Source organism: Amazonocrinis nigriterrae CENA67 (genome assembly GCF_016056305.1).
Classification (GTDB): Bacteria; Cyanobacteriota; Cyanobacteriia; order Cyanobacteriales; family Nostocaceae; genus Amazonocrinis; species Amazonocrinis nigriterrae.
This window is the reverse complement of record NZ_JAECZC010000108.1, coordinates 57,672-115,342: the sequence shown is the minus strand read 5'-3', so window position 1 is coordinate 115,342 and position 57,671 is coordinate 57,672. Positions and strand designations below refer to the sequence as shown.

Annotated in this window: 45 protein-coding genes (2 of these 45 cut by a window edge); 16 read left to right on the top strand and 29 right to left on the bottom strand. The window is 41.6% G+C overall.

What is annotated here, in order from left to right; all coding sequences use genetic code 11:
* On the bottom strand, positions 1-1,347 hold the start of the coding sequence (locus tag I8748_RS33260) for a CHASE2 domain-containing protein (RefSeq protein WP_198128734.1). It extends 1,383 nt beyond the left edge of the window; the window shows 1,347 of its 2,730 coding nt (coding positions 1-1,347); its start codon is at positions 1,345-1,347; its stop codon lies beyond the left edge, outside the window.
* 424 nt (positions 1,348-1,771) lie between these two features.
* Between I8748_RS33260 and I8748_RS33255 the strand changes: the two genes are divergently transcribed.
* From I8748_RS33255 to I8748_RS33240, 4 genes are all read left to right on the top strand, one after another.
* Complete coding sequence (locus I8748_RS33255; RefSeq protein WP_198128733.1) at positions 1,772-2,746, top strand: hypothetical protein; 975 nt, start codon at positions 1,772-1,774, stop codon at positions 2,744-2,746.
* Between the two features lie 595 nt (positions 2,747-3,341).
* A complete protein-coding gene (locus I8748_RS33250) occupies positions 3,342-5,483 on the top strand; it encodes a PAS domain-containing sensor histidine kinase (protein WP_198128732.1) in 2,142 nt (713 codons plus the stop codon).
* A 424-nt stretch (positions 5,484-5,907) separates the two neighbouring features.
* Positions 5,908-6,849: an N-acetylmuramoyl-L-alanine amidase gene (locus tag I8748_RS33245; RefSeq protein ID WP_198128731.1), complete on the top strand. Its 942-nt coding sequence runs from the start codon at positions 5,908-5,910 to the stop codon at positions 6,847-6,849.
* A 271-nt stretch (positions 6,850-7,120) separates the two neighbouring features.
* Entirely contained in the window at positions 7,121-7,495 is a 375-nt protein-coding gene (locus I8748_RS33240; RefSeq protein ID WP_198128787.1) for a VOC family protein, read from the top strand.
* A 196-nt stretch (positions 7,496-7,691) separates the two neighbouring features.
* Here I8748_RS33240 and uvrA read toward each other — a convergent pair whose 3' ends face one another.
* Complete coding sequence (gene uvrA / locus I8748_RS33235; protein WP_198128786.1) at positions 7,692-10,628, bottom strand: excinuclease ABC subunit UvrA; 2,937 nt, start codon at positions 10,626-10,628, stop codon at positions 7,692-7,694.
* A gap of 366 nt (positions 10,629-10,994) precedes the next feature.
* Between uvrA and recA the strand changes: the two genes are divergently transcribed.
* Positions 10,995-12,071, top strand: coding sequence for a recombinase RecA (gene recA, locus I8748_RS33230; protein ID WP_198128730.1), 1,077 nt, complete (start codon positions 10,995-10,997; stop codon positions 12,069-12,071).
* A 277-nt stretch (positions 12,072-12,348) separates the two neighbouring features.
* On the opposite strand, the gene I8748_RS33225 is transcribed toward recA, so the two are convergent.
* The 3 genes from I8748_RS33225 to hemL form a co-directional block, all read right to left on the bottom strand.
* A complete protein-coding gene (locus tag I8748_RS33225) occupies positions 12,349-13,134 on the bottom strand; it encodes an FHA domain-containing protein (protein ID WP_225896633.1) in 786 nt (261 codons plus the stop codon).
* A gap of 561 nt (positions 13,135-13,695) precedes the next feature.
* Entirely contained in the window at positions 13,696-15,315 is a 1,620-nt protein-coding gene (locus tag I8748_RS33220; RefSeq protein WP_198128729.1) for a serine/threonine-protein kinase, read from the bottom strand.
* Between the two features lie 663 nt (positions 15,316-15,978).
* Positions 15,979-17,277 (bottom strand): glutamate-1-semialdehyde 2,1-aminomutase, encoded by a 1,299-nt coding sequence (gene hemL, locus I8748_RS33215; RefSeq protein ID WP_198128728.1) that lies wholly within the window; start codon positions 17,275-17,277, stop codon positions 15,979-15,981.
* 118 nt (positions 17,278-17,395) lie between these two features.
* Here hemL and I8748_RS33210 point away from each other — a divergent pair, with 118 nt between their 5' ends.
* Positions 17,396-17,590, top strand: coding sequence for a ChaB family protein (locus I8748_RS33210; protein ID WP_198128727.1), 195 nt, complete (start codon positions 17,396-17,398; stop codon positions 17,588-17,590).
* A 189-nt stretch (positions 17,591-17,779) separates the two neighbouring features.
* Complete coding sequence (gene hisIE, locus I8748_RS33205; protein WP_198128726.1) at positions 17,780-18,430, top strand: bifunctional phosphoribosyl-AMP cyclohydrolase/phosphoribosyl-ATP diphosphatase HisIE; 651 nt, start codon at positions 17,780-17,782, stop codon at positions 18,428-18,430.
* A gap of 118 nt (positions 18,431-18,548) precedes the next feature.
* On the opposite strand, the gene I8748_RS33200 is transcribed toward hisIE, so the two are convergent.
* Positions 18,549-20,468 carry an iron uptake porin gene (locus I8748_RS33200; RefSeq protein WP_198128725.1) on the bottom strand — a complete coding sequence of 640 codons (1,920 nt, stop codon included), beginning with the start codon at positions 20,466-20,468 and terminating at the stop codon, positions 18,549-18,551.
* A 756-nt stretch (positions 20,469-21,224) separates the two neighbouring features.
* On the opposite strand from I8748_RS33200, the gene I8748_RS33195 reads away from it, so the two are divergent.
* Both I8748_RS33195 and I8748_RS33190 read left to right on the top strand, forming a co-directional pair.
* Positions 21,225-22,169, top strand: a complete 945-nt coding sequence (locus tag I8748_RS33195; protein WP_225896632.1) for a FecCD family ABC transporter permease — start codon at positions 21,225-21,227, stop codon at positions 22,167-22,169.
* A gap of 168 nt (positions 22,170-22,337) precedes the next feature.
* Positions 22,338-23,114 (top strand): ABC transporter ATP-binding protein, encoded by a 777-nt coding sequence (locus tag I8748_RS33190; RefSeq protein ID WP_198128724.1) that lies wholly within the window; start codon positions 22,338-22,340, stop codon positions 23,112-23,114.
* Positions 23,115-23,282: 168 nt separating this feature from the next.
* Here I8748_RS33190 and I8748_RS33185 read toward each other — a convergent pair whose 3' ends face one another.
* The 3 genes from I8748_RS33185 to I8748_RS33175 all read right to left on the bottom strand — a co-directional run bounded on the left by I8748_RS33185 (position 23,283) and on the right by I8748_RS33175 (position 25,771).
* On the bottom strand, positions 23,283-23,921 hold the full coding sequence (locus I8748_RS33185) for a hypothetical protein (protein WP_198128723.1): 639 nt from the start codon (positions 23,919-23,921) through the stop codon (positions 23,283-23,285).
* A 139-nt stretch (positions 23,922-24,060) separates the two neighbouring features.
* Entirely contained in the window at positions 24,061-24,762 is a 702-nt protein-coding gene (locus I8748_RS33180; RefSeq protein ID WP_198128722.1) for a cadmium resistance transporter, read from the bottom strand.
* Between the two features lie 349 nt (positions 24,763-25,111).
* Entirely contained in the window at positions 25,112-25,771 is a 660-nt protein-coding gene (locus I8748_RS33175; protein ID WP_198128783.1) for a DUF1003 domain-containing protein, read from the bottom strand.
* 290 nt (positions 25,772-26,061) lie between these two features.
* On the opposite strand from I8748_RS33175, the gene I8748_RS33170 reads away from it, so the two are divergent.
* Positions 26,062-26,997: a carbohydrate ABC transporter permease gene (locus I8748_RS33170; RefSeq protein WP_198128721.1), complete on the top strand. Its 936-nt coding sequence runs from the start codon at positions 26,062-26,064 to the stop codon at positions 26,995-26,997.
* Positions 26,998-27,609: 612 nt separating this feature from the next.
* Here I8748_RS33170 and I8748_RS33165 read toward each other — a convergent pair.
* The 15 genes from I8748_RS33165 to I8748_RS33095 all read right to left on the bottom strand — a co-directional run bounded on the left by I8748_RS33165 (position 27,610) and on the right by I8748_RS33095 (position 44,372).
* A complete protein-coding gene (locus I8748_RS33165) occupies positions 27,610-27,813 on the bottom strand; it encodes a ribbon-helix-helix protein, CopG family (RefSeq protein ID WP_198128720.1) in 204 nt (67 codons plus the stop codon).
* A gap of 928 nt (positions 27,814-28,741) precedes the next feature.
* Entirely contained in the window at positions 28,742-31,258 is a 2,517-nt protein-coding gene (locus I8748_RS33160; RefSeq protein ID WP_198128719.1) for an alpha-amylase family glycosyl hydrolase, read from the bottom strand.
* A 102-nt stretch (positions 31,259-31,360) separates the two neighbouring features.
* The gene (locus tag I8748_RS33155) at positions 31,361-31,780 is read right to left on the bottom strand and encodes a hypothetical protein (protein ID WP_198128718.1); all 420 of its coding nucleotides are present in this window, start codon (positions 31,778-31,780) and stop codon (positions 31,361-31,363) included.
* Between the two features lie 42 nt (positions 31,781-31,822).
* Positions 31,823-32,257 (bottom strand): VOC family protein, encoded by a 435-nt coding sequence (locus I8748_RS33150; RefSeq protein WP_198128717.1) that lies wholly within the window; start codon positions 32,255-32,257, stop codon positions 31,823-31,825.
* Between the two features lie 53 nt (positions 32,258-32,310).
* Positions 32,311-33,837: a GMC family oxidoreductase gene (locus tag I8748_RS33145; RefSeq protein ID WP_198128716.1), complete on the bottom strand. Its 1,527-nt coding sequence runs from the start codon at positions 33,835-33,837 to the stop codon at positions 32,311-32,313.
* 40 nt (positions 33,838-33,877) lie between these two features.
* A complete protein-coding gene (locus I8748_RS33140; RefSeq protein WP_198128715.1) occupies positions 33,878-34,258 on the bottom strand; it encodes a nuclear transport factor 2 family protein in 381 nt (126 codons plus the stop codon).
* A 17-nt stretch (positions 34,259-34,275) separates the two neighbouring features.
* Positions 34,276-34,719, bottom strand: a complete 444-nt coding sequence (locus tag I8748_RS33135) for a hypothetical protein (protein WP_198128714.1) — start codon at positions 34,717-34,719, stop codon at positions 34,276-34,278.
* Between the two features lie 159 nt (positions 34,720-34,878).
* Positions 34,879-35,514: a nuclear transport factor 2 family protein gene (locus I8748_RS33130; RefSeq protein ID WP_198128713.1), complete on the bottom strand. Its 636-nt coding sequence runs from the start codon at positions 35,512-35,514 to the stop codon at positions 34,879-34,881.
* A gap of 86 nt (positions 35,515-35,600) precedes the next feature.
* Positions 35,601-36,053, bottom strand: a complete 453-nt coding sequence (locus I8748_RS33125) for a nuclear transport factor 2 family protein (RefSeq protein WP_198128712.1) — start codon at positions 36,051-36,053, stop codon at positions 35,601-35,603.
* A gap of 174 nt (positions 36,054-36,227) precedes the next feature.
* Entirely contained in the window at positions 36,228-37,934 is a 1,707-nt protein-coding gene (locus tag I8748_RS33120; RefSeq protein ID WP_198128711.1) for a thiamine pyrophosphate-binding protein, read from the bottom strand.
* A 76-nt stretch (positions 37,935-38,010) separates the two neighbouring features.
* Positions 38,011-38,862 (bottom strand): type 1 glutamine amidotransferase domain-containing protein, encoded by an 852-nt coding sequence (locus I8748_RS33115; protein WP_198128710.1) that lies wholly within the window; start codon positions 38,860-38,862, stop codon positions 38,011-38,013.
* 21 nt (positions 38,863-38,883) lie between these two features.
* The gene (locus I8748_RS33110; RefSeq protein ID WP_225896631.1) at positions 38,884-39,582 is read right to left on the bottom strand and encodes a DJ-1/PfpI family protein; all 699 of its coding nucleotides are present in this window, start codon (positions 39,580-39,582) and stop codon (positions 38,884-38,886) included.
* A gap of 10 nt (positions 39,583-39,592) precedes the next feature.
* Positions 39,593-41,611 (bottom strand): AGE family epimerase/isomerase, encoded by a 2,019-nt coding sequence (locus I8748_RS33105; protein ID WP_198128709.1) that lies wholly within the window; start codon positions 41,609-41,611, stop codon positions 39,593-39,595.
* 656 nt (positions 41,612-42,267) lie between these two features.
* A complete protein-coding gene (gene rdgB / locus I8748_RS33100) occupies positions 42,268-42,849 on the bottom strand; it encodes an RdgB/HAM1 family non-canonical purine NTP pyrophosphatase (RefSeq protein ID WP_198128708.1) in 582 nt (193 codons plus the stop codon).
* A gap of 86 nt (positions 42,850-42,935) precedes the next feature.
* Positions 42,936-44,372 (bottom strand): phosphoglucomutase/phosphomannomutase family protein, encoded by a 1,437-nt coding sequence (locus I8748_RS33095; RefSeq protein ID WP_198128707.1) that lies wholly within the window; start codon positions 44,370-44,372, stop codon positions 42,936-42,938.
* Between the two features lie 83 nt (positions 44,373-44,455).
* Here I8748_RS33095 and I8748_RS34810 point away from each other — a divergent pair, with 83 nt between their 5' ends.
* The 4 genes from I8748_RS34810 to I8748_RS33080 all read left to right on the top strand — a co-directional run bounded on the left by I8748_RS34810 (position 44,456) and on the right by I8748_RS33080 (position 47,942).
* Positions 44,456-44,686, top strand: coding sequence for a hypothetical protein (locus tag I8748_RS34810; protein WP_214662863.1), 231 nt, complete (start codon positions 44,456-44,458; stop codon positions 44,684-44,686).
* A gap of 321 nt (positions 44,687-45,007) precedes the next feature.
* Positions 45,008-46,318 carry an amino acid permease gene (locus I8748_RS33090; protein ID WP_198128706.1) on the top strand — a complete coding sequence of 437 codons (1,311 nt, stop codon included), beginning with the start codon at positions 45,008-45,010 and terminating at the stop codon, positions 46,316-46,318.
* Positions 46,319-46,351: 33 nt separating this feature from the next.
* Entirely contained in the window at positions 46,352-46,897 is a 546-nt protein-coding gene (locus tag I8748_RS33085; RefSeq protein ID WP_198128705.1) for an RNA 2'-phosphotransferase, read from the top strand.
* Positions 46,898-47,273: 376 nt separating this feature from the next.
* A complete protein-coding gene (locus I8748_RS33080) occupies positions 47,274-47,942 on the top strand; it encodes a hypothetical protein (RefSeq protein WP_198128704.1) in 669 nt (222 codons plus the stop codon).
* 220 nt (positions 47,943-48,162) lie between these two features.
* Here I8748_RS33080 and I8748_RS33075 read toward each other — a convergent pair whose 3' ends face one another.
* A complete protein-coding gene (locus tag I8748_RS33075; RefSeq protein ID WP_198128703.1) occupies positions 48,163-49,218 on the bottom strand; it encodes an NAD(P)H-dependent glycerol-3-phosphate dehydrogenase in 1,056 nt (351 codons plus the stop codon).
* Between the two features lie 43 nt (positions 49,219-49,261).
* A complete protein-coding gene (locus tag I8748_RS33070; protein ID WP_198128702.1) occupies positions 49,262-50,800 on the bottom strand; it encodes an FGGY-family carbohydrate kinase in 1,539 nt (512 codons plus the stop codon).
* Positions 50,801-51,047: 247 nt separating this feature from the next.
* Here I8748_RS33070 and I8748_RS33065 point away from each other — a divergent pair, with 247 nt between their 5' ends.
* Both I8748_RS33065 and I8748_RS33060 read left to right on the top strand, forming a co-directional pair.
* Positions 51,048-51,407: a type II toxin-antitoxin system prevent-host-death family antitoxin gene (locus tag I8748_RS33065; protein WP_198128701.1), complete on the top strand. Its 360-nt coding sequence runs from the start codon at positions 51,048-51,050 to the stop codon at positions 51,405-51,407.
* On the top strand, positions 51,404-51,712 hold the full coding sequence (locus I8748_RS33060) for a type II toxin-antitoxin system RelE/ParE family toxin (protein ID WP_198128700.1): 309 nt from the start codon (positions 51,404-51,406) through the stop codon (positions 51,710-51,712). Before I8748_RS33065 ends, I8748_RS33060 begins: the two co-directional genes overlap by 4 nt.
* A gap of 141 nt (positions 51,713-51,853) precedes the next feature.
* On the opposite strand, the gene I8748_RS33055 is transcribed toward I8748_RS33060, so the two are convergent.
* From I8748_RS33055 to glgA, 3 genes are all read right to left on the bottom strand, one after another.
* Entirely contained in the window at positions 51,854-53,656 is a 1,803-nt protein-coding gene (locus I8748_RS33055; RefSeq protein ID WP_198128699.1) for an eCIS core domain-containing protein, read from the bottom strand.
* Between the two features lie 285 nt (positions 53,657-53,941).
* Positions 53,942-55,960 carry an ATP-binding protein gene (locus I8748_RS33050; protein WP_225896630.1) on the bottom strand — a complete coding sequence of 673 codons (2,019 nt, stop codon included), beginning with the start codon at positions 55,958-55,960 and terminating at the stop codon, positions 53,942-53,944.
* 435 nt (positions 55,961-56,395) lie between these two features.
* Positions 56,396-57,671: the 3' portion of a glycogen synthase GlgA gene (glgA, locus tag I8748_RS33045; protein ID WP_198128698.1), read on the bottom strand. It continues 203 nt past the right edge of the window; 1,276 of the gene's 1,479 nt are visible here — the last part of the coding sequence; its start codon lies off the right edge, out of view; the stop codon is at positions 56,396-56,398.

The window sequence follows — 57,671 nt, the reverse complement described above, 5'->3', positions numbered from 1 at the left end:
TTTGGCTTGTTGTCTGGCTTGGACTAAAAGTTGATTGGCATGTGCTAGTGTTTGTAGTGAGTTTTGCGCTTGGCGTTTGGCTAAGTCTTGACTTGCGACTAAAAATTGATAATCTAAATTGCCAAGGCTTTTACCCAATGCCCAAGCTAAAGCATCTTGTAAAGCTTGTCCTCGCAATAGATAGGATTCATCTTGACAAGCTGAGGCTGACCAAGCTGCGATCGCTTCTGCATAAGGTCGCAACTGTGCTAATTTACTGTCAACCCAACTTTGGTTAAACACAGCTTCGTAAATGCGGTTATATACCTTGAGCTTGCCTTGTCGTTCGACTACTAAACCTGACAGTCGTAGTTCGATTTGTTCAGGAGTACCATCGGCAGGAATTTCTCCATGCTGTAAAATTTGCTGGTATAACTCTAATAACCTAGCTGTACGTTTTTCATTTCTGTACAAGATGCGATCGCGAATTGTCCGCAAATGCTCAGGTTCATCCTGGGATTCCCAATTTTCAACAATACGCGATTTTACCACTTGCTCAACCAATGAAAATCTTTGAGCAGTTGACTCCAAAACTATAAACTGACACAGTTTTTGTGTAAGAAACGGTTGTCCACTTGTCCATTCTAGTATCTGCATTAAAACCGTTTCGGGGTTGGTCACTCTGCCTTTCAAACCATCTATTAATGGTTGCACTTCATCAGGCTGAAATCCTTGCATTTCAATTGCCTTGCCAATATTAAATGGTGTCTGGGTCTTATCTTGAATTAATTCATTAGGATTTGCTACCCCCAATAGGGCAAAAGTCAAACGCCTATATTCATCACAAACTTCTCGTTGCTGCAAGAAAAATTTCATTAAAGCAAAAAAATCATCCAATGAGAAATTCTGACTCAAAACTCGATCAATTTCATCAATAAAAATAACTATATTTTGCTTCACCTCTACTAATACTACTTCTGCAATAAATTGGTTCAAACACTGCACCGATGAAAGCAAATCCCGCCGCTCACGCCACCAAGTCCGCCATTGAATTTTTGAGTTCAGTTGGCAACCACTTACCAAAGATTGAACAATCCCTGCATACCACTTTTCCGGCGTTACATCTTGCGTACCCATCCCTGTCAGGTCAATAAAAACACAGATTATCCCTTCTGCTTGCAGCTTTTGCATAGTCCGTACTCGCAAGCTAGACTTACCCATCTGTCGTGAGTTCAGCACATAACAAAACTGACCCGCTTTTAACCCTTCATAAAATTCTGAATCGGCTTGTCGTTTCACATAGCTAGGAGCGCTACTTTCAAGACTACCTCCAATTTGATATTCAAAGTTTGACTGAGCTGCTGTCATCAAGGCTATCCTTTACAAAGCGAGAAGAAAAACATAACGATGAATGGGTTTATATTGTTGGCATTTTATATTGAATTAGGTTCACTTAATTAAAAAGTAATTTCTCTATCATAAACTGATTCATTGTATTGACTTAATTTTAAGTTAAAAAACCGACTTTTTCATATTTTTACCTAAGTTTTTACCATTTTGTATCCAATTTTTCCATATTTTTTATATTTTTCACAAGTTTTTCATTTATAAATATCCGATATTTTCATATTTTAATTTTCTATGAAAATTAGCAATATATTTACTATTAATTCATTTTGTGATGACCTCTAATAGCAATTGTATATACATTGCTATCCTCAAGCTATTAGTAATTATGGCTGCTTTATTTTTGTTTGTATTTTTTCATGATTGATTTAGGATTCCTATACCTATGCGTACTCATCTTCTTGCAACAATTCTTGGGTTAACCACAGTTTCCCTGTGTACATCTTTACGTGTTCAAGCTGCAACTTTCGACTACGATCAACTGAAAAATATTTCATCACGACCAATAAACTCTAATAATCGCCTAACTTTTTCTGGAGACCCATTTCAAAACCAGGGATATACAGTTTTCTCTAATTTAAATCCCACTTCCCTAGACTCCGGTCATCCAGTTATCAGCCTAAATGGAGTGGGTAAGGCTCCTTATTACGTGACTGGTCGTCAGGGAAGTCCAGAAGTACCTCCTAGTGGTGCTACTAGAGCGACAAGTGCGACTGAAATCGCTGGCTTCCCTACATTTAGTAACTACCTAAAAAATAATGGAATTTTGCTAGATAGTGTTGGCTTTGGCTTTGGTCAAAAGAGTGACCATGATTTTATTAAAACGTGGAATTTGGGAGATGATATTCTCGGCAAAGATTGGTTTGGTAGTCCCAATTCCAATATTGAGGAAAAAATTTATAAAGCTAATCCAGATGATGTTGAAGTGTTTCTTACTTTTGGTACACAAAAGATAGTCAGTTTCGGATATTCGGATATTTATGCAGCTATAAATTACGGTTCTACAACATCAGTTTCTGATGATAGTGACGTTGCTTTTACCGATCCAATTACAGCCACGAAGGTGACTGGACTAGATCCAGTTGGGGATGCTTTAGCTAATGCTTTCTTACAAGATGTTGCTGTCGGTGGTGGTAAAATCCAGCTAGTTCACGAAGAATACCAACCTGACGAAACTAATTTTATTCTCGGAAATGGATTTGGTGGAATAAATCTTCGATTTGGAGCTTCTATACAAGTCGTCAGACCTACAACAGTACCCGAACCTTCTTCTGCATTGGGCTTCTTAATGTTTGGAGCATTGAATGCAATTTATTGTCTCAAAAGAAACAAAAAAACAGATGAAAGGGAGGTGTTGTAACAACAATTCTTTGTCAACTTGTATTTGATAGATTCTCCTTTGGTATTAGCATAACTTAGTGAATTAGTCGTCTTTGGCGGATTTATCGCCAGAGACGACTATTGAGATGTTCTAATCGCTTCATTAATGGCGGTTATGTGTTGTGGTTTTGTGTTGACCTTGTATTCTTTGACAAATATTAATGCCTATGGCGACCTGAAGTGCGATCGCCATCAATAATATTCTTAAATCTTAAATATTTTTAAAAAAACCATTGGCAAGAATGGGTTAAATAGGTTACTGGTTCCGCTGTTGACCCTATACTTCCTGTACTAAATGTCCATTCCTTATTACTCCTGACTGGAATAGGTAAATAAACTCCACAGTAGACCTCTGGAAGAGATAGAGTGAGAGAGGGTAGGAAAAGGAAGACTTAGCCGTCCAAGACAGTAACCTTTTGATCACTTTGCCTCTAAGTACTCTCGCTATACTCTAAAATAAGGAAACACTCACCAGTCACTAATTTAATTTTATCGGGGGGGTAAAATGTTACATTAATTAAAAAATAGGGAATATTAATTAATAAGTATACAAATTTATTAGTCATATAGACAGGATGAAACCTCAACCACAAGCCATTCAATACGGTAATCATTGTTCTGTCAATCAGATATTGGAACTTGACCAAACCAGTAAAAATTGTCAAGAATTAGAGCATCAACTTTTAGAGCAAAACTTGAAACATTTGCAAGACAAGCTGTTGTTACTAATACAACACAATCCTTTGCCGATAATTGAGTGGAATGCAGCCTTTGAGGTCACACAATGGAATCCGGCGGCTGAAAAATTGTTTGGATACAGCAAAAGTGAAGTACTCGGTTGTCAGCTGACAGAACTAATTGTGCCAGCAAGTGATAGGGCACAAGTTAGCAAAATCATGGAGTTACTCATTGAACAGAAACTAGAAGGTAACAATCTCACTAAGAATCTAACCAAAAATGGAAAGATTATTATTTGTGAGTGGAGTAATACTCCTATGACTAACCTTGATGGCAAAGTAATTAGCATTGTTTCAACAGTGCAGGACGTGACGAAAGTAAAGTCGTTTGAAACTGCCTTGCGTGAAAACGAAAAGACCTATCAGCAAATCCTTGATGCGATTACTGATATGGTACTGGTTAAAGGTGCTAAATCTCGGATTATTTGGGCTAACAAAGCATTCCGTGATTATTACGGTATGAGCGATGAGCAACTCCGAGACATAATTGATGCGCCCTTCAACGAGCCTGACAATACTCTCCAATACATCAAAGATGATGTTTACGTATTTGAAACTGGACAAACCCTAGAAATTCCCCAAGAGCCATCAACTCGCTATGATGGCGAAGTACGCCTATTTCATACAATTAAATCTGCAATCCGTAACGAACAAGGTCAAGTGGTAATGACAGTTGGCGTATCTCGTGATATTTGCGAACGTCAGCAAGCACAAAAAGAACAGGCAAAGTTACTAGCAATTCTAGAAGCATCGCCAGACTTTATTAGCACCTCTGACTTAACTGGGCAAGTTCTCTACTTTAATCAAGCCGCTCGGAGAATGTTGGGTCTTTTGGAAGAAGAATCTTTGGGGGACAGAAATTTATCCCAAAATCATCCCAGTTGGGCAAACGAGATTATCCAAAATCAGGGATTACCAGAATCAGTAAAATTAGGTAATTGGGTGGGAGAAACGGCTCTTTTGGGAGCAGATGGACGAGAAATTCCCCTTTCCCAACTGATCATTGCTCACAAATCACCTGAAGGTGAGGTTGAGTATTTCTCTACCATCGCAAGGGATATCAGCGAACTTAAAGCTGTTGAAGAAGCTCTGCGACAAAAAGCGCAAGATTTGGAGGTAACCCTCAAAGAACTCCAATGCACCCAAGCTCATCTCATCCAAAGCGAAAAAATGTCTTCTGTCGGTCAATTGGTTGCTGGAGTTGCTCACGAAATCAACAATCCTACAAGTTTTATCTACAGCAACATTCAGCCAGCCAACCAATACATCCACGATTTACTGGAGTTGGTTGAGCTTTATCAAGAACATTATCCCAATCCTGTAAAAGCCATTCAAGAACACATAGAAGCCATTGATCTGGAATTTCTCATGTCAGATCTGCCGAAATTACTCTCCTCTATGAAAATGGGTGCAGACCGGATTAAACAAATTGTTCTCTCTTTGCGAAACTTCTCCCGTATGGATGAAGCAGAGTGCAAAGCTGTAGATATTCATTCAGGTATTGACAGCACTTTAGTAATTCTAGAACATCGTCTCAAAGCACAACATAATCGTCCAGCAATTGAAATCATCAAGGAATATGGCAATCTGCCTCTAGTAGAATGCTACCCAGGACAGCTTAATCAAGTTTTCATGAACATTTTAGTTAATGCTTTAGATGCACTAGAACAACGAGATCAAGAGCGGTCTATGGAACAGATGGGACAAACACCTAGTAGCATCCGTATTCATACCCAAGTAACTGAGACAAACAACGTTGTAATTAAGTTTACTGATAATGGCCCAGGAATACCAGAAAATGTACTCAAACGCTTGTTTGATCCCTTCTTCACAACTAAGGCAGTGGGAATAGGTACGGGGTTAGGACTATCAATTAGCTACCAAATTATAGTGGACAAGCATAAGGGAAAACTTACTTGTCTGTCGATACCAGGACAGGGGGCTGAATTTCAATTTGAAATTCCTATTAATTTAACTTAACTAGGAGGTCAAAGCGTCATTGGCACAGGGTGTAGGGTGTGGGAAACCCGTCCAACGCAGTGGCTTACCATGAGCGACAGTCGCGCATGGTTTCCCGACTTTGACGTTCCTACCTCGCTACCGCTTCGCGCTTCGCCGCGACCCGTTGAAATTTTTGTAGTTCATAACTATTTGCTTTTACAAAAAGTTATTATTTTAATAATGCTTATAATTAGTTTATTGAAAGTAACTTCAAAAATTAGTAATTTCTTACTAATTTAGATAAAAATACTTAAAAATATTTTTTAATTACAATATAAACTAAATAATTGAGATTTTGTCACAGACAATATGTGAATTAAATTTGGGTTAATTAATATTAACCAAACTGCATATGTCAAGCTGGGAAAGCCTAAAAAAATTGTAAAAATTTGAGGATTGGCAGATGAGATATGGAATTGATATTGGGCATAATTGTCCTCCAGACACAGGCGCTAGAGGGCTAAGATTTGAAGACAATCTCACCTTAGAGGTGGGTAACAAAGTTATAGCTAAGTTAAAAGATTTGGGGCATGAAGTCATAGCATGTAAGCCAGATGCAGCTAACACAGTCAGAGATTCACTGGCACAAAGGTGCAATAAAGCGAATGCTAGCGGAGTGGAAGTGTTTGTTTCAATACATTTTAATTGCTTTAATGGACAAGCCAATGGCACAGAAGTATATGCAACTAGTGAGACTGGTAGAAAAATCGCAAAACCTGTATTAGATGAAATCGTTAAATTAGGATTTTTTAATAGGGGTGTTAAGAGTGGTACTCACTTATTTGTCTTGAGAAATACAAACATGCCTGCGATTCTGATAGAAAATTGCTTCCTCGATTCGTCAAAAGATATGAAACTATATGATAGCGAAGCACTTGCTAATGCGATCGTCAAAGGTTTAACTGGGAAATTGCCTAGTACTCCTGTTTCCCCTGTCCCAGATGATGAACAAAATACAGATACCACTACCCTGAGATTGCAAAAAGCTTTAAATCGACTAAAAATAACTGATAAAGCAGGTAAACCTTTGGTAGAAGACAATATCGCGGGCGAGATAACAAAATCAGCAATAGAAAAATTTCAAAATATTGTCGGAATTCAAGCAACTGGAGTGGCTGAGGAAACCACATGGAATGCAATTAATTTGATTTTGGCGAAACGTATCATCAGACTCAACCATGCTGGCGGTACAGTTGTTAGATACCTACAATACCGTGTAGGTGTTGAACTTGATGGTGTCTATGGGCCTCAGACAGAAGCAGCGATTAAGACATTTCAAAGACAGAATGGTTTACTTGCCGATGGGATTGTAGGAGGAATAACCTGGCAAAAATTAATCGGTTAGTTTGATTAAAAAAGTGTGAAGTATAAAGGATGAAGTGGCAAATTATCATTACATAGCTCAAGAGCAAGTAAAGTGAAAAAAACACACTTGATGGTATTTATACTTGGCTCTTTAGAATCAAGGTAGAGTCATTTCATACTTTATACTTTATACTTCAGCTTGAATGTCTGTCAGTTGTCAAGAGGCAGGAGTGAAGAATTATTTATCATCCCCTCCATCTCCCTATTCCCTGCCTAATTCCAACGAAAAAGATTTACCCTGCTTACTTAGTATGGCTTTCGACTATCAAGACGCACTCGTTACCATAGCATCTGTTAAATTTGATAATTTAGTAAATTTCTATACCGATTTACTTGGGAAAAAACCAGCCAGTTTCATACCAAATGTGTATGCTGAGTTTCAGCTTCCTGGTGTGCGATTAGGTATTTTTCAACCCAAAAAAATACACGAGTCAGAATTTGAAAACTCAGCTAAAAGTAAGCTAAGTTTGTGTTTAGAAGTGAGTAACTTGGAAGATGCGATCGCACACCTGACTAACTTAGGTTATCCTCCACCAGGAGAAATATCGATTGCTTCCCACGGCAGAGAAATTTACGCCTACGACCCCGATGGTAATCGTCTGATTATACATCAAACTAATACTTGAAATGTAGAAAAATTCACTTTTTCTATACTTATGGCAACGGTACAGTAGACCTCTTGCAAAAGTGCTTTTTGCAAGAGCTGGGAAAAGGGAAAAGGTTAAAGGGGAAAGAGAAAATACCAAACCTTTCCCCCTTTCCCCTTCCCCTTTTCCCGACTTATGCAAGAAGTCTAGTAGCGATCGCATATTGGCGTAACTATCAACTTGCTTTAGTAGTTGCTTGTGGTGGATACTGCTGCAATACCTGTTGCAAATATTGCCCAGTATATGACCTGGGATTCTTTGCAACTTCCTCCGGCGTACCCACAGCAATGACTTCTCCCCCTTTATCACCACCTTCAGGCCCCAAATCTATCACCCAATCAGAACAACGAATCACATCTAAATTGTGTTCAATCACTAAAATGGAATTACCTTTATCCACCAAACGTTGCAACACATCCAACAATTTATGAACATCATAAAAAGATAAACCAGTCGTCGGTTCATCTATTAAATAAAGCGTCTTACCTGTAGCCCGCCTCGATAATTCTGTCGCTAATTTCACCCGCTGTGCTTCCCCACCAGATAAAGTAGTTGCAGGTTGACCAAGTTGAATATAACCCAAACCCACATCTAATAAAGTTTGCAAACGGGCGACAGCTTTGGGAATGTTTTGAAAAAATTCTAAACTCTCCTCAACTGTCATGTTGAGAACATCAGAAATAGACTTATCTTTATATTTAACTTGCAAAGTTTCACGGTTATATCTTGCACCTTTACAAACTTCGCATTGCACATAAACATCTGGCAGAAAGTTCATTTCAATGACATTCACGCCTTGTCCACTACAAGCTTCGCAACGTCCACCTTTGACATTAAAAGAAAATTGTCCGGGTTTATAACCTCTGGCTTTCGCTTCCACTGTTTGCGAAAATACATCCCGAATCGCATCAAAAATGCCTGTGTAAGTTGCAGGGTTAGAACGTGGCGTGCGTCCTATGGGCGATTGGTCAATGACAATTGCTTTATCAACAGCACTTAATCCTTGTATTGCATCTAAATCTTTGGGTAAAGGTACTTTTTTAGTTAAATGGTGTTGCAGTGATGGATAAAGTAATTCATTAATTAAGGTTGATTTCCCAGAACCAGAAACACCAGTTACAGAGACAAGTTTACCGAGTGGTATTTCTATATCTATATTTTTTAAATTGTTACGATGAGCGTTTTTAATTATTAAACTTCGCCCATTTCCTTCTCGGCGTTCGGCTGGAGTATTAATTACCCTTCTTCCTGATAAATATGCACCAGTCAAGGATTTTTCTGCTGTTAATAATGCTTGTAAATCACCTTGAGCAATAATATGTCCACCGTGAATTCCTGCACCAGGCCCAATATCAACAATGTGGTTGGCTGCACGAATGGTTTCTTCATCATGCTCAACCACAATTAATGTATTACCTAAATCGCGCAATTTAGTTAAAGTTTTCAGTAGCCTGCCATTATCTCGTTGATGCAAACCAATACTTGGTTCATCTAAAACGTAAAGAACTCCTGTTAAGCCAGAACCAATTTGTGTTGCTAGACGAATTCGTTGGGCTTCGCCACCAGAAAGAGTCATGGCGGGACGGTCAAGGGTGAGATAATCTAAGCCGACATCCAACAAAAATTGCAATCTGGCTTTGATTTCTCGCAATACTAAATCGGCAATTTGAAACTGGCGATCGCTCAACTTTAACTGATCAATTCTCTGCCGACAATCTCGAATCGATACCCCAGTCAAATCTAAAATTTTATACTGTCCCAATCTCACCGCTAAAGCTTCCGGTTTTAACCGTTTGCCTTGACATACTTCACAGGGCTGGTCAATTAAATACTGCTCTAATTTTTGCTTAATTAATTCCGAACCACCATCATACTGCCGTTGCAATATGGGAATTACACCTTTATAATTTTGGGTTTTTTGTGCTTTATTTCCTTCCTCTTTTTCTCCGTACAGAATAATTTGCTGCTGTAACTCTGTCAGGTTTTTCCAATTAATCTGCAACTCAAATCCGTGAGCCTGGCCTAAACTGTAAAGTAATTCCAGATAATATGAATTATCCTTTTCTGACCAAGGCGCGATCGCAGCATAAACTGGCGCTTCTGGGTCAGGTACCACCAAATCCGGCGAAAATCTTCTTAAAGTCCCAATACCATGACAATGGGGACAAGCACCATAAGGTGAGTTAAATGAGAACAAGCGCGGTGATAATTCTTCCATCACCGCCCCATGTTCTGGACAAGCAAAGTTTTCAGAAAATACTAATTCTTGTTCGTTGTCAGTTGTCAGTTGTTGGTTGTCAGTTGCTTGTTGATTATCACTACTGACAACTGACGACTGACTAATAACTATGTTTGCAATACCACTCGACTGTTTTAAACACGTAGACAGAGAATCGACTAAACGCTCCTGAATACCAGCTTTTTTCACCAAACGGTCAATTACCACTTCAATAGTGTGAGTAAAATTTTTATCCAATTCAATGGAATCTGACAATTCTCGCACTTCGCCATCGACGCGCACACGTACAAAACCTTGGGATGCCAGACTGGATAATAACTTGCGGTGAGTCCCTTTTTTACCCCGAACAACGGGCGCGAGGATTTGAAAACGGGTACGGTCTGGTAATTCCATGATGCGATCAACCATTTCATCAATGGTCTGAGGGGAAATACAGCGATCGCATATGGGACAATGGGGTTCACCCGCCCGCCCAAACAACAGCCGCAGATAGTCATAAATTTCCGTTACCGTGCCTACAGTCGAACGCGGGTTATGGGAGGTAGACTTTTGATCAATGGAAATCGCCGGACTTAATCCTTCAATAGCCTCCACGTCCGGCTTATCTAATTGTCCTAAAAATTGCCGTGCATAAGCGCTGAGGGATTCCACGTAGCGACGTTGCCCTTCAGCGAAAATTGTGTCAAACGCCAGGGAAGACTTACCCGAACCAGAAACGCCAGTAAACACAATCAAGCGATCGCGTGGCAATTCCAAGTCAATATTTTTCAGATTATGCTGCCTAGCACCCCGAATCCGGATGGTATTCAGGTTATTTTGGCCCGAGTGGGGAACATGCCCATTTAAAGATGCTGCTAGCTGTTGGTCTGACATATTAACTGGCTGAAAGGGAGTTTCCTGTGAAACAGTCCTTAATAATACTATCTTTAATTGGTTTATAGTAGAACAAGAGTACTGTTTAACATCGCCATACCCTAGATTCATGCCGCAGACATCCTCCCTTGTCTGCCAAATTGGCAGCATCCGTTTTAAATATCCTTCTCAAGGTAAAGGCAATACGGTTTGGATTATCATGGTGCAAGGCTACCCCAATCAGCTAGGGATTGGGTTACGATCTTGTCACACTTTCTTTTTGATTTGAGAATTCATATTGCAGAATTTTCTGGCTAAAATAGTATATCTGTTCTACTCAAAACTCCAAAACCAACACTCCTTAAATCCATATACTTAGAGGCAGGAATGGCTATCAACACCGATACTTCTGGCAAGCAAAAAGCGCTGAATATGGTACTCAACCAGATTGAGCGTAGCTTCGGTAAGGGAGCAATCATGCGCTTAGGCGATGCTACCCGGATGCGGGTGGAGACGATTTCCAGTGGCGCACTCACCCTGGATTTGGCGCTGGGTGGTGGTTTACCCAAGGGACGGGTGATTGAGATTTATGGCCCGGAAAGTTCCGGTAAAACTACAGTAGCCCTACATGCGATCGCAGAAGTGCAACGAGAAGGTGGTATTGCTGCCTTTGTTGATGCTGAACACGCCCTTGATCCCACTTATGCCGCAGCATTGGGTGTAGATATTGAAAATCTCCTGGTTTCCCAGCCTGACACAGGCGAAGCGGCTTTGGAAATTGTCGATCAGCTTGTTCGCTCCGCAGCCGTTGATATTGTAGTTATTGACTCGGTAGCAGCACTAGTTCCCCGCGCTGAAATTGAAGGGGATATGGGTGATGCCCACGTTGGTCTGCAAGCGCGATTAATGAGCCAAGCTTTACGTAAAATTACTGGCAATATCGGTAAATCTGGTTGCACAGTAATTTTTATTAACCAGTTGCGGCAAAAAATTGGTGTCACCTACGGTAGCCCAGAAACTACAACTGGTGGTAACGCATTGAAGTTTTATGCTTCAGTACGCTTAGACATTCGCCGGATTCAAACCTTGAAAAAAGGAACAGATGAATTTGGTAACCGTGTCAAAGTCAAAGTTGCTAAAAATAAAGTAGCACCGCCTTTTAGAGTGGCAGAATTTGACATTATTTTTGGCAAGGGAGTTTCAACTTTGGGCTGTCTTGTAGATTTAGCAGAAGAAACTGGCATCATTATTCGCAAAGGTGCTTGGTATAGTTACAACGGTGATAACATCTCCCAAGGACGAGACAACGCTATCAAATATCTAGAAGAAAAGCCGGAATTTGCTGAACAAATTAAGCAACTAGTACGTGAAAAGCTAGATAAGGGCGCTGTTGTTTCTGCTAACTCCGTAGCGAAGACTAGTGAAGATGAAGAGGAAGAAGAGGAATTAGAGGAAGAAGAATAACATCAAGGAGACTTCAAGAAATATTATCTGAGTTGAAGTTGTTGACAGATGACAGATGACTGTTGACTGTCAGCAACTAATAACTATAAAAAGGATATTTGTTATTTGCAAGTCTTTAAATGCTATTAAGTAAAAAGATTACCCCAAATGGAGGTAATCTTTTTGTATTTTGATTTAGATTTTTCTAAGTGGATTATACCAATTCTTTAAAATCCAGCAATACATTCAAACCCGGAAACCCAAATGTGTTATGGATTTATTAATTACGAATTACGAATTACGAATTAGTATTAGATGGTATTGATCTCTTGAAAAAGCGATCTAAAATTTCTGATTGCTGTTGAGTATTCAAGCTGCCATGTCCATCATCTAACTTCTTAATTAAGCTGAGTTCTCTATAAATCTCTACATTGTTATCTACATTTTCCGAGCGAGCTTTTTGTGACTTGACAACTGCACTGAGTGTTTCATCTATACCACCATCTACTCTAGGCGCAAGCTGCATCAGTAACTCCATTGCTACAGTCGGTAAAATACGGCTGGAATAACTCAAGAAAAAATCAAAAGTCATATTGCCTAGGCGGATGCGATCGCCATCTTTGAGTTTCTGCGGCTGATAAGTGCGTTGACCGTTGACAAAAGAGCCATTGGTACTTTTGAAATCGATTAAGTAAAATCCCTGATTCTGAATATATTGAATAGCAGCGTGGCGACGAGACAGATATTGATCGGCAATGTAGATGCCATTGTTGCGATCGCGACCTATTGTCCAAATCTGCTGCGGTTGTCGTAAAGCTTGCGTCTGATTGTTGCACAAGTTAGTGTTCACATACACAGCAGAACCATCCACTACACCCTGTAGATAATGTCCCTTCACCAGAGTTAACTGGCTATCTGGGTTTTCCAGCTGAAGGATTTCATCTAGAAGCGTACTATGGTGTTCATACAACTTCAGGAATACTTGATATAAACTTAATCGCCGTTTTAATTCCTTATCTTGAGACTCAGCTATCATCGCTAATTCTTTCACATTCCATAAATTTGACTTGCTGATTTCGGTCATCGTGAATCTCTCATCTCAGCCCATAATCAGGGATAATTGCCTTTTGACTCGCCGCTATCACTATGGGCAATTGAGCGGCTGTGAGCGTTCGACTTTTCAACTTTAGAGTAAGAATTTTTCACCAGTATTTAAAGCCATAAATATAATCAAACATGTTTATAAAATAATTAATGTGTTAGTTTGTTTTTTATTGTAAAGTATCGTACTAAGTTTTTAACAGATGGCAATTATTAAGAATATTGTTAAATATTCTTAACGTTAATTAGAAGAAATTTATTGGCAAAATTAAACAACAATAGTAGAACTACTTAGCTCCAGAAAATCATACTGGCTAGTTGCGATCGCACCAAAATAGATCAATGCCGAAATATTAACACAACAGTTTGAATTGCTGTATTCACAAGAGGTTGCTATGGTAGCAATTTCTCAATTTCAATAAGTAGGAGGCAGAAGGCAGGAGGCAGCAAGTAAAAACCTAGTGATGAGCAGGTTTTTCTAGTTGTCATCTGACATCTAATTATGTCCATCTACTTAGTAAAATTTCCACTTTCATTTCTCACATCACAATAATCCTCGTTTACCATTAGGACGTACTGTCATCCAATTAGTTTTTGCCAGTGCTAGCTGTTCATCAGAAATCTTGGCACCACTGAGATTAGCACCACACAAATTAGCACCCCGAAGATTAGCATTGCTGAGATAAGCATGGCTGAGGTCTGCTCCTCTGAGGTCTGCTCCTTCTAAATCAGCATGGTTGAAGTAAGCTTTGCTTAAATTAGCGTCCTTGAGATTTGCTTTAGTCAGACTGGCTCTACCAAAGTCACTATTGTGGAGATTAGCTCCTTGCAGATTAGTACTTTGCAATTGAGCAGAATGGAAATTGGTTTCGGATAAGTCAACACCTTGGAGGTTTAGCAGATTTAAATTGTGTAGGGCAAAATCTCGTCTACCCTTGAGATAAGCTGTGAGTAAAGTTTGGGTATCTAATTTACGCCCAATTTTAGATTGTTGAGGCTGTGAAGCAGTACTATTACTGTTAGGCAAAGACGTAGATTTAGCAGCGGTAGCTCCCTGACGTAATCCTCTAGGATCTGATCCAGCTGCTTCTGTAAGCTTAGCTCGTCTGGCTCGAATTGCTGCTGCTACCTGTGCAACTCCCATACCAGTATCAGCAGTAGCAGGATTACTCCATAAAACACCAGAATTTGCGTGCTGGTTGTGTGTTCGCTCCTTAACCTGATTATCAGATTTAACTAACAAGCCCTTAGCTAAACTTTCTAGATATGGTTCTATCTCTAAAGCTCTCAGTACATCTGTGGCTGCCTGGTAGCGATTGCGAACAGACACATCTAACATTTTCCGTAGCACATTAATCAAGTGGTCACTGACATGGACTAACCGCTCCCACATCATCTCGCCGGTTGTGGGATTGTAATCTATATCTTTAGGAGTTTTGCCAGTTAATAGATAAATGCATGTTACTCCCAATGCGTAAATATCACTAGCGTAGACTGGACGCATAGCCATTTGCTCTGGTGGTGCAAAACCAGGGGTACCAATTGCATATGCAGTTAGTGCCGTCTGGCCAAATTGGTTGTTTGTGGCTTGGGTGACTTGGTTTTTGACAGCACCAAAGTCAATGAGTACCATTCTGGCATCTTGAGTACGGCGAATTAAATTAGCTGGCTTAATATCGCGGTGAATTACCTTTTGTTCATGGATGTATTGCAGTAGTGGCAAAATCTCACTCAAGAATTGCTTGACTGCGGTTTCACTAAAGATTCCGTTAGCTTTCACCTCTTGTTGTAAGGTAGCGCCGCTAATGTATTCCTGAACTAAATAGAATTGTTCTTGCTCTTCAAAATAGTCCAGCAATCGCGGTACTTGAGGATGATTGCCAATCTTACCTAGAGTTTTGGCTTCTCGCTCAAACAGTTCTCGCGCCATCTGCAAGACGTGTGGCGCAGTTCCTGAAGGTCGTAGTTGCTTGATTACACAACTCGGTTCTCCTGGTAAGGCTTGGTCATGGGCTAAGAAAGTTGCGCCAAAGCCACCTTGACCTAATGGTTCGACTACCCGATAGCGATCGCGTAACAGTAGTCGTGAGCCACAAGACTGGCACCTTTGGCTATACGCCACATTTTCTGGATTTGGACAGATAGGATTTAAGCAGTAGCTCATGCACTGTCAACTCGCTGCACGAATAATCATAGAGAGTTTTATACTCTCTTCCAATTATTTAGCTCCAAATCAACTCTTACCAGGTTATTTTTGCTGGAAATCCTTTGAAGAGTTCCTAAAGGAAAACCAGGGTTACGTAAACTAATTTTCAAAATAAGATGATTTATTATACTGAGTCTTCCAATGGGCATCTCAGCTATTCTTACATTTGAATCTAACAAAACTAAAATTAATTGTTGCCCACCAGTACTAACATTTGTTGTATTATTTTATTTTTACTTATTAAGTATTTACACAACCTATTCAAAATTATACTTACTCTAGCTGTAGCTGGCGATCAAATTAACAACCCCGTCCAAATACTGGACGGGGTTGATCACAAAAGGGTAGGGGAGCAGGGAAGATGGGGTGATGAGGGAGAAATAACTCCTAACTCCTGTAGGGGTGGGTTTACCCGGCATATCTTGTTGCTACTTGAATTATGGCTAAACCCGCCCCTACAACTCCTAACTCAGCAACGCCACTTGCTACAACAGAGGGAACCTCCGCAACGCAGTGGCTCCTCAGCACTCAGCACTCAGCACTCCTCACTTAGCACTCAGCACTCAGCACTCCTCACTTAGCACTCAGCACTCAGCACTCAGCACTCAGCACTCAGCCCTTTTAAAGGCTAGACAATACATCGCGTGCAGCTGCTAGAGTCTGCTCAATGTCTTCTTCAGTGTGAGCCAAAGAGGTAAATCCAGCCTCAAACTGAGAAGGCGCTAGGTAAATACCGCGCTCTAACATAGCGCGATGGAAACGCCCAAATTTAGCTGTATCTGATTTTTTGGCATCTTCGTAGTTATGGACGGGGCCAGAAGTGAAGAATAAGCCGAACATGGCGCTGATCTGACCGCCACAGGCAGCATGACCAGTTTCTTGAGCAATTTGCAACAAACCGTCTGCTAACTTCTTAGTAATCCGGTCAAGATACTCGTAATTACCAGGCTTTTGCAGCAATTCCAGCGTTTTAATACCAGCAGTCATCGCTAGAGGATTACCTGAAAGAGTCCCAGCTTGATACACAGGGCCAGCAGGAGCAATCATTGACATGATATCCCGACGACCGCCATAGGCTCCCACTGGCAAACCGCCACCGATTACTTTGCCTAAAGTCGTCAAATCAGGTGTGATGCCAAATTTTTCTTGAGCGCCACCGTAGGCAATGCGGAAACCGGTCATTACTTCGTCAAATACGAGTAAGGCCCCATGCTCGTGGGTAAGCTCACGTAAACCTTCTAGAAAACCAGCATCGGGAGGAATAAACCCAGCGTTACCGACTACTGGCTCAAGAATGACACCTGCAATTTCGTCGCGGTTCTCTTCAAACAGGGCTTTGACGGCTTCCAAGTCGTTGTAAGGCGCGGTTAGTGTGCTGCTAGTTGCTGATTTCGGCACTCCCGGTGAATCAGGTAAGCCGAGTGTGGCAACACCAGAGCCTGCTTTAACCAAGAACATATCAGCGTGTCCGTGGTAGCAGCCTTCAAACTTGATGACTTTCTCCCGTTGGGTGAAAGCCCGCATCAGCCGCAAGACTGCCATACAAGCTTCAGTCCCAGAATTTACAAATCTTACCATTTCGATACTCTTAACGGCACCGATAACCATTTCTGCCAAGATATTTTCTAGGACTGAAGGCGCACCAAAACTAGTGCCTTTTTCTAGGGCTTCATGTAATGCAGCAATGACTTCTGGATGAGCGTGACCACAAATAGCTGGCCCCCAACTGCCCACATAGTCGATGTATTTGTTGCCATCTACATCCCAAATGTATGCGCCGTTAACGCGATCGAAAACTATCGGTTGTCCGCCCACAGATTTAAAAGCACGAACCGGAGAACTAACTCCTCCTGGCATAAGATTCTGGGCTGCGGTGAAAATTTCTTGTGATTTTGTTGTTTTAATCGTGGTATTTACCAAGGCTCTCTCCTAATAGTGGGCAATAAAAAAGCTCTATCTAAAGCTCTATCTTAGGATAGGGTTAAAAACTACTCAAAACTTTTATCTTATAAAATTAGCGGAACCAGGAAAATAAAAAATGTTATACAAGTCTAATGAAGACTTGCCTTTAGAGATTCGGACTCGATTATCTGAGGCATACCAGGATCTTTACCGGGCAGCTTTTAACTCAGCTATAGATTGGTATGGTGAAGCATCAAAGGCTCACAAAGTTGCTTTGAGTGCTGTAAAAATGCAGTCTGCGATGGACAAGAGCGTTTTTGTGTGGGGCTAGTGCGACTAAGCGGAATTAAAAATTAAAAAACTTTGTATTCCCAGGTAGTACCCTATTGTGCAGCCTATCTTTCATTTTGGTAGGGCTGTACTGAAAAATAGGTTGTTTTGCAAAAATCATCCCAGATGCCCTATTTAGAGTGGTATCGTGAAATGAAAGAATCATTCTCATTAGAGCAAATTAGCTGGTATGTTTTCTACTCACCTGCATTCATTGCACCACAGTATCCCTGTTGAAAAAATTCGCTACGATGAACGGGGTCTGGTGCCAGCAATTATTCAGGATTATCTCGACGGCACTGTCTTGATGATGGCGTGGATGAATCAGGAGTCATTACAAAAGACTTTGGAAACCGGAGAAACTGTTTTTTGGAGTCGTTCCCGTGAAGAGTTGTGGCATAAGGGGGCGACTTCTGGACATATTCAGAAAGTGCAGAGTATCCGTTATGACTGTGACAGTGATGCACTACTGATTGGGGTAGAGCAAGTGGGAGATATTGCTTGCCACACTGGTGAACGCAGTTGTTTTCATCAAATAGAAGGAAAAATTGCCCCACCACCAGGGGATACTTTGTCGCAATTGTTTCAGGTAATATGCGATCGCCGTGACAACCCAACAGAAAGTTCCTACACCTGTAAGTTACTGGCGGGTGGTGACAACAAGATTTTGAAAAAGCTAGGTGAAGAAACTGCTGAAGTGGTAATGGCTTTTAAGGATGATGAGCCAGACTCGATTGCAGGCGAAGTGGCAGACTTGCTATACCATACCCTCGTAGCTTTAGCCCATCATCAAGTTGATATCAAAGCAGTTTATCGCAAGTTGCAAGAACGGCGGAAATGAGAGCAGGGGAGCAGGGGAGATAGGGAGCAGGGGAGCAAGGGAGATGGGGAGATGGGGGAGAAATAACTCCTAACTCCTAACTCCTAACTCAGCACTCCTAACTCTTAACTCCCCTGGTTTAGAAAGTGAAGGTGGTACGGAGTACACCTACAGTTGTTGTATCGTTATTGCTGTTACCTTCAGGATTAAACAGGACAAATGCGCCCGGAGTAATGCTGATATTGTCACTTACCTTAAAGCGATAGTAAGCTTCCAGATGGTAAGGAACGGCTCTATTTGTATTCGCAGGCGCAAGCTGAGCCTGACCACTGGCATCGGTGCGATAAAGTGGTTGTCCAAAAATAATCCCAGCGTTGTTCCCCTGTTTGAGTAAATCGTTGAAATGAAGACCTACCATCCAACTGGTGAAGGTAGTGGAAGCGTCAACAGCACCAGAAGCATCATCCACAAAAAAGGCTGCACCATAGCCAGAAAAAGCAATCTTTGGGGAAAATCTCCAGGTTACAGTCCCGCCAACGGAGTTCAGTTTTACAGGTGTTCCCAAATTAAGACCTTGGCCTACCAAGGAGCCGATGTCACTACTGCTTAATCCTGTCCCCAAAATGTTGATCTCGTGATAACTGTTGGCATAGTTCAGACCAATATCTATGGAACTGGTTGGTTTAAAAGTCAATTGCGCTGCTACTACGCTACTACCTCCAAATACACCTGAACCCAAGGGTGTACCAGAAACTCCTGGCTGAATATCAGCACCTCGTTGAGGAATGTTAGCATTTGCGCTGCCGTACAAAGCCCTCAAATCCAGTTGTGGGGAAATCTGAAAAATAAAGCCAGCAGCAGATGCTAAACCATAACCAGAAGTACCACCGGAGACGCGTACCACAGGGTTCAAACTAGCAAAGCGAGAAATTGACTCTTGTCCTTCTCCATAAAAAGGAGTGATGGCAGGAAAAGCATCTGATACTTCAGCAGCAGTTCCAGCAAATAATGTTAATTTATCTGCGACTGGAAAAATGTAAAGCAGTTTGTAAAGCTGAAGAGAATTAGGATTGATTCCTGACAAAGTTTTGGCATCAACCCCAGGAAATTGAGGTTCAAAGCTAGTACGGGCACTGCTAGCACTAAGTAAATCTGATGATAATCCCAAACTATTTTGCAGGCTACCTTCACCAGTCACGCCACCCAAGAAATTGTAAGCTTGCAACCCAGTGATGAGTAAGTCTTTGCCTGTAAAGCTGGTGTTGAGATTTAACCGCACACGGTTTACCAGGATGATGTTGGGGTCGTTACCACCTCGAGCGCCACCCGTGGCACCGATCGCTGAGATAATTACTTCACCATTGAGTTTGGTAGTTGTGGAAAACTGATTCGCCTCTAATTCGGCTGTCCGCGCTTCCAAACTGTCCACCCGACCCCGCAGGGTTGCTAATTCAGCAGAAAATTCTTCTTGCAGTTTTTGCAAGGTGGTTAAATCTTCTTTTTTTACCAAATCACCGGTTGCTGTAGCAATTAGCTCGTTGACCCGATCTAAGCAGGCATTCAAACCAGCAGCAAATTCATAGCGAGTCATGGCACGGTTACCACGATAAACACCGCTTGGATACCCAGCTATACAACCGTAGCGTTCAACTAAAGATTGTAATGCTTGAAAAGCCCAATCTGTTGGCTGCACATCCGAGAGTTGCGATACTGATGTTACTTGCGCCAATGAGCTTGAAGACTCGGAAGTAGTTGGAGATGAGGAATCATCAGAAGCAAATACTGTCAAGTCAGTACTTTCTTGCTGATTATTAGCACTGAGAGAATCTTGGTTTTTGCTTTCAGTTGATGATGCTATTAATTCTGTGTTGCCAAAAAGCTTGTTGGAATTATTATTGCTTGTTTCATAACTATTATTAGTTGTAAAAACAGCGCTCTTTTCCGACAATTTTAGAGCTTGGGTTTTTTCAACCCTTGGTGTTGCTTGTACAGGCAATAATCCTGCGAGTAAGTATAGCAAACTTACTCCACTAACAGAAGCTAGTAGATTTACTTTCACGGTGTCTCCTCACAACAGCACAATTTGTCATCAATGGCTACATGAATTTCATGGCAACCCTTGAAATAGATAATGCATAAATATGCATTTTTTTAAACAGTTATTTCTTAGATAACTAGTTAAAGTTTAGTTAAGTCTACATATCAATTTACCATTACCACAGCAATCATTAATTACAAGTAAGATTGCTGAAGTGAATAATTAATAATAAAAAATATTAGTAAGTTTTATATAATCGATATGAAATTAACTTGACATTGAACACTGTTTAATGTATAGCTTTACACTCAACAGCAAAGAAAAGAGAATGACGGAATGAGGGAACAGAGGGCTTTAGGGCATCTTCTGGGGTTGGGGGCAATGGAGAAGCTGAGGCAAATAAGAAGAATAACTCTCGGCTTGTTGTATTAACGTGAGTTCGACAGATTTAAAAGACCCCTCTCCAAACCTCTCCCCTTTTAGGGGAGAGGCTTAAAAACCTTAATTTTTCGTTCTTTATCAAGAATGTTAGAGCCACCTCTTTGCGTCGGAGAGGGGTTGGGGAGAGGTTTATCGAACTCACGTTGTATTAGAGATATTTAGAAAGCATCAAGCCTGATGAGAACGTATTAGCATTGAAGATGGCACTACAGCGATCGCACAAAGCATCCTGTTGCCTAACTGAACTCCTGAATTTAGCTTGATGTGAGTAGGCAATTGCAGACAGTTTTTACCAAGCACCGCGTATTCTGGGCTATTGTACTTCTGAGTACAGCAATGGTGGTAACCTTAGCACTTTCTCTTTCTCAAGGAGCAGTACCTCTGAGTTTCCCTGAATTGTGGCAAGCAATGCTGCACAAAGGTGATACGGTTAAACAGATCATTCTCTGGGATTTACGTCTCCCGCGTATTACCGCTGCGATGATTGTCGGTGCAGCCTTGGGAATGTCGGGCGCACTGCTGCAAGGAATGTTACGCAATAGTCTTGCCGATCCTTTTATTTTGGGTATTTCAGCTGGTGCAGGACTCATTGTTATCCTGATGATCGTTTTGCAAATATTGCCAATAGCGATCCCCCTAGCAGCGTGGATAGGAGCAATTTTGACATCAGCCATTGTGATTTTGCTCGGTCGTGCAGGTTCGGGAGTCTCCATTGAACGGTTAATTTTAGGCGGAGTAGCAGTAAGTTCTTTATTAGGTGCTGTACAGAGTACATTGCTTTTACTAGCCGAAGACGGTCAAATTCAAATTGCCCTGAGTTGGCTGGTTGGTAGCTTGAACGGGCGAGGTTGGAAAGAAGTTTCCACAGCTGGCCCTTATATTATTGTTGCCTTATTCGGGGGGTGGTTGCTGGCGCGGTCAGTGAATGTTTTAGCCTTGGGAGATGATTTAGCCGTGGGGTTGGGAGTATCATTAACGCGATCGCGTCTTTTAATTGGCGGTGTCGCCACCTTATTAGCCGCAGGTGCAGTTAGCATCAGTGGCTTAATTGGATTTGTCGGGCTTGTGGTTCCCCACGGTGTCCGCCTGATTGTCGGTACAGACCACCGCTTTGTTTTGCCACTTTCAGCACTTGCAGGTGCATGGTTGCTTACCTTTGCAGATTTACTCTCTAGATTGGGATCAGTAGAACTTCCAGTAGGTTCCGTCACCGCCTTGCTAGGTTCACCTTTGTTCATCTGGTTACTTTATCGCCGTTCTGCTGGGATGGGTAAGTCTTGATAGTGCTGAGTGCTGAGTTAGGAGTTAAGAGTTAGGAGTTAAGAGTTAGGAGTTAAGAGTTAAGAGTTATACCAATTCTTCAATATAAAGCTACAGATCAAGCTAAAAAACTCAGATTTAATCTGACTTTCTTAATTACGAATTACGAATTAGTGTTAATTGTTAAAAATGCCACTTGAACTACAAAATCTCACAGGCGGTTATACAACTTTGCCAATTGTCCAAAATATTAACCTCACTCTGCAAACAGGAGAATGGTTGAGTTTAGTAGGTGCTAATGGTTCTGGTAAGTCTACATTGCTTAAGTTGCTGAGTCGCATTCTCTCTCCGCAACAGGGAACAGTACTACTTGATGGTAAAGCTATTCACTCTCAACCCCCAAATTTAGTTGCACAGAAATTAGCTTTGTTACCGCAACAACAAACAATTCCTGTGGGGTTAACAGTACGACAATTAGTGAGTTTAGGACGCACACCACATCAGGCTTGGTGGCAATGGGAATTAACCGTAGAAGATTGGCGAAAAGTTGAAGCTGCAATTCATAAAACACAACTAGAAAAATTTAGCGATCGCTTAGTCGAACAACTTTCAGGTGGTGAACGTCAACGGGCTTTTTTAGCTTTAGCCTTAGCCCAAGAACCAAAAGTATTACTATTAGATGAACCCACAACTTATTTAGATATCAACTATCAACTACAACTCCTAGAATTACTCAAAAACCTGAACCAACAACAAGAATTAACCATCATCACCGTTTTACACGAACTGAATCTAGCAGCCCGATATAGCTCCCGTATTGCCTTACTAAAACAAGGTCATCTTTGGGAAGTTGGTACACCGGAACAAGTACTAACACCCCAAGCGATCGCCCAAGTCTTCGGTGTAGAATCCGTGATTATTCAAACTCCCGTCGGCTTACAAGTTTGTGCGATTTCTGCCGTGTAATCTCAAGCCTTTCTATTTTACGAAAATCAGCTTTAAAAACTCTTTGCGTCTTTGCGTCTTTGCGTGAGACAAAAAAATCTTTATTCACCAGATCTAGCCGACTTTATTAACATAAAAACCCTTCCCAACAACTAGGAAAGGGTTTTAATTCTTCAACTTAAATTGATATTAATCTTCAATTGGCGCGTTAGGAATTGCCGCATCAATATCAGCTTGTGTCAAAGTGGGGATCGACCAGTTAACATCACCTGCTTTGTACACTTTTGCAGGAGCAACATTGAATTCAAGTGCGCCAGTTTGAGGATTAGTTGTAGCTACTAACTGAGTTCCATCCACCACCTTAATAGCCAAGGGTTCTGCTAGTTCTTGTCCTTGAGCGTCAGCACCAGCGATACCAGCTATCTTAGTGCCACTTGGTAGGTAAACGCCATCACAGTCCCATTCATTCTCTGTAATTTGACCATTTCCTAAGAAGTAAAGGCTATTTCCTTGAAGTACTTTTTTGGGTTTATGAGCATAGATAGCTAAAGTCTTACCAGTCTGATTAAGACACTGTGCCCAGCTTCTTGCTGTTTGTAAAATATATTTTTGTAGCTTCAATTCACCTAGTTGTTTTTCAATCTCTTCGGGCGTATATTCAGTTTGATCGGGTGTATTTTTGATTTGCAACAGGTTATCAATCGCTTGAGTTACTTCAGTGTAATCAGGACTAGTAAGTAGATTTGGTTTGCTTGCCCAAGAAGGCTGAGCAACTACCAAATTCAACATTAGTACTAAAGCAACTAGACCAATTTTAAAGAGTTTCATGACTTCTCCTTTTGAGGATGACAAAATATTTTCAATTGAGCAAACTTTTTAGACGAGACAGTTTGTATGGATTCTTGTAGCTTTGTTCTCAAACAACCTCGCAGATATTATTGAATGATTATTGTGGAAAGTCAACGCCTTAAGATATTGTTGTTTGACCATTCATTCCATACAGTTTGACGGCTCCGATTAAACACAGACAGCTAGCGACCAAAGCGATTGGAGTTAACGAGGCACTGTCTAGGATAATAAACACACCCAAGCCGATCAACACAAAGGGCACAATACCGTTGCCGTAGCGAGTTAGTAAATTAGCGATCGCAGACTGACAAGTAAATCTGTATGTCATATAACACCAAACGCCAACCAGTAACAGAAATACTGCAATAATTACCAGCAAATTAGGCAGGGCAGTGTTGGCAAATAATGGCATATAGATACCTACATTATCACTGCCATTGGCGATGGTAATAGCCGCCACACTATAAGCTTGGGGAGATAAAAAACCAGCGAAAGCTGAGGAATGTGAAAACTCGGTTTCTGTCTGTGTCTCGGAGTCAGAATCGTTTTCTGGATTCAACAGACGATTTAGTCCGATGGTGATCGGCACCAAACCCAGAAGACCAATCCAATTAGATGGCAATACTAAGCCTCCCAGAAAACCAACTAAGCTGGCAATCACTAGAGTACAGAAGCCTAAGTACTGACCAATGACGATGTGCCGACGACGGAAACTTGCATCTACCTGAGAGAATAACAGCGTCAGGATAACTAAATCATCCAGATTTGTGGCTGTAAAAGCTGTGATTCCGGTAGTAATTGCGGTGACGAGTTCGTTCATTCCTATTTCTCCTCAATCTTCACGCTGGTGTTGTCTAACAAGAGCGTCTGTTTATGTCTGCAAATCCTTGGTGGTAAGCTGCTACTTGATCCCAGCGTGGAGGTAGGTGTAGCATCTCCAATTCAACTAATAGGCTATGCTTGCTGGGGATAAATTAATTCGTAATTCGTAATTCGTAATTCGTAATTAAGACATGCATAAAAAAAAGCTTGATAAATACTTCTCTGGCAATCCTAAATCATTCATACAATTCTTGATTCTTTCTTCATTTGTATACTTTGAATTCATCAAAAGCATTTTTCACAAATTTTCTGAATATGAAGTGAGAAAAAGCACTTGTATTTCATTCTTATTTACTAGTCAGTTTCTCAACAACTTTGTTATTATCGCTAAGTGGTTGGTCAACAGTAAAAGATTTATTAACGGAAGTTTCCTTGGCAAATTTGCTGTTAGTTTGGAGGTGAAGTCCTGGCAAGAGACTGACTTTAATATCTTTATTATCTTTCGCAGCAGGCACTAAACTTACTCTCAGTTCATTAATAATTTGCTGCTGTTCTTTGACAATTTGGGTCAGTTCTGCTAACTGTTGAGAGTGTAATTTATCCAATTTTTCATGTAGCAGTTCAATATTTTGTCCAGCTCTGCGATTGACTTGGTGGTCAATTTCAGCGTTTCTGCGATCTGTATCAGACTGGCGATTCTGGCTCATCAAAACGATGGGAGCAGTGTAGGCTGAAGCAAATGAAAACACCAAGTTGAGCATGATGAACGGTGATTCATCCCAGTGGGGAACCCCAGGCATTAAATTCATTCCAACCCATCCTGCCAAAACGGTGCTTTGGCAAATGAGAAATTTCCAAGAACCCACATGACTTGCTAATTTATCAGCAAGGCGCTGCCCAGAAGTCAATTCAGTGGAGAGATTTGGCGTTGCTGATTGCTGTATTTCCACAATATGGGGCTTTTGAGCTACTTCTTTGTTGGATGATACTGTTTCTACTGGATTCATCTTGCACCTGTTGGCGTCATTTGTGTCTGTGTTTTTCCTGATGACTTTTAATGTACGCTGCATCACCGATAGGAGCAAATATTCTTTCTTTTTAAAACGATAGATAAAAATGATGGATGTTGAAAATCTAGCCTTAAGGCAATTCCAAAGCGCATTATGTCCAGCAAAAAGCCCAGAACTTGCGTCAATAGTCATCAACAGCACATCTTCGTGTAGTATTAGTTAGTTTTTCTGGCTTGTATTCATCGTAATCAGGGAATCAAGCTGCTAATTCAACTCAAAAAGCCCCTATGAATCAATTAACGCCTAAAGATTGGATGCTGATCAAACAACGACTAACTCCTTATTTATTCTTGTTACCTGCTTTGGTGATTTTGGGGTTAACCGTCTTTTGGCCTGCACTACAAGCGTTTTATCTCAGCTTTACCAGTTACGAAGATATCTCCCAACCACCGCAATGGATAGGTTTTGCCAACTTTCTGCGCCTGTGGAAAGACGCAGTTTTTTGGAAAACATTGAAAAACACTTTTCTCTATCTTTTAGGTGTAGTACCGATTCTGGTGATAGCTCCTTTATGGTTAGCAATTTTAGTCAATCAGAAACTGCGGGGTATAAATTGGTTTAGAGCGGCATACTACACCCCTGTAGTAATTTCAACAGTAGTTGCAGGGATAGCTTGGAATTGGTTGTATGCAGAAAACGGTTTACTCAATCAAATCCTTAAACTTGTGGGTCTTTTCCCCGAAGGAATTCCTTGGTTAACTGATAATCCACCAATTAAACTTTTTGGTATAGTGCCAATTTCCCTTGCTAGCGTCATGGCTGTTACTGTTTGGAAAGGACTAGGCTACTACATGGTGATTTATTTAGCAGGTTTGCAATCAATTCCTGGTGATGTGTATGAAGCCGCAGCAATTGATGGTTCAGATGGTATCCGCAAACACTGGGACATGACCATACCATTGATGAAGCCTTATCTAGCACTAGTAGCAGTGATTTCAGCTATTTCAGCTACTAAGGTGTTTGAAGAAGTCTACATCATGACTCAAGGGCAACCACTCAATAATTCTAAAACAATTGTTTATTATCTATATGAGCAAGCTTTTAGTAACTTGGAAATTAGCTATGCTTGTACAATTGGACTTGTTTTATTTTTAATAATTTTAGGATTATCAATTTTGCGATTAATTATTAATCAGCAAGAAGGCGATAATATGACAATCTAATTTGAGGTAACTACAAAAAGTAATTATTCAATTACTTTATCCAACACGAATATTAAAGGATGTCGCTGAAGTGAGCCAAAGGTGTAATTTGTTATTTCAAGCGAAACGAGTTAGAGCTTACTCCTTCAAAGAAGAAAGCTACGCGCAGCTTTGACTACAGGAGAAGAATGGCAATTTCTCGTGGTTTGTTGAGATGCTACCCTGCCGGAAGCCGCTACTCTACTCTTTGAGTTCTGCTTTGCAGTACGCGTCTACACTGCGCTATCGCTTCGTTCAGCACGACGTTTTGAACTTAAAATACAAGGGTGCGTTATGATAGCGAGTACTTAGTAATTATTTTCCAACGATAATAACGCACACACTAGCTTGTATGTATGTTCTCAGCAATCATGCCTATAAGAATGTGCATTAAAATCGGAAAGTAGCAAGAATGCAAACGAGTTTGATAGAGAACTTAGAGCTTTTGTCCAATATGAAACTGGTACAACTTGTGGGAACAACACCTTACCACCACAGCTAACAGCAATACTTCAAATGATTTGATAGTATGTTAATAGTGCAGTGTCTATCTCAGCTACTTGTCGGTCTGATGTCTAAAAACCAGTTCTAACCTCAAGCTGCAACAGTTGCGTTTTTCTCCTGGTTATTATTTGCTACATCAGATGCTTCCTTGCTATCAGCCAGAAGAGAACGGATCAATTCTCGAATTACATCGGTTGCTGGTCTTCCTGTCAAGGCACAGTAGTTTTCCAGTTTCTCCACCTCACTGGAGGTAAGATTTACCGTAAGTCTTTTCACAGCCCATTTTTTACTCATGATTCACTCAATCAATCACGTTTAGGAAATGTGTAGTATTAGACTTATCTGCAAGCTACATATCGCATACATAGCAAGTTAATACCCAATAAATGATATAAACGCCTCAATTCCAGCGTAAATGATCGTTATTACATTTCACTAGTAATACAAATCACACCAAGTTCAGCGCTTGTATGCTGATGATGTGAGAATGCTTGTTACATATTTAGAAAAGTATCAAAGTTGACTAAATGAAACAGATTCTATATTTAGCGTTTTAATTTTTACAATTCAATACGTAAATCTTCTACCAGTCAAATATAACGGATTGCAACCCTACATAATATCCATGTCTTGATACTGCTCAAATGGCACTGACTTAGAGTGACAAATGCTACAGTGATGATCACGGTAATGTTGTGTTTCAGTACAACAATTTACACAAACCCATGTGATGTTTAATAACAAGCTGCTACTTTACTGTTCAAGTTCTGCTTTGCAATAGGAGAAGACTGACGCTCTTACGTCGAAGAGCGCTGCGCTCACACCAACGCGTCTACGCAGCCTTCTAGCAAATAAGTGCGATCGCTATTTCATAGTCAAGGCGAGACTTTTCTTCAAAGGTTTGCGATCGCTTGGGTTGATCAGCAAACGCAATTGCGGCTTACAGTCCACTGCTGCCGGAAGCGATCGCGCAGGATTCACATTATGTCAATCACATCACATCTAGCTCTATTCTCACTCAACGTTTTGTTCTAGTTTTGTTCTAGTCAGTGTCAATTATTGTTTCTCATTTTTCCTAATTATTTCATTATTTTTTTATTAAGAAAAGGTCAACTTTATTAAGATTTGAAATTTTCTAGAAAATTTACCAGTTTTTACTAATTCTTAATAAAAGAAGATGTGCTTACTTTATAATTCCTTCACAATTTTCTACAAAACTGTCTTATGTCCTGACTCGTTGAAAAACAACAAATCCGTTTGCTGGGACTATGGGATGAATAAAACCATTAATCACAGATATATAAGAGCCAAAGTTGCCTATATTATCTCCTCCGTAGAGTGAAGCATCACTATTGAATATCTCCTGCCATTGACCATCACCGATTCGGGAATTGTTTATGGTGTATCCTGATGAGAACGGGTGATTATTTAAACTGGCTACAATCAAAAATTCTTCAGTGACATCCCAACGTTTGAAAGCAATGATTCGGTTGGCATTATGGACGTGGATAATATCAATCAAGTGAGAATTGAGTCCTGAATGAGTACGGCGTAGCTGAATGAGGTCTTGGTAGAATCGGAACAGTTGTTGACCATTAGTTTGGCGATCGCCTAGTAAATCCTCTCGGTTATTGATAAAATCGGTGTATCTGTAGGGTCTTTGTGCGCCAATTTCCTCACCCATCAAAAACATTGGCGTACCAGCCGACAAAATAGACACACCAAAAGCAAAACGACAACGTGCTTCGGCATACCTCCGGGTTTCCCCAATCAGTGGTGCGCCGTTAACAGCAGCTACAATGGTGCGCCGAGACTCAACTCTATGTCCTCCTGCTTCGTAATAAGAATTACCTGCTTCATCGTGAGATTCATGATAAACAACTTTATTATGACCAGACGATCCCAACGCTCCTGCAAAGTAATCCATTGCTAGGGGTTGATCAGTACCATATCCAGCAGTAGGAATTAATTTGGCATATTCTGTCCCTTGTCTAGCATCACCAATTAAATGGTGATAGAAATTGGCATACCAAGCAGCATCAAACCCCAAACCCCCTACATCAGGTAATTCTGTGACTGCTTCCCAATCAGAATGATCCTCTGCTATGAGAATGGCATTAGGTTGGATGAGTTTCATTGTCCGTGTCCATTCTCTGAGGAATTTAGCACCAAAAATATTGGCATTACCCACAGACCTACCATCAAGGTGCAATTGGTTGTATGAATGCATCGAAGTTGTTTGATCAACCCGGAATCCATCTACGTGAAATTCCTCCATTAAAGTTACTGCACTGCTAATGAACATCTTTCGCACCATCTCTTCATAAAACCGAGGTGCAAAACCTGTAGACCAATTATCAAGATAGCCGCCTTCAGGAAAACGTCTGCCATCTGGGTAGAAATAATCGTTAGAGTTTCCCTCATACCAGTAATAGATATTGTGTTCGGGAAGATCCGAGTCATAAGCCCATTCCGCCCGTTCTCCATCGGGGTCGAAGTGGTTGTACACCACATCTAAAATCACGGCAATTCCATAACGATGGCACTCCCTAATAAAATGCTTCAGTTGGTCTCTTCCACCAGCACTGTATTCGAGAGCAAAGTAGTGAGATGTTTCATATCCCCAATTTACCTCGTCTCTAAATTCTGACATTGGTAAGAGTTCAACCGCGTTAACGCCTAATTGTACTAAGTAGGGGAGTAAAGCGATCGCATCCTCAAAGTTTCCTGGTCTGTTTTGACCATACCCTAAAGACCCTATGTGAAGTTCGTAAATGACTAAATCTTCTACACGCTGCGGTACAGGACGTAAGAGCGAAAACTCATTACTCCAGAACTCCTGTTCTGGGATGAATTCCACTTCTGGCCAAACTGGTTCTTGAAAATTTCTCGTTACTGTATCAGGATTGATGACTACAGAACAGCTTTTAGTACCATCCAAATCTAGATAATTGCCTGAAAAAGGTCTGTCCTGTCTATCTCTATATCTATTAGAAAAAGGTTTACCGTCAGGATTGATGTTGCCTTTACCAATTTGACAGCGAGAATATAAATCAGTGCGATAAACGACTCGTCCTGCTTCATTGACAATTCTAAACATGTAGGGAATATGGTCAAAGCGGGAGAAATCAGCAAGTTCTGGTGATACTCTGATATCTGTTTGCCAAATACCTTCTTCTGTCCTCAACATGGGAAATGGCCCTAGGTTGGAATCCATACCAAAATCAGGATCGTCTCGAAAAGCATCATCAGCAATATAGCCACTGCTACGGTTGCCAAACACAACTTCCACATTCCGCGCATTCGGTGCCCAAACAGCAAACCGTAACCCAGGCTGTTGACCAGAAAGATAATATTGTTGTGCGCCTAGTCTGCGACTGTGAACTAGATAATATGTTTCTTGCTGAGATTGAGCGTTGTTAGGAGATTGTAAAGTAAAAGTACGGTAGCGATCGCTAGAATTGCGATCGTGAATCTCCGTTGGGATTCCCCACAGGTTATTCCCGGCTGTACTATCTAGCATTACACCCCAGCGAAATAACCAACCAATTTGAGAATCATCAAGTTGAACCGTAGCTTGGAAACTGGGACAACCATCTTCCCCAATAATTTGCTGCATTGGGATAGAAGACCATTGTTGAGAATAGCGCCCGTTTTCATCCCAACTACCAATTAAGCGGGGGTTGTTAAAAATTGCTCTTCTCAAACCAGTACAATAATTAAACTGAACAATAGCCATGATCTAATCCTTTTTGTCTGTAATCAGTTGTAAATTGACAAGAGCAGTAAACGGCTAAAGACAAACCTTTATTTGTCTTCAGTAGCGACGATGTTAATGTTTTTAAAAGTCAACTAGACGAGCTATTCCCTGAAGAGAAAGGATGTCATAAATTTGTAGTTGACCATTAACCAAGTCAGGGCCACCAATACTGGTACGCTCGGTAGTAATAATTGCCACAGTTGTAATGGAGTTTTCTATTACTTGTTGTGGTAGATTAATAGTAGGTATTAACAAAGTTAAAGTAACTGTTTGTTGGTCGGGAATTTGTTCTAAAGTAACTGTAATTTGCCTACCAATTTCTGTGTCCTGGGTGCGAATCTCTGTATCGCTAAAGTTGAGATTGAGGCTCGGTGTTTGGTAGTTGAACTGTGGTACGCCAGCAATGCTACTGGTCGAATAAGTAATTTGTGTATCTTTGCCTTGAAGCTCGAAAAGATTGGGTGTAAAAATGAGATTAGATGCAAGAGTATTTCCTGTCATGTTTTTGCCCTTCCTATTTAGCAATAAAATTTTCAGAGATGATTAGTTTATCTTCAAAGGTGGAGGATTATTTTCATCAACGAATCCCTGAGATATCTCCACAATTCTGCCATCTGGGTCAGCAATCCAAACTGATCGCCATCCTGGGATATAATCATCAAAGTTAAGCGGCCCTAGGGTGATTTTTGCATCATTGCCCATCTCTGCCAGCTTAGTGGCAATATCATCAACCTGAAAAGCAAAATGTCGCCATGCAGGATATTGTGGCCCATCCCTATCAGGGGGTGAAATAGGAGATTGTCCTTGTGCCTGGAAAATTTCTAGGTACATTTCACCCAATTTAATAAATACTATTTGCTGGTCGCCAAGTGGGACAACCCGTGCGCGCACAAAGCCGAAATAGTTAGTGTAAAACTTTTCTGTGGCGATCGGGTCTTGACAGCTGATTGCCATATGAGAAAAGACTAAAAAACCCATTTCTGAATCCCCCACAATTGTTCTTGGGACTGCCTTCTACCCCCTGCCTTTGTTCAAAATCCATACTCATCTTTGATCAGGTCAGAAACTTTCTCAGCAATCATCACAACGCCTGTATGACAGTTTCCCGAAGGTACGACAGGCATCACACTAGCATCAGCTACCCGGAGTCCTTCCACACCATAAACACGCAACCGTAGATCTACCACTGCTATATCATCCAGACCCATTTTGCAAGACCCAGCTTGATGATGATAGGAGTCACCTCGTTGCTGAACAAACTCTTGTAGTTGTTCCTGACTTTGCACTTGTTTCCCTGGCATTAACTCCTGAGTTACCCAACTGGAAAAAGCCTTGGTTGCAAATATGTCACGAGCTAGCTTAACTGCTTGGATTAACCTATCAACATCAGCTTTCGCACTCAGGTAGTTGGGATTAACTAGAGGCTTATCTAGTGGGTTATCGCTAGCTAATCTGATCCAACCGCGCGACATGGGGCGAACGACACCGGGCAGGATAGAAATAGCATTGGGATAGTTTCGTCCAACAATGATGTCAAACGGCACATGAACAAAACCAAGTTGCAAGTCTGGCCCTATCCACCCTGGCTCCGACTTACAAAACAAAGCACTTTCTGACAAGTTTAAATGAGGTGGTGGTAGTGGTTGTGATGTTTCATAAATCACCCCTGTAAGAACATGATTATGAAAGTTTTCGCCCACACCTGGCACATCTGCAATCACAGGAATATTAAACTCTTGTAAATGGCTAGGATTACCGATACCAGAGAGTAATAACAGATGAGGTGACTCTAATGCACCTGCACAGACAATTACCTCGTGATTGACATAAGCGCTCTTAGTTTCACCATTTTGGATATATTCCACTCCATGACAGCGCTTACCTGCAAATAGTAGTCTAGTAGCCTGGGAGTTAGAACTTAAGGCAACATTGGGTCGTGCTAAAGCAGGGTTAAGATAGGCATCAGCCATACTATGACGCTTGCCGTCCTTAATATTGACATGATGCCAGCCCACACCTTCCATATTTGGCCCATTAAAATCTGGTGTGTAAGGGTAGCCCAACTCTAAACAAGCATTAATAAAAGCTTCAGATGTAGGATTTGGATTGTGAAGTTTAGCATTGATGACATTTAGTGGCCCACCCTTGCCAGCCCACGGGCTAGAATCGTCTTCTTGATTTTCTAATTTTTGAAAATAAGGCAAAGCATCCTGATAACTCCAACCGGGACAGCCACTATAAGCCCAATGATCGTAATCTGCTGTATGTCCCCGAATATGCATCATCAGATATAAAGTACTGCTGCCACCAATTAACTTACCGCGTGGTTCATGGGTGATTCGTCCGTTCAGTCCTGATTGTGGAACACTGGTATAGTCCCAGTCTATTTCTGAACCAAGTAATGTTGGCCATGCTGAAGGGTTTTCAACATTGGCGGTAATCTTAGCTTCACCAGCCTCTAAAACCAGCACTTTTACAGCAGGATTTTCACTGAGGCGGTTAGCCAGAACTGAGCCTGCGGAACCAGCCCCCACAACGATAAAATCAAATTCACTCATACAGCCTCCTCTGTTAGTGATTGGGCAGTTGATCCCAAACTCAGTTCAACCTTTGATTAACAAATGGATCAAAAGGTCTAGTATCATGAAAGTTAGCCATGTAAGCAATTTTGCCATTCTTAAGGCGGAAATAGTTGGCAACGTTAGCTTCAATTGGTACACCACTGGCGTTGGCAGCTGAAATGTGAGAAACTACCGAAGCTTCGTTGCCATTAATAACAACGTGCTGTGGATTATTTTGGAATTTAGAATAGCCCCTCTCAATACCAGCGATCGCACCACGCATAGTATCTATTCCCTCAATATGACCCGCTAACTGTTCGTCTACCACAACATTGTCATCAAACAGCGTGAGCCAAGTATTCCAATCACCTGCATTAGCGGACTCGTAGTATTTATCAATGACTTCTCTGGTGTTCATAGTTGGTATGCAAATTATCAAAGACTGGGGAACCCTTCCAATGGGGTAAGAGAGTCAACGATATAGGTTTCAATCACAGGCTTTTGGGTAAGCTGCGATCGCTTCACAACCCATCTTTGTGCAGCGTCAAAAGCCAAGCGTTGACTTTTCGGTGCAGGTGCTTGCCAACGGCTAGCTTCCCAGCGGACAACTAGCTGAACATCTGCTCGCTCTGATGTAGTTTTTATATCTAATGATTGCATCGTATGCACTTCATCAAAGAAAGTGTGAATTACCCGGTCATACCATGTTTTAAATTCGTCTTGACCATGCAGTGTAGTTTCTGGTAACTGCATCTCTAGGGTTTCATTTGCCAGCATGGATAGAAATTCTTCACCAGGAGCATGGACATCCAGTTTTAAATACCAATCATCAACTAATTGTTTTACTTCAGACTCAGTAAGTGGAGTTAAAGTTTTCATCTTTGTGTTACCCTAAAAAGTACGTGTCCGGTGAAAGACTGATGATTCAGACGGCAGCGGTACAAGGGTGCAGAAGAGAAGATTTTGCGGTTTCTGCACACAAGTCTTGAATTATAACTAATTAGCTGGACATGATATGAGCTGGAAGCCGACATGATATTAGCTCCAAAACTCGTCAAACTGTGCGGTGCCATCGCCAAAGATAGCACCTCTGCCTTCAACCACTCTCCCCTCTTGCCAGCGAAGGACATGAACAACATCGATGTCGAGGCGCTTATTTTCGTTTCCGGCTCGATGCCCAGTATTGTGCCTGATGTCTGCGGAATACTCTCCGGTAATCAAGACTCTCTCCCAGGACATTTGGAAACTGTTGTCTGTGAGGTAAGCTACCTTGTCCATAAAAGCGAGAAACTCATCTAAGCCTCTTTTCCAGCCAGATATCTGATTGTTGCCTGGTACTAACCATGCCATATCCCCAGCCCAATACTCTTGAATTCTCTGTCTGTCGCCACTGCCCAGCACATTATATGCTTGTCTTACACGTTCTTCAGTCAGACGAAGCGATCGCTGCCTTTCAGAGGTAGCTATACCAGATCTCATCATCTCCTCAGTCATTAATGTTCCACCTTGAACGCCCCAAGCCCCTGACTGCACCTCATCAACTAGGGCATAAGTGTAGGGACGGACAATTTCACCTAAGACTGAGGCTAAACCGTCACTTAACTGTTGAACTATTTCTCCTTTTTGCTGTAGGCTAGCGAAGCCTTCTAAAATGGTGACGCGGATAAGAGGCATGTGAGCTTCTCCTTTCTAGTGTTTAAGTTGGACGCACATACATATTAGTTTTAGCCAGAACATTCTTTCCCAAGACACAAGCAGAGCTAGCTGGCTAAACGATCTGGTATGGGTTTAAGAGCGTATACTGCCCAGAAGAATTGATCGACTGTATGTTGATCACTTATATAAACTTGAACATCTGCGATTTTGCCATCGCGGATATGGTAGTGGGTACAGTTTAAAGCATCTAGAACGGCTCCGTTCCTTTGTCCATGACCCCGGTGGACTTCCACCACTGTGTCCTCACCCCAAGCATCAATATTAATTAAATCCACTTGGATACCCCCTCTATTGAGTTGTGCAAAAAAGGCTATTACCTCATCTGCACCATTTTTAGTACCTGAAAGGGGATGATGACCAGGCAAACGCCAGATGAGATCAGGCGCAAATATCTCATTGCGGATAGTGTTCATATCGCCGCGATTAAAGCATTCGTACATTCTTTCTACGATTTGTACATTTGGATGGCTTGTTCTTTGTGTTGCGACCTGTGTCATTTTTTTAATCCTTCTGTTGTAGTTTTATTGATTGCACCGATTTTTGTTTACAAGACAAACTATATAAACAAATTTTGGGGTTTTTGAATTGAAATACTGGCTAATCACTTATAGTGCCAATTTCGCCACATTCCTGGGTCAGCCATAATGATAAGTCTTCAACCTGACGTGATATTATTGACCGCACTTGATTCCTATCATTTCCGGGTGAACGTCCGCTTCTAAAACTACATCAATGAGAAATGGCCCTTTGTGGGCTAATGCTTTTTGAATAGCAGAGGCAATCTCTTGAGGTTTTTCTACCCTGATGGCTGCAACGCCCATAGAATGGGCTATCTCGTCAAAACGGATATCTGGTTTAGATAAATCAAAACTCAAAGGATATTCATGCTGTGGTATATCCCGCTCTTGCCAGTAAGCTTGAATATTCACTTGTAACAACCTATAGGAGCGGTTATTACAGATAATAAATTTGGCATCTATATTATGACGAGCCGCTGACCAAAGTGCTTGAATTGTGTACATGGCAGCGCCATCACCAGTAAACCCAATTATCGCTTTATCAGGATTGGCTAGTTTAGCTCCAATCGTTCCCGGAATTCCTACACCTAGAGAACCTCCACGAGAAAGAAAATAATGCCCTGGTTTGGTGGGAGTTATATAACGCGTCAGAGCAGGAGAACAGGTGAGAGCTTCATCGAAGATAATTACATCCTCTGGTAATTGCTTTGCTAGTTCTGCCGCGAAGCGAGAAAAGTACAACGGGACAGAATCCCAATTTTCTCGATCAGCTTGCAACTCACGCTTATGGTTCTCTTCTTTAGTTTGAGCGATGTTAGCAGTTCGCACTTTAGCAGTTTTTTTCTGCTCAGGTGTCATCACTGCTTCCAAAACTTTTGCCAGATGAGCAAGTGTCAGTTTTGGATCGCTAACTAGTCCCAAATCAACTGAATAATTTTTAGCAATCTCATAAGCATTTAAATCTATGTGGACAACCTTAGCTCCTGATGCAAAAATATTACCCAGTTCCGGGAACACTTCCGGCAAAAGGTAAGTGCCACAAACTAAGTTGACATCGCCTTTAGTGGTGATGGGTCGGCTTTGATAGCCAAACATATGGCCCGTCATACCTTGATACAGAGTATGAACATGACTCATGTTTAATTCACCAGCATCAGCTTCCCAAACTTCTGCGCCCAAAAGTTCAGCAACACGGGTCAGTTCATCTTGTGCGCCAGAATAAGCTACTCCATCCCCGACAAAAATCATTGGCTTGTGAGCAGATGCCAATATAGTTGCTGCTGTTTTGAGCAATTCTTCATCTGGCACAACTCTAGTGGATGGGATGGAAGTTGGTTTGACTTCTTCAACTACGGGAGCATCCAAAATATCTATTGGTAGACAAACATAGACAGGCCCCATTGGTGGCGTTGCAGCAATTTTAATGGCCCGACGCAATACCCGCAGTAACGAAGATGGCTCCATCACCATTGTTGACCATTTAGTAACGGGTTTTGCAAAAGCTACTAAGTCACCTGCCATTTGGGCATCCATTGCTTGGTATTTAATACCTGCATCACCACCAATGACTACAAGCGGTGAGTGACCTCGGTATGCTTGATAAAGTGCGCCGATCGCATTTCCTAAACCTGGTGTACTATGTATTTGCACTAAAGCAGGCTTTTTAGTCGCTCTTGCATAACCATCTGCTGCCATAACAGCAACGGATTCTTGCAATGTCAAAATGTACTTCAGGTCTGGATATTCCCGAATAGCATCCAAAAATCCTTCTTCTGATGTGCCGGGATTACCAAACATGTAATGGATACCATCTGCCAAAAATTGTTCCAGAATCGCAAAGCGGCCTGTTTTATTAGTCATGGATTCTACCTTCTGCAACTATCAATTGCATACAGCTTTTATCGTGCAGTACTATCCAGATATTGAAAATCCAGCTTCACCAACCATAGCGTTTGAGACCTTTTTCTAGAACTTCTACCAACTTCTGACCAGTGAGATAAGAGTCTGGAGTAGAACGACCTGTGATAAATGGATAGTCAACAATTACTGATGTTGGTCTACCGACATTGCCGTGATACTGTCCGTCTGGCCCTGTGGCATCGCGGAGTATGTATTCTAAAGGATAGAATGGCGTGCCAAAGTTAATATTGTTCAGACATGGGTCGATGTTAGTACCGTTAAATCCCGTGCCATCTTTATAGTCATATTCCAAACAATGGCCTGTGACATGCTTACCCCAAATAATGCTTTGGCGATCGCCAATGTCACGGGCAAACGCTAGACATGCAACACCGTAACATTCTGCGGCCACTGGCTTACCCATTTGGTAAAAGCTGAGGATGAGATCGTGTACTCTCTGGTTGTTGACTAAATCAACCATCGGGCCGCTACCACCAACAATGAGAATGGCATCGTATGTTTGCAAATCTCTTTGTTGCACTTCGTCAAGTTTTCTGTAATATTCCTCCATTTCCCGTAAGAATTTTGGCGAACTCCAGTAAGGTCTTTCTGGCAGCCACTCTCTGAGATTTTTCGGGTTGTTTAATCGTGGATTGTTGGTGTCATCTAGTTGTCTGACCTTATCGGCCATATCTTGGGTAGTGACTGGTCTGCCTAATGGTGGGTCAACAAAAGTTGGATCCATGCTTACCCCTAGTGCTACGGGTCTTTTACCATTTGGGGTGGCAAAGTCAACTTGATACCCAGCTGCATCAAAGGTTTCTAGGGGGCCTACTAGTTCTTCTCCCCAGTAACCCCACTCAGATAGCACAATCAAAATCTTTGTCATCGCATGATCTCCTTTGTCTTTCTACGCAGCTCCTGCCAACCCTTGATCTTGAGATACTATTTGGTCAGCGATCGCATCAATAAAGGCATACACGTCATGTCCGGCTCGTCCTGTCACTAAGTCTCTATCAACCACAATATTTCCTGGGTCATTTGGTGGAGAATTCACAGGTGGCGGTACATAAATAGCACCAGCATTAGCAATATCCGCCAGCACCACTTCATGACAGATTACCCTTCTTCCTCGGAGTAGTTCGGGCATTGGGGTCAATAACCACAATCCATGACAGAGTAAGCCTTTGATAATGCGACGATTTGCCATTGCTTTAGCAAAAAACTGCACTGCTGGTGCAGTACGCGTCATTTCTGGACTAATCTGCTGTCCTGGTGGTGGTTCAAAGTAGCGCAGGCGAACGCTGGTGTAGTTAGCCGCCATAATTACAGCCGCATATTCATTCACATCTACGTTCTGAAAGTCGATGTTAACTTCCAATGTTGCGAGGGACGTTTTTTGTCTATTGATCCGATCCGCCTCTTCTACGCTATCAACATCAGCTACAAAGCGAATGCTTTGATTTCCCGACAGCCGAGACATTAAATGGACAGTTGCTCCAAGTTCGGAAAAGCGTGTTTGATATGCCGCGATCTCATAGGGAATGTATTCAGTTTCGACGAGTATGGCGATTTTTTTGCCTTCTAGCATTCGGCTAGTCATAGTCATAAGTACTTGCCTATGTCTTGGGTGCAAATTCCACAATGATTTCTGCTGCTGAAGCAAGTTGAAATTCTTTTTCTCCTAGTTCAAGTTGGAAATTATCAGGGTCTATTGATGTGCGATCACTACCATTAATGCTGATTCTACTCACTTCCAGAGTATTGGGTCTAAAGAAATCAGGTAAAATGTTGAGCGATCGCTGGCGACAATCGGGATCAGGTTTGAAATACAAACAGAAGGGTTCTTTTGTTACATAGCTACTGATATAGATATGAGCCAAATAATTTAGCTCAAAGTGATGGTAGCCACTCGAATGTGATTCTTTCTGTCCGTACTGTCCTTGAGTAACTGGATCTCCATTTTCACTAACTCGGAAGAAAACACCTTTATTCTCTTGGTCTAGAAAGAATAAATTCCAGAATGCAGCTGTTTCTCGTGCTAACCGCAAATACTCTTGTTTTTGGTCGTGATCTTCATTACTGCAACCATGAAGAATTAAGTAGGCTAACAAAGCCTGTTCTTGTTGCCAGAAATCCTTAGTGTTCAACCAAGGAAATTCTAGTGGCGTTCCATTTTGGGGATTACGCTCTAAAGTATCAAAAATCCCACCTCTAAATAAATCTACGCCAATCTCTGCCATCCTGATTCCTAATCGATCTGCTAGCTTCATTAACTTATCGGCTAAGCGTTGTGATTCTTCTGCTTCTTGGGGGTTTTCAGCAGCAGATTGAGCGGCTAGAGAGTAATAATAGTTAGCAACACGGGTCAGGTTCCAGGCAATCTTCAAATTGTGTCCCACAACAGCACGATTTTGTTGCCACCGCCAATTATGATCTGGCTTCCAATCTCGGAAAAATCGCTCATTTACAAACGGAACGTTGGGATCTGGATCAGGAAACTTATCAGCAATGATTGTGGATGATGTTTTGAGAATCTTTTTGCAAATTTCTAAAAATTTCCTGATTTCTTCGCGACCATGATCATTTAATGGCAAGGGTTCTAATGCCAAAATCAGGTTAATTAAATAAGCCGGTATGTGATCACCAATTGAATTCCAATTTTTTCTGGCGTAGTTTTCACCAAGAGCAGGACTATTCCAATTGAAGGTCACATAATCAAGGTGTGAAAAATAATCACCATAAGCATGTTTGCCGTACTCTGATTCTGGATCGGTGAAGAATTCATTAAACATGCGAACAGTCCGTTTAATATCATCAAGTACTTCCCAATCCAAGGTAATTCGATAGTACTGAGCTAATCCCACCAAGGCGTAAATTTGTTCGTAAAGTGGAATTGTATCTCTATCATCATCGTTGAGAGAGCGCATATACAACTCATAACTGTACTCTGTCTTGCGCTTGCCAAAAGCCCAAAAACAATGTTTGCCATCAGATGTTAAACTACGAAAATTTTCACGTTGGTATTGAACTCCAGCACGAGCCGCTGAAAGATATTGTTCACCTCCAGTTATCAAGTAAGTAGAGGAAAGACCGTAGATTACCCTAGAAAGAGTAGCACATTCTTGAAGGTCGTCGTTGTCATCTGTTGGTAAACCGATGATGTTTAAGTTAGTTCGGTAGAGAGCAAAATCATCGATTTTATAGCTTTGTTTATTGGGAAATAAATAGCCTAACCATCCATCTGCTAAGCGCCCAATTTGTGTGATCCACCAGTGTGTCTGCTCAAAAAGATATTCACCTTGACCTTTATATGAATGTAGTAAGTTAACAGTGCGAGCATCGTAGTGGCGGCTGCCGTTATTTTCTTGATAAACACCTTGTAGAACAACTAAGCTATCAGGTTGGATGTATTTTCTCACTAAATCGGCTGGTGAAGATTGGTGAAAATCTTCAGGAGTTGGGACGCGATCGCGGTTGATACCATCCAAATTTCTTAAAAATTGAAATTGTGTATTTTGCCCAGTATTAATAATGAATTCATCGCCACTACGACATTTAATTGCAAAAGTGCTTTTTTCAGGACTTACATCAGTAACTTTCCCCATCAAAGTGGTTTTAACGGTGAAATTTTTCATGATTATTGCCTTTGTTTTTCAAATGTCTGCAATTTCAATTGAAAATTGTTATGGATAAGATGCTTACTTGCATCAAATAAAAATTATCCATAATTACTACATTAAATAAGTGTTAGTCCAAAATAATTACATAAAAGTCATGCTAAAAGTCTTGCATAGTCAAGACTCAATATGTAATGTAATTAATTCTGTCTATTTGGTTACTTATTTATTGAGCTTAGACGTGTAGTTTCTTATGGTTGACTAGCTATAGTTCAGTAACCTAAAGATACTAAAAATTAACGTTAACTAAGTGCAACAAATGTCATTACGAATGCAACGCAGTAAAGCGAAGTAATCGCAAAGACTTTATTTTACGTTTTTTAAATTTGACCTACTTAATCAGAAACAAAATTATTGAAATCTTTTTTGTCTTGAAGCTAAAAAAAAGCTAAATATTTCAAAAGATTTTGATTGTGTATTTTACCCGTTTTTGTTCTGAATATATTTCTTATGACTATAGATGAGCAAATTAACAATACCCTCTAACCAAGGTTAGAGTCTAATGAATCCTTCGGTATAGATTAACGTGAGTTAGACAAGCGCTGTTTTGACCTCTCCCCCAACCCCTCTCCTACGAGGAGAGGGGAGTAAAACCGTGATTTTTTCGTTTCTCCTCAGCACGATCGCAGTTTACTCAGTTGGGGGAGTAAAGTTGTAAAAGCTTTTCCTCGATGGCTAATTGACCTTTTTAACTCAGGTGTCATTTCAGCAAAGGTCAATTGCTTTTCTGGAACGTAAAAAATGGGATCGTAGCCGAAACCACCGTTACCTCGTGGTTCATGGAGAATTTCGCCACGGCAAATACCTTCTGATTGTAGAGCGATCGCACCATCGGGAGATGCGATCGCTACTACACAAACAAATTGCGCTTGACGATTGACTTCGTTACCCAACTCTCTCAATAATCTGGCAATGCGTTCTGAGTCGGTTGTGCCATAACGTGCAGAATACACTCCTGGTACACCATTGAGAGCATCCACTTCTAAGCCAGAATCATCAGCTATGGCCCAGTTTCCTGTGGCTAATGCAACTTGGGATGCTTTGAGACAAGCATTAGCAGCAAAGGTATCACCTGTCTCTTCTATTTCTAATTCTTCAGGTTTGAGAATCAATTGCCAAGCTGAATTTTCCAGGTAAGCTTGCATTTCCCGCAATTTACCTGGATTGCTTGTTGCGACTACGAGTAGTTTGGTCATTGGTCAGTTGTCAGTTGTCAGTTGTCAGTTGTCAGTTGTCAGTGGTTAGTAGCAACTGACTACTGACTACTGACCACTAACTAATTTTACTCCGCCCACTGTTTCGCCCAAGCAAGAGTTTGATGCACTTGCTCAAGTGTGGGGGCTTCGCAATAGAGGCGTAAAACTGGTTCGGTACCGCTAAAGCGAATCATTAGCCAGCTGTTATCGGCTAGGCGGAATTTGTAACCATCGATGGTTTGGCAATCTATGACTGCTAACCCAGCAATTTCTGTTAAGGGTTGGGTTTGCAGTTGTTGCAAAAGACGCGATCGCACTTCCATGCTAGCTAAGGGTAAATCAATGCGATCGTATGCTGATTTAAAGTTTGTTTGTGTTTGTAAGTGGCGATAATATTCGCCTAAATCCGAACCAGATTCTACAATGGCTTCTAATACATACAGTGCTGACAATAGTGCATCGCGTTCGGGAATATGGCTACCATAACCAATTCCTCCTGATTCTTCACCACCTAGCAACACTTGGGCTGCTAGCATTCTATCAGCGATGTATTTATAACCAACTGGTGTTTCAAAAATTGACAAGTTATGTAGTGCTGCTACACGGGGAATCAAGTCAGAACCACTGACAGTTTTGACTATTTCACCGCTAAAGTTGCGCCTTAAGGTTAAATGGTCGATTAATATTGGGATTAAGACTTGGGAACTGAGGAAGTTTGCTTCTCCATCCACCGCCGCGATGCGATCGCAGTCTCCATCGAATACTAAACCCACTGCTAAACCTGATTTATCGGTTTCTCGGTGATTTTGAATCACGTTGAATAAACGAGAAAGGTATTTAGGTAAAGGTTCTGGCGCACCACCTTCAAATAAAGGGTCGCGATCGCTGTTGAGTTCTTGGACGCGATCCCCTAGTAATTTCGCCAATCCTCCAGCCGCAGCCCCATGCATGACATCGGCGAATACCGTCAGTTTGCCAGAAGCGATCGCAGAGCGAATCTTGGCAATATTAACTTTTCCTTCCAGTGCTTGAGTGTAACTCGGCCAAGGATCAAACTTCTCTTGCTTGCCCTTTGTTGCTGCTGGTGGTACTCCGTCTAACAACAGCGCTTCTATTTCTTTTGTAATTTCTGGCGATACCGAACCACCAAAATATCCCTTGACTTTTAATCCTAAATATGATCCAGGATTATGACTAGCTGTAATGACTAGCGCCCCCAAAGCATTGAGTTGTTTCGCCGCCCAACTAAAAGCAGGAGTTGGGGCGTAGGTTTCACTGAGTAAAACATCAAATCCCACAGCGGTGACAGCATCAGCGACAGCACGAGCAAAGTCTTCTGCCATAAATCGGCGATCGTAACCGACTACTATTGTCCGGCTACCAACTGTTGAAAAATATGTATCATATAATACTTTCGCTGCAACTGGTGCGACCAAGGCTAGACGTTCAAAGGTGAACTCATCACCAATAACGCCCCGCCAGCCGTCCGTACCAAATTTGATTGAGTTAGCAACAACTGGCATGGAGGTATCCTAACTATTTACTTGAGGATTCTAGCATTTATACAGTATGGAATGTAAAAAACTTGACTGTTGATTGATGACTGATGGCTGAGAATGGGGAGCTTTCGGAGCAGGGGAGCTTTCGGAGCAGGGGATGGGGGGATGAGGGAGATGAGGGAGAAATAACTAATAACCATTCCCAATTCCCAATTCCCAATTCCCAATTCCCCATTCCCCATTCCCAATTCCCAATTCCCTCAAATAGAAGAAGCGATCGCGGTTCCGTAATCAGCGATCGCCCCCAATTAACCCCTAGCCACAGGAATCAATTATGAAGATTGTATTTCCAGAATTCAAAAGGGGGTTGCAGTGGCAACCCCCTCATACCAATTAACTTAATGTTCAAAAATGCGATCGCTCTCACTCAGCATAAGTGACTAAATACGACAATATTATGCATTATTATTCGATATTCAGCGTAAATAGATAATAAAAGCTTTATTTTCCGAAAATCAGCTTTATAATGCTTGTTTTTCTTAAAAAACAGTTTATTTCTAAATTAGAAAAAAACAAGCAACTAACGGGTTAATTTAGGTTGATGCTAAAATTGTTACATAAATTAACATATTATCCAACATTGGAACAGGTATCTCGACATGATCCCGATAGATACAGTTATTAAGCCGCATACACTAGAAGTGACTCGTTTATTTTCTAACCTTCAACTTGATGGCAATAAGCTTAGTCATCAACCAGGTAGCGTTTTAGGAAGTACTGCGCTGGTTGCGGGAACAACGGTAGGTGCTGGGATTCTGGCGTTACCTGCGGTTACTTTGCCTTCAGGCGTTGTACCATCCACATTTCTGCTGATTGCTGTTTGGATCTACGCTTTGGTTTCAGCATTGTTGATTGCAGAAGCAAGTTTGAACGCCATGCGTCTACAGGGACGTGCGAGTGTAGGTTTTTTGGCAATGGTGGAAAAAACACTAGGGTTTATGGGAGCAAGAATCGCTGGTGGTGCGTATTTATTCTTACACTATGCCTTGCTGATAGCGTATATCACCCAAGGAGGCGAGATTTTAGTATCTGTGTTTGCCAAACAGTTAGGTATCCACAACGTCATACCTACGTGGATAGGGACAACAATTTTCACGTTGCTATTTGGCGGCATCATGTACCTGGGAAAAGAAAAATTTGTGGAGAAATTAAACAGCGTTTTTGTAGCAATTGTGATTGCTTCATTTCTGGGACTATTGTTGTTGGGAGTTGGACAGGTAAAGATTGTGCAATTTTCGTTTCAGAATTGGAGTACCTTGGGAAGTGCTGTGTCAGTGATGTGTGTGGCGCTGTTCTACCACAATATAGTGCCGGTAGTTGTGACTCAGTTAGAAGGGGATACCCGCAAGATTCGCCAGTCTATCATCCTTGGTTCTGTGATTCCCCTAATTATGTTTTTGGCGTGGAATGCTGTGATTTTAGGAAGCGTCAGCCCTGATATGGTAAGGGGAACCGTTAATAGTGGAACTGTGTTTGATCCGCTGCAAGTTCTGCGATCTGGTGGTGCGGGAGAATGGTTGGCGGTGCTAGTGTCGATTTTCTCCGAATTTGCGATCGCTACCTCATTCATTGGATTTGTCTATGGACTGCTGGATTTCTTCCAAGATATTTCTATCATTGCATCGCCTACATCTTCTAATCGTTTGCCACTTTATTCACTGGTTTTCTTACCTTCCGTAAGTCTAGGAATAGTCAATCCTAATATATTTTTAACTGCCTTAGATTACGTTGGTACTTTCAGTGTCTCAGTTTTAGGAGGTATAATTCCAGTATTGATGACTTGGAAGCAACGTCAAGACTTAAATAGTATAAGTCAGCCACTTGTGCCTGGTGGTAAAGTGACGCTGATCGTGATGATTGTAATTGCATTAGCGATTCTGCTTAGACAAATTCTGTCAATCAGCGGATAGTTTTATCATCTGCATTATTCTTTGACTTTGGGAATGGATACTTCGCGCCTAGTCAAAATCAGTAAATTCCTGAGCAAACATCTACGCCACCAACCTCACAGCATTGGTATTCAACTTGCTCCCGGTGGTTGGGTTGCTGTGGATGAACTACTAGTAGCCTGTGCTAATAATAACTTTCCTATCAGCCATGAGGAATTACAGGAAGTAGTGGCTACCAGTGATAAAAAACGCTTTTCCTTTGATCCTACAGGCACTTTGATTCGTGCTAACCAAGGACATAGTGTGGAAGTTGATTTGCAATTGCAACCTATGGTTCCCCCAGATATGCTGTATCACGGTACAGGAAGTACAGCTGTGGAATCAATTCTCCAAACAGGACTTCGCAAAATGTTACGTCACCATGTCCATTTATCAAAAGATATTGCCACAGCCCAAATTGTAGGCGCAAGACATGGAAAACCAGTAGTTTTTGCTGTGGATGCAGGCGCAATGCATCAAGCTGGTTATAGTTTTTACTGTTCTGACAATGGTGTGTGGTTAGTAGAGTTTGTACCACCTGAATATTTGCAAAAAATTTGATGACTGATGACTGTTGACTGATGACTGTTGAACGCCAGTTGCTTCAAGCCGGCAGAGAGAGCCGTCCAACGCACTGGCTCCTGATGAGTGTGAACAGGAAGGTCGAACAATTACACCATTATGTATAAAACTTTCATCCACCTACCCAAAATTTGGGTATGTTTGGGGTTTCTTCTTAGCCTGTATTTAGTACAATTGTACTATAAACTCTGTTAACCTAGGTTATAAGCTTTGAGTCGGACAAGAACAACAAACGAAATCCAATATTCAAACCTAGCTTAACAAAAGTGGGTAGAAGCAAAGATGATTCCAAGCGGCAAAAGCAACTTATTCTCAGCTAGCACCTTTAATAAAAACCCTAAATGAGATCAATACTATGATGACGCCTGTACAGGGTGTAATAGCAGCCCAAGTTAACTCGAAATCCAAGTTAAAGCCATACGTTGAACAAAAAGCTGATACTACCAAGAGCGTTAGTGCAGAAAACTTTTCTTTTCAAACCCTTGCTGATGTCACTAAGACAATTTTACTTCATGCCTTTTGGCTATCTGAGCAAAAACAGCAGCTCTCTTTAAAGGATTACAAAAAACTACTTTTTGATCAAGGCTGGAAAGGAGAAGAAAAGAAGTATCTCAAGATTGCAGCAGCATTTGGCAAGTTTTCGCCTCAAGATTTTGCACAAATTGAGCCTAGAACTATATATCAACTAGCGGAGAACAGTAAAAAGTACCAGCAAGTTCTAGATAGACTGCTAGACTTAAGTGAAATTACTCAAGAAAGTGTACGTTCCCTGATTAAAAAACAGCGTACTCCCAGAGAAGCAAGACCTGAGAAACCGAGTATTTGGCGGCGTGTCAAGAATGGTAGGAGATACTGCCAAATTCCCCCCATTCACGAACCTTTAGAGGAGACTGGTACAACCTTACAAAGAATGATGGATGAAGAAGGATTAAGTGCCCAGCAAATTGTAGCAGAGGCTATTGCTTTAAGACAGGCTTACAAAGAAGGGCAACTAGTCTTTAAAGAAGGTACAACAAAACCCTAATTACTTAGTGTCTCTGTACGGGCAGTCCGTTCAAGTCGGGAAACCCGCCCACACGGCTGCCCTCGTCTTTGTGGTTAAGGATATTTGAACCACAAAGACGCGTCAGCGGTGAAGCAGTACGGTCTTGGGGTTTCCCCAAGTGGAGTAACTGCTGTTAGCGCAGCGGTAGCGAGGTACGAGCGTCACCCGAAGGGCTTCCCGCAGGGTAGACACCAAGACACTAAGAAAATGCAAAGAATTTGTCCCAAGGAATGGTGACTGGTGCATCGTGGCAAACAATGGCAATCATCGTTAGTAGTAAAGGTAAAGCTTCGCTGTCTAAATCGCCTCGTTTCACCATTGATTCTACAGTTGAACCAATTGCCAAAGCTAAGGAAGCACCTTCAACGGTATCGTTGGGCATATATTCGGCTTTAGCTTGACTGTAAGGTATACCCAAGCCCAAAAGGCGACCCATTCGGCTATTGCGTCCACCTTGACAAGTTACGTACAAATCTCCGGTACCAGGAAGACTATAGACGCTGCGGGGTTTACCTTGCATTTTTTCGACTAAATAGGCTGTTTCTACCATTCCTTGAGCAAAAATAGCAGCAGCAAGGTTATGCATAGCTGCATCATTTTCTGCTTTACCTTCTTTTTCTAGAAATCCGATTACCAAACCTACAGCCAAAGCGTAGATATTCTTGAGGGCGACGCACACCTCTACACCAACGATATCGGTACTTGTCCAAACATGATAGTAAGGCGATCGCAATAACTCAGCCAATTTATTGAGTAAAGTTTGATTCTTTCCAGTAAATACTACGCAAGTATGGCGACGGGCTGCTAATTCTTGGGCAATGGAAGGGCCACCAATAGCTGCTATTTCCAGCCTATCCCGATAATCCGCAGGCAACCCAGCACGCAGAACATCAGGTAGAATATATAACTTTTCTCCATCACCTGCCAATCCCTTAGTTACTGCCAATATAGGAATGGATGGAGATAACACCGCACTCAAGGTTTGTGCAGCCCAGTTGATACCGTGAGAGTTAACGCCTAAAACTACTAAATCTACATCTTTGATTGCTTCATTTAATTGGTCGTGGGTATAAGGCTGAACACTTTCAGCTAATTTTAACCGTAACCCTGGATGTGCATAACCAGCTTGCAGTTTAGCAATAATATCACCGTCTAGATGGGTTCCGACTAAATTAACAACGTGTCCATTATCACTAAGAGGGAAACTAACAGCAGTTCCCATTACACCAGCACCCAAAATCGCAATTTTCGCCATTTTGCTCCTTAGTCAATAGTCAATAGTCATCAGTCATCAGTCATCAGTCATCAGTCATCGAAATATCAGTTAATTTATTTACCAGAGATTGGATGGTAGGAAATAATGGTTGATAAACTTTACTATAAAGTTTGTCGTAAACAAGTTGTGACTTGTGATTAGGAGTAAAACGTTCCGCAGTTCCAGTACAAGCTAAGCAAGCAGAATTAATGTCAGAATACCATCCAATTGCTACTGCTGCGAGAATTCCAGCACCCAAACAAGTCGCTTCAACTGTTGTAGAACGAACAATTGGTATACCAGTGACATCAGCGATAATTTGACACCAGAGATTGCTTTTGCTACCGCCACCCATGACCACATACTCGCTAAAATCTTGATTGATGGCTGACATGACTGCATCACCTACCAGTCTTTGCTCAAAGGCGATACCTTCTAAAATAGCTCGATAAAAATGTTCTCTGCTATGATTACCATTCCAACCAATGGTGATACCAGATGCTGATGTGTCCCAGTAAGGGTTCATGACATGGTTCCAATATGGAACTAACATTAACCCATCGGCACCAGGAGATAATTTTGCCGCAGCAGTTTCTAATATTTCTTCTGGACTAAGATTAAGATTCAAGCGTTGTAAGTCGCTAGCAAACTTTTCTACAAACCAAGTAATTGTAAATACACCGCCTAAAAGCACAGTTTCTAAAAAGTAAGACCCGGCAATGGGTGCATACATGGTACGGAATGCAGAATTAACAGTATAGGAGTTAGTGATAATACCGCTGGCTATTGCCGTACCTAAGTTGAGATAGGCGCGGCCATTACCAACTGCATTGGCACCCAAACCTGCACACTGTCCATCACCTGCACCTGCAATGATTGGTAAACCTGTTGGTAAACCTGTAGCTAAAGCACCAGCATCGTTAACATAGCCGATTATCTCTCCTGGTGGCATCAATTCAGCGAATTGTTCTGCTTGCAGTTCCAATAATGTCAGTAAATCTGTTGCCCAATGATGAGCTTGCATGTCCATTGTTCCCATTGGGTCAGCAGAAGCTAAACTGGTGCGGAAATTTCCGGTAAGATGATAAACTAAGAAACCGTGAACGTCTAAGAATTTGTCAGTACGGGCAATGTTTTCTGGTTCGTTTTGGCTGAACCAGAGAATTTTAGGCAACGAAGGAGTCATTGAGACTGGTTTGCCTGTCAGCTGATTAAAGTGTTGAAGTTCAATTTTGTTTTTGAGAAAAGCTACCTGGTTGCGGCTGCGTTTGTCCATCCACACAATAGCGTTACGGACGGGTTTACCGTCTTTATCCACTGCGACAAACGTCTCTCGCTGATGGGTGATGCAAACTGCCTCAATCTGTGATTTATCTATTTGAGTGAGCAATTGTTTAATAGCCTGACAGGTACTATTCCACCATTGCCAAGCATCTTGTTCGTACCAGTTAGCTTGGGGTTGTAAAAGGGGAATTGCTGCTCTACCTTCAGCAACAGCTTTCCCTTCTCGACTCCAGGCGATCGCTTTACACGCCGTTGTACTACAATCAATACCTATGACTAATGGTGTTTTTTGAATCATTATTTACCTTGGTCAGTGTTTTGAAATTTTAAAACCCCCTCAAGATTTTAAGATTATACGAGGGTAATTGTAGTTTAAAAAACTTCATCCATCTGTGGGTAGAGTTTACCGCCGTTTTCAATGAATCAGATAATTTAGCGATCGCATTCTTCGTGAGGGTGGGAAGCGATCGCACTTTTTTTGATTGGGAGTAGAGAAAAACTATAGCATCTAATAAAATATGTTATAAAGCACTTTATTTAATGCTATGACGATCAAAATTAATCTCGAAAATATTCAAACTCTCACAGATTTCAAACGCAACGCTAAAGACTATGTAGAACGCATCAAAGCCACAAAGTCACCATTGATACTAACTGTTAACGGCAAAGCTGAGGTTGTGGTACATGAAGCACAAGCATTTCAAGAGATGATTAATCAGTTGGAACGCATGGAAAAGGAACTAGAAAAACTCAAGTTAGAAGCGTTAAAGCGGGAAATTGCTATAGGCATTGAGCAGATAGAAAATGGTCAATATACCGAATACGATGAAGATACCATTTCAACTATGTTTGAACAAATAGCAGAGCGAGGAAGAAAAAAGTTAGCTGACAACAGCACTTTATGAGCAGTTTTAAGATTTCTCACCAAGCATTACAAGATATTGAAAATATCTGGAATTACATTGCCAATCAAAATCCCCAGGCTGCTGATAACTTTTTTGACGAGCTACGTGCAAAATTTCCCCAACTAGCTAAATTTCCTCAAATGGGACGAACACGTTTTGATTTAGCTCCTTCTTTACGCTGTTTTCCAGTTGCAAGTTACCTGATTTTCTACCGTCCCATAGAACAAGGTATTGAAATTGTACGTATCCTTCATGGATCACAAGATATAAAAGCAATTTTTCCAGATATTGCAGATACAGAATAAAAATGATTGGTTCGGTGCTACAAGAACAAGCGATCGCATTTGAGCAAGAATGGAGGGTGCGATCGCTTGAGTTTTAAGATAGTGGTGACAACTTCAGGCAATCGCACTCATTCCAAAAGCAATTGATATGTGATTGCTTTCTCAGTCGTTGCTCCACTTATACTTATCTAATACATCCTGTAAATCTGTGCTATGTGTGGTTCCCTGAATAACTCTTTCGATTTTCTTAATGATCTTATTCTCATAGATTTCAATTGCTTTTTCAATAGTTATATCCTTAGTTTGTAGATCGGTCGAATAATCATCAATATCATATTCAGGAATTTTAATATTCATAACCTCTCTTTCATCGTCATCGTCATCCCAATCCTCTACGTCCATTACTTCTTGATTGCCATCGTCATCCGAATGTTCTACGTCCATTACTTCTTGATTGCCATCGTCATCCAAATACTCTACGTTCCTTAATTTTTGATCGTCATCGTCATAGTCATTATCTTTAGAGACTTGTTTTTGTAATTCCGATTTAGTTAATTCCTCAAATTTTGATTCTATCTCTATTTTAACCTGTTCATAATGATCTTGAATTTCCTGCAATATGTCTTCTAATAAGTCTTTCAATTCATTCAAGTTTTCTTCTGCTTTAAGTTGCTGCACGGCTGTGAGTATATTTTTACGTATTTCTATTTCTGATCCGTCAAATGTATGGGTAACTTTGATACCCAAGTCATCTCTCATTGCATAAGGAGCATCGTTAGAGTTATCGTGTTTCTGTAACTTTTGCTCATGTTCAAGTTGATGTATCAGTGAATCGCACCCCTTAATTCTCTTATTAGACCAAATATCTATTGTTTTGTCAGGACAAGCTTTTCTCTCGGTATATACTTGCGTAATTACAATTTTCTGAGGCCAGTCCTTGCGATTGATTTGATCACTCAGAAGTTTTTCAGAATGGCTGTTATTTGTCCTTAGTTCTTTTTTTCCATACTGGACTTTAACAGAGTGGCCCGAACTCGCTTTGGTATCTGAGGAAGAAGCGGGGCCCTTAAGATTATTACGTTCAGCGTAAAAGAATGTTGCAACATTTTGGGCTGGTTTGATTTTGTGCTTTAACCTATACTGTGCCGCTTGTTGGGATAACTGACCATTCTGACCATAAACTTTCTGATCTTCTTGTTCATAACTAACTCGTTGTATGATGCTTTGATTTTTCTGCTGCACTACATGGGTTAACTCATGGGCTATCAACTCCTGCCCCCCGCGACTTCCAGGATTATATTCCCTTTGCCGAAAGAAAATATCCTGTCCAGTGGTAAAGGCCTTAGCTTGAATTGATTGATTTAACTGATCAGATTGTGAATCTGTGTGAACCTTTACTCCACTAAAATCTACTCCACCAAATGCTTGCTCCATCGGTTCTCGAATCTGTGCCGAAAGAGGTTGCCCACTGCCTCGTAAGCGTTGAATGGAAGACTCTAGTTCTGGGCTTGCTGCCATGCCTCCCTGACCTAACTTAAACTGAAGCATGGGTTTCATTTGCAGTTCGTCTTCGTCGTCTGGAATTTCTCGCCGTTGAATCCTTAATTCCGGTTTTCTTTGGAGTTCCTTTTTATCTTCTGACATCTCCTGACGTTGAAGTGGTGGAGACTGGGGCGCGTTTATCCGTTGCACCACCTGTTTTGCCACATGATCGGCTTCCTGCTCATACTTATCTCCCGGTACACCGATCGCCAGCTTAAATTGCAAAGGCATGGTTCGCCCCGCATCAGGATTGAGAATTGCAAAATCTCCCAGCGTGCTTTTATATCCCTGCGTTGGGTGCGATCGCTCTGTTTCTTCTGGTTTTGCCTGCGCTGCAAACGGACGCGATGCTAGAAAATTGGAAGTAGGAGCCTTAGACTTTTGAGCAGAAAATTTCTTTTGTGAAGCGTGATGACTCTGCATAACAAAACTCCGATCGCAGCAGGGTAATATCTTATTTTCTCATCCTTGAGAGAAATGCAGATTATACTTTTTTGAATTGTAATTAAAAGCTAAAATTTGGATTCTTTCACCCAGATTCGCAATATTTTTTTAAGGTATTCCTAAAAATAAATCATCTGCATCTGCAATTATGGGGTGGGCATCTTGCCCGCCCTTCAGGCAAAGGACGGGTAAGGACACCCATCCCACAAGAAAATTTGGTATATTGACTTTCTTAATTACGAATTACGAATTACGAATTACGAATTAAGATACCCATCCCTTCACTTCCACATCTGTTAACGGACGCTCTAGCTTGATATACTCACTTTTTACTGCCTGAAGCAGATGTTTCATACTCACAGGTTCATCGGCATCTGCTGCCAAAAATGCTGCATTCAGGGCAATATTGCGAATATTTCCGCCAGCGACATTCAGCTTTGCCAACTTCTGAAAATCTAAATCTGCAATTGGAGTTTGTTTGGGAAAAACCCGTCGCCAAATCTCCGTTCGCTGATTCACATCGGGAAAGGGAAACTGCACAATAAAGCGAATGCGACGCAGGAATGCCTGATCTAAGGACGCTTTTAAATTGGTGGTGAGAATTGCCAAGCCCCGGTATGCTTCCATACGCTGCAACAGATAGCTGACTTCAATGTTGGCATGGCGATCGTGAGAATCTTTCACTTCTGTGCGTTTACCAAATAAAGCATCAGCTTCATCAAACAGCAGAATCACTCCACCGCCTTCGGCTGCATCAAACACCCGCCGCAAATTCTTCTCTGTTTCGCCAATATACTTACTCACCACCGCACTCAAATCAATGCGGTACACGTCCAAATGCAAGGCATTACCTAACACCTCTGCCGCCAGTGTTTTCCCGGTGCCGCTGGCTCCAGCAAACAAGGCGCTGATACCCAAACCCCGCTGTCCTTTACCTGCAAATCCCCACTGTTCATAAACCTTAGAACGCTGCCGCAAATGGGCGGCAATATCACGCAACACACCTAATTCATTTGGGGGCAATACTAAATCTTCCCACTCCGCCGTCGCCTGAATTGGTTGTACTAATTCATCCAAGCGAGGGCGAGCCTGGGCGCGGCAAGTATCCCAAAGAACAGTAAATAAATTATTATCTACGGTTTCCACTGTGTTGGAACTGTTATGTTTGCTGTATTGAGTTTTGAATTGCCAACTAATTGCTTCAATGGACGCTGCACTCAGGTTGAAGTGGGAAACCAGGCGATCAATTTGTCCATTCAAGGATGGAGTTAGTTCACTTAAGGCAGTTTGCCACACCTGACGCTGTTCTGCGGGACTGGGGTGATGCACGTCAAAGGTTAGCAAAGGGCGCTGGATAGGACGGCGGCGTTCTATGCTGGAGACAAAGACAGGAACTTGCAAAGTGTCTAAAAGCTGAGTAATGCTGTTTTCTTTTTCTGCTGACTGAGATTCTAGGCGATCGCAATCGAGAAACATCACTCGCTGATGCAACAGCCATTCTCGTTCCCACAAACAGCCCAACACATGTATTTGCTGGGTATCACTAGGAAGGGTATTGGCACAAACAGCATATCCTTGTAATTCTAAGAGATGACAGACATTAGCAGCGAGCGATCGCTTAGTCAGTGCCTCGGTTCCACAAAGCTGTAACACGGGTATAGCTCGATTTTCTTGGGAAGCCTGCACCCAACAACTTGCCATCTGTTCAGCCAAGGCTTGATGAGATGCCACTAATTTCTCTGTGTGCAATGGCAACACACCCCATTGTTGCAATCGCTCATCCAAAGGATGCAACCCCGTTAGGTAATGCACAATTTGCTCGTCCAGCCGTAAAGGACTGGTAGCAAGGGCATTACCTGCTCCGATCTCAAGCAATCGCCAGCGCCGCAAGGGTGCATCTTGGGTGAATGCGCTCCAATGGCGGGATGATGAAACAGATAATGCCAAACTAAACGTGGGATAGTTCCACTGCGGCTGATTTTGTGCTTCGGCACATAGTGTACCCCAATTGCGATCGAACTCCATGCCAGCACACAACAGCAAAATTTCCCGCTCAAATGACGATAGCCCAAATATTTGACAAAGTTGTTCCAATGCAGGAGGCGCTTCTTCAAAAGCAGGATGGCTCATCATTTGCCTATCCTCTTCAACATCCACAAAAACGCTTACTTCTACATCCCCACGCCCCTGTTCCCTCTGCCGCTCTAAAACTCGACGGGTTTGGGATAGTAATTTCATCAAGTAACGTTGATTTGCAGTATACCAATTTTCTGGGCGTTGCATAATACAGGAATGAATTTAGGCAGGCACCGGACTTGATTTTATAGCAAAGTGCTGAGTTGTGAGTGCTGAGTGCTGAGTGCTGAGTAAAAACTCATACCATTTCACGAAAAATCTGATACAAATTTTTTCACCCCTGCCCCCCTGCTCCCCTGCTCCCTATTTGTATCAAAATTAAAGTGAAACGGTATCAGTTGTTCCAAGGCTTTGGGCAATCAATATTGTCCTAACATATCTGGCTACTGCCATACAAGAAATTCTGAAAGCGAAAAGGGAAAAGGCTGGAATTTACCAGTTATCCTTTTCCCCTTAAACTTGTGCCAAAGTACAACAACCAAAAAAGCTCACAACTCAGCACTCACAACTCAGCACTCAGCAGTACAGACGATTCGCCGAATCGTCTCTACTCACAACTCAGCACTCTTGAATAAAGCTGATTTACCACTTGTGTTTTATCCAATCGTAAATCTTGAGATATTCTGCACCGGGAAGGTTCCACGAGTAGTCATACTTCATACCTTGAATAGCTAAGTTACGGAACTCTTCAGGATGCTGATACCACAAATCAATTGCCCGATTCATTGCTGATTCTAAAGCGTTATAGTCTGTCTGATAAAATACATAACCATTACGTTTTTCTGGTGGTACATTCTGGTCGAAATCTCGGTCAAATACCGTATTCACCAGTCCACCGACACCGCGAACAATGGGTACAGTACCGTACTTCAAGCCAATTATTTGAGTTAACCCACAGGGTTCATAATTGCTAGGCACAATAATCATATCTGCCCCTGCATAAATTAGGTGGGATAATTCTTCGTTAAAGCCCAATTCTAGATGCACATCGGGGTTGCTATTTAAAAATTGTTTTTCGTGCTGGAAATGAGCGTTGATTCCTGGTTCTGTTGCTGAACCTAGTAATACAAATTGTGCTTCTTTGTTTAAGGCGTGATAAATGGCGTGATGAACAAGATGCACACCTTTTTGATTATCTAATCGACCGATGTAAGCAATGATTGGTTTATCAGCAGGGCGGAGTAATAGCCGCTCTTGCAAAGCTTTTTTGTTATATGATTTTTGTTCAAATTCATCGTAAGTGTAGTTTTGGGGTATGTAGCGATCAATGTCAGGATTCCAAAAATCGTAATCTATACCATTGAGAACCCCACTGAATTTATCTTGGTACAAATGCAAGGTATGACCCAACCCAGAACCAACATCTGTAGTACGGGCTTCCCAGGCATGGTTTGGTGAAACGGTGGTGACTGCATTAGAGTAAACAATACCCCCTTTCATAAAGTTCAACGCGAAGGGGTTAAAATTGTCACGCAGCTTATCATATTGGAAGTAATAGGCTTCTTGATTTAAACCTGTTGCCCACAGAGTCTGGGCCCCGCCTATTCCCTGATGCTTAAAGTTGTGGATGGTGTAGCAAACCCGTTGATACTCCATACCATGATACTTGTAAATCTCATTTAACATGACTGGAACTAAGCCTGTCTGCCAGTCATGACAATGGATGACATCGGGTCGCTTATTGCTTTGGAGTAAAAATTCCAAAGCAGCTTTGCTAAAGAACGCAAAGCGCATGTTGTCATCGTCACATCCGTAATAGCAGCCCCGATTGAAGAAATTATCTTGGGAGTGGGGTTCAATAAAGAAACATACCCGTCCATGTACCCAACCACAGTACACAGAACAGTGAATTGCTGCG

Excerpts from the sequence above, each read along its gene's own strand:
- I8748_RS33255 (WP_198128733.1), top strand. The coding sequence starts at position 1,772 with ATGCGTACTCATCTTCTTGCAACAATTCTTGGGTTAACCACAGTTTCC.
- I8748_RS33250 (WP_198128732.1), top strand. The coding sequence starts at position 3,342 with ATGAAACCTCAACCACAAGCCATTCAATACGGTAATCATTGTTCTGTC.
- I8748_RS33245 (WP_198128731.1), top strand. The coding sequence starts at position 5,908 with ATGAGATATGGAATTGATATTGGGCATAATTGTCCTCCAGACACAGGC.
- I8748_RS33240 (WP_198128787.1), top strand. The coding sequence starts at position 7,121 with ATGGCTTTCGACTATCAAGACGCACTCGTTACCATAGCATCTGTTAAA.
- uvrA (WP_198128786.1), bottom strand. The coding sequence starts at position 10,628 with ATGTCAGACCAACAGCTAGCAGCATCTTTAAATGGGCATGTTCCCCAC.
- recA (WP_198128730.1), top strand. The coding sequence starts at position 10,995 with ATGGCTATCAACACCGATACTTCTGGCAAGCAAAAAGCGCTGAATATG.
- I8748_RS33225 (WP_225896633.1), bottom strand. The coding sequence starts at position 13,134 with ATGACCGAAATCAGCAAGTCAAATTTATGGAATGTGAAAGAATTAGCG.
- I8748_RS33220 (WP_198128729.1), bottom strand. The coding sequence starts at position 15,315 with ATGAGCTACTGCTTAAATCCTATCTGTCCAAATCCAGAAAATGTGGCG.
- I8748_RS33210 (WP_198128727.1), top strand. The coding sequence starts at position 17,396 with ATGTTATACAAGTCTAATGAAGACTTGCCTTTAGAGATTCGGACTCGA.
- hisIE (WP_198128726.1), top strand. The coding sequence starts at position 17,780 with ATGTTTTCTACTCACCTGCATTCATTGCACCACAGTATCCCTGTTGAA.
- I8748_RS33195 (WP_225896632.1), top strand. The coding sequence starts at position 21,225 with ATGGTGGTAACCTTAGCACTTTCTCTTTCTCAAGGAGCAGTACCTCTG.
- I8748_RS33190 (WP_198128724.1), top strand. The coding sequence starts at position 22,338 with ATGCCACTTGAACTACAAAATCTCACAGGCGGTTATACAACTTTGCCA.
- I8748_RS33185 (WP_198128723.1), bottom strand. The coding sequence starts at position 23,921 with ATGAAACTCTTTAAAATTGGTCTAGTTGCTTTAGTACTAATGTTGAAT.
- I8748_RS33180 (WP_198128722.1), bottom strand. The coding sequence starts at position 24,762 with ATGAACGAACTCGTCACCGCAATTACTACCGGAATCACAGCTTTTACA.
- I8748_RS33175 (WP_198128783.1), bottom strand. The coding sequence starts at position 25,771 with ATGAATCCAGTAGAAACAGTATCATCCAACAAAGAAGTAGCTCAAAAG.
- I8748_RS33170 (WP_198128721.1), top strand. The coding sequence starts at position 26,062 with ATGAATCAATTAACGCCTAAAGATTGGATGCTGATCAAACAACGACTA.
- I8748_RS33165 (WP_198128720.1), bottom strand. The coding sequence starts at position 27,813 with ATGAGTAAAAAATGGGCTGTGAAAAGACTTACGGTAAATCTTACCTCC.
- I8748_RS33160 (WP_198128719.1), bottom strand. The coding sequence starts at position 31,258 with ATGGCTATTGTTCAGTTTAATTATTGTACTGGTTTGAGAAGAGCAATT.
- I8748_RS33155 (WP_198128718.1), bottom strand. The coding sequence starts at position 31,780 with ATGACAGGAAATACTCTTGCATCTAATCTCATTTTTACACCCAATCTT.
- I8748_RS33150 (WP_198128717.1), bottom strand. The coding sequence starts at position 32,257 with ATGGGTTTTTTAGTCTTTTCTCATATGGCAATCAGCTGTCAAGACCCG.
- I8748_RS33145 (WP_198128716.1), bottom strand. The coding sequence starts at position 33,837 with ATGAGTGAATTTGATTTTATCGTTGTGGGGGCTGGTTCCGCAGGCTCA.
- I8748_RS33140 (WP_198128715.1), bottom strand. The coding sequence starts at position 34,258 with ATGAACACCAGAGAAGTCATTGATAAATACTACGAGTCCGCTAATGCA.
- I8748_RS33135 (WP_198128714.1), bottom strand. The coding sequence starts at position 34,719 with ATGAAAACTTTAACTCCACTTACTGAGTCTGAAGTAAAACAATTAGTT.
- I8748_RS33130 (WP_198128713.1), bottom strand. The coding sequence starts at position 35,514 with ATGCCTCTTATCCGCGTCACCATTTTAGAAGGCTTCGCTAGCCTACAG.
- I8748_RS33125 (WP_198128712.1), bottom strand. The coding sequence starts at position 36,053 with ATGACACAGGTCGCAACACAAAGAACAAGCCATCCAAATGTACAAATC.
- I8748_RS33120 (WP_198128711.1), bottom strand. The coding sequence starts at position 37,934 with ATGACTAATAAAACAGGCCGCTTTGCGATTCTGGAACAATTTTTGGCA.
- I8748_RS33115 (WP_198128710.1), bottom strand. The coding sequence starts at position 38,862 with ATGACAAAGATTTTGATTGTGCTATCTGAGTGGGGTTACTGGGGAGAA.
- I8748_RS33110 (WP_225896631.1), bottom strand. The coding sequence starts at position 39,582 with ATGACTATGACTAGCCGAATGCTAGAAGGCAAAAAAATCGCCATACTC.
- I8748_RS33105 (WP_198128709.1), bottom strand. The coding sequence starts at position 41,611 with ATGAAAAATTTCACCGTTAAAACCACTTTGATGGGGAAAGTTACTGAT.
- rdgB (WP_198128708.1), bottom strand. The coding sequence starts at position 42,849 with ATGACCAAACTACTCGTAGTCGCAACAAGCAATCCAGGTAAATTGCGG.
- I8748_RS33095 (WP_198128707.1), bottom strand. The coding sequence starts at position 44,372 with ATGCCAGTTGTTGCTAACTCAATCAAATTTGGTACGGACGGCTGGCGG.
- I8748_RS34810 (WP_214662863.1), top strand. The coding sequence starts at position 44,456 with ATGGCTGAGAATGGGGAGCTTTCGGAGCAGGGGAGCTTTCGGAGCAGG.
- I8748_RS33090 (WP_198128706.1), top strand. The coding sequence starts at position 45,008 with ATGATCCCGATAGATACAGTTATTAAGCCGCATACACTAGAAGTGACT.
- I8748_RS33085 (WP_198128705.1), top strand. The coding sequence starts at position 46,352 with ATGGATACTTCGCGCCTAGTCAAAATCAGTAAATTCCTGAGCAAACAT.
- I8748_RS33080 (WP_198128704.1), top strand. The coding sequence starts at position 47,274 with ATGATGACGCCTGTACAGGGTGTAATAGCAGCCCAAGTTAACTCGAAA.
- I8748_RS33075 (WP_198128703.1), bottom strand. The coding sequence starts at position 49,218 with ATGGCGAAAATTGCGATTTTGGGTGCTGGTGTAATGGGAACTGCTGTT.
- I8748_RS33070 (WP_198128702.1), bottom strand. The coding sequence starts at position 50,800 with ATGATTCAAAAAACACCATTAGTCATAGGTATTGATTGTAGTACAACG.
- I8748_RS33065 (WP_198128701.1), top strand. The coding sequence starts at position 51,048 with ATGACGATCAAAATTAATCTCGAAAATATTCAAACTCTCACAGATTTC.
- I8748_RS33060 (WP_198128700.1), top strand. The coding sequence starts at position 51,404 with ATGAGCAGTTTTAAGATTTCTCACCAAGCATTACAAGATATTGAAAAT.
- I8748_RS33055 (WP_198128699.1), bottom strand. The coding sequence starts at position 53,656 with ATGCAGAGTCATCACGCTTCACAAAAGAAATTTTCTGCTCAAAAGTCT.
- I8748_RS33050 (WP_225896630.1), bottom strand. The coding sequence starts at position 55,960 with ATGCAACGCCCAGAAAATTGGTATACTGCAAATCAACGTTACTTGATG.